This window comes from Collinsella aerofaciens (genome assembly GCF_040926405.1).
In the GTDB taxonomy this organism is placed as follows: Bacteria; Actinomycetota; Coriobacteriia; order Coriobacteriales; family Coriobacteriaceae; genus Collinsella.
In genome coordinates this window covers 33,657-75,537 of the sequence record NZ_JBCOIG010000010.1, presented here as the reverse complement: position 1 = coordinate 75,537, position 41,881 = coordinate 33,657, and the positions used below count along the sequence as shown (strand labels likewise).

Genomic DNA, 41,881 nt, shown 5'->3' with positions numbered 1-41,881 from the left:
GTCCAAGTCGCGTCGTCGTAAGCAGAAAAAGCAGGTTAAGCCCGAGCTCAAGCTTAGGCAGTTTGCCTCCACCGAGCTTTCCGACCAGCTTGCCGCCCTTCCCTGCGGCGCCGACCTGCCGCGCTTTATGGTCGACACGGTCGCCGGCGCCTATGCGCCCGCCGATGCCGAGCGCATGATCGAGGGCTTTGGAGCCGCGGCCACACGCCCGGTCACACTGCGCGCCAACACGCTCAAGGCAACCGCCGAGGACATCGCCGCCGCGCTCGATGCCGCCGGCATCGCGCACCAAACCGTTACCTGGTATCCGGACGCCTTTATCCTGCCCGAGGCCCAGGTTTCCGATCTGTGGGATCTCGACATCTACCGCGACGGCAAAATCTATCTGCAGAGCCTGTCGTCCATGATGCCGCCGTTGGTCCTGGGCGCTCAGGCCGGCGAGGACATCCTGGACATGTGCGCAGCCCCCGGCGGCAAGACGACGCAGATCGCCGCCCTCACCCAGGGCCAGGCACACCTCACGGCCTGTGAGATGAGCATTCCCCGCGCCGAAAAGCTTGAGTCCAACCTCCACCGTCAAGGTGCCAAAAACGTGCCCGTCATGCGCATCGACGCACGCGAGCTCGACGAGTTCTTCCGCTTTGATCGCATCCTGCTCGACGCTCCCTGCACCGGCACGGGCACCGTCATCAGCGACAACGAGAAAAGCCTGCGCGGCCTGACCGAGCAGTTGCTGAGCAAGTGCGCCCGCTCGCAGCGCGCGCTTCTGGACCGCGCCATGGGAGCCCTCAAACCGGGCGGCACGCTCGTCTATTCCACCTGTTCGATCATGCCGCAGGAAAACGAGGACGCCCTGCAAGAGGCCCTCGACAAGCACATGGATTGCGAGCTTATCCCCCTCGACGGCACACCGAGCGAAAGTGAAGCGCGTCGCGCCCAGGATGCCGGCGAGGAGCCGCATATCGAGTGCAATGCCCTCACTGAGGCCATCGCTGCCGGCCATGTCTCGGCCGTCGCCAACGGTATGCCCGGTACGCTGACCATTCCGCCTAGCCGCGACTTTGAGGGCTTCTACATTGCCCTGATCCGAAAACGCAGCTAGCGCACGGATCCAAAACTCAACAAGCTATTTCTGTGCGCGTTTGCCCTGCTGGTCGCGATGCTGTTTAAGCATCGCGCGCTCCTTGCGCTCGGCCCTTTTGCCCTTGATGGCCGTGACCACAAAGTAGATGACCGCGGCGGCAACGATTGCGCCCACACACAGGCCAATCGAGCCCAACATTGCCGAAAATTCCATACCGCGTCACCTCTCTTTTAAACGGGACTTTCAAGATAGCACCTCGATCCCCGCCACCACAGCTCCTTCACGTTCGCCTGCCCTTCGGTCTAACGGATGGCGCGGCGGGGAAAAATCAACTCGTCAAACGATTTAGCATTCGCAATTCCGGCTGCATCGTGCCGGCCGTCGTCACACAGAATCGAGTCTCCATGGACACCCTCAACGACCTAAACGAGCGCGTCGACGCCTTTGTCGGCACCAGCTCCTTCGACACGCCTGCCGCGGCAAACGACCAAGCTCCCATCGATGTGCCCGCCGAGGTTCACGAGGACATCGTCGCCTCGGTCGATTTCTCCGAGGTCGAGCTCGCAGACGAGTTCACCGAGCCCCAGGCAGCCGTGACTCCCAACGGACTGCTCCCCATGGAGCCGCTGCCCATCGACGGGCGTTTGCGCAAGGCGGCCCTCCGCATGCCCGACGAGATCGAGGAGGCCAGCGGCTTTACGCTCTTCGGCCGTCGTATCAAATCGCTCATCTACACCACCGATGTCGCGGTTATCCGCAACTCCAACGCCGACGCCGTCTTTGCGGTCTACCCTTTCACGCCGCAGCCCGCCATTACGCAAGCGCTGCTGACCGTCGCCGAGTGCCCGGTCTTCGTAGGCGTGGGCGGCGGAACTACGACCGGTAAGCGCTCCGTGCAGATGGCAGCCGTCTCCGAGATGCAGGGCGCGGCGGGCTGCGTGGTCAACTCCCCCGCTACTGCCGAGATGGTCGAGCACATCACCAACATCGCCGACATCCCCGTCATCGCCACGGTCGTTCGCTGCGACGACGATGCCCACGCCAAGGTGCGCGCTGGAGCCAAGATCCTCAACATCGCAGCCGGCAAGAACACGCCCCAGGTCCTACGCGAGCTGCGCGAGCACTATCCCAACCTGCCGCTTATCGCGCCGGGCGGCAAGACGCCCGAGAGCATCCGCGAAACCATCGCCGCCGGCGCCAACGCCATCATCTGGACGCCGCCTTCGGCCCAGCAGCTACAGGCCGACATGATGCAGCGTTATCGCAAGATGAAGGAAGACGCCACACCTGTCATCTCGCGCGACGATGTGCCCATTATCGACCAGGTCGCCGCCGCCGAAGTCAGCCAGGTCGAGAACATGAATCCCGACGTGCCGATTCCCGACGAAGTCATCGAGCGCGTCGCTTCGATCCACGAGCGCGTCGAGGAACATCGCACCAACCGCGGCCTCAAGCCGTCACTGCACGGCTTTTTCTTCCGCGGAAAGAAACGCTAATCGTAACAGCAAGGCCCGCCCCACAAACGTGAGGCGGGCCGTTTTCGTTTGAGCAATCATGCAGCGACGTGATGGGGCAAATTAATCCACGCGCTTGTCGCCCATAAAGAAGAGCGCCACCGTACCAGGTCCGGTATGCGAGCCAATCAGAGTACCGATGTCATTGATCTCAATCTTGCCTTTAAGCTGCGGAACCTGTTCCTCAATCAGCGCCGCGACCGCCTCGGCATCCTCGCGGCACGCCGACTGCGACATGATGCACTTACCCGAATAATCCGCACCGTCCTGTACGTGTGCCATCATGGTCTTAACCATCTCGGAAATCGCGCGCTTCTTAGTGCGAATCTTCTCACGTGGCGACAGCTTACCTTCGCAATCGACCGTCATAAGCGGGCAAATCTTAAGCGCCGTGCCGATGATCGCGCTCGCGGCCGAAATGCGACCGCCGCGCAGGTAGCTCGACAGATCGGTCGAGAAGAACCAGTGGTGCAGGTTGAGCTTGTGCTCCTCGATCCAGGCAGCCGTCTCGTCGAGTGAAGCCCCGCTATCGCGCACATCGGCGGCATATTCCAACAACAGGCCAAAGCCCGAAGACGCCGCCAGCGAATCGATGACGCGCACCTTGCCGCCCTCGGGATAGCGATCCGCAAGCATCTGCGCCGCGACGCAGGCCGATCCATACGTGCCCGAAATACCCGACGACAACGTCAGGTGCAGCACGTCTTTACCCTCGGCAACAAACGGCTCCCAAAACTCCTCGTACTCACCCACGCTCACCTGAGACGTCTTGGGCATGGCGCCCGCGGCAATCTGGGCAAAAAACTCGTCCGGTGTAATCGACTGGTACAGATCGTCCGTATAGACAACATCGTCGATCTCGTAATGAAAACACACGACAGGGATATTGCGCGACGCAAAGAACTCACGGGTTCGGTCGGCGGCGGATTCACAGGTCAGGACAAAATCACTCATATGAGGCTCCTTACTCATTGCTGCGCAAATTATCGCACAGTGAGCCTACATACGGTACATATGTCCACTATTTACCAAATCGAACCAAAAATAGCGAACATCTTTACTACCATCGTCTCCACCGGCCCCACGCATAAATATCTGAGAAAACACCTTCTGTCGTCTCCACTCAACCGCCATATCCACCTCAACTAAATCGATTTACCAAACCGTTCAGCCGACAATTCAGCCGCCGGCGCAAAATCGAAACAAAAGCGGCGCATACTGATAAACGTTTGACGCTGTTTATCAGTTTTACCAGCCCCATCGGAAGGTGTTTCATGGTCGCATTCGATCGCAACCCGCAAGACTTCAAGTATCTGCGCCTGCTGTCGAGACAGTTCCCCACCGAACAATCCGCGTTTACCGAAATTATCAACCTCTCGGCCATCCTCAACCTACCCAAGGGCACCGAGCATTTTATGAGCGACGTGCATGGCGAGTACGAAGCCTTTATGCACATCCTCAACAACTGCTCGGGCGTCGTGCGCGAGCATGTCGACGAAATTTTTGGCGACACGCTCTCCTTTGACGAAAAGGGCGAGCTGTGCACGCTCATCTACTACCCGCGCGAGAAGATCGACCTGGTCCGCAGCCAGCGCGAGGACTCGCCAACTTGGTACAAGACGATGCTTGACCAGCTCATCATGGTCGCTCGCTCGCTTTCAAGCCGCTACACGCGCTCCAAGGTGCGTAAGGCCATCCCGCGCGACTACGCCTATATCATCGACGAGTTGTTGCACACGCACCCGGACGAGAACAACTATCGCGTGCGCTATCACGAGCGCATCGTGGAGTCCATCCTGGAGACCGCCAGCGCCGACGACTTTATCGAGTCGCTCGCCTCGCTCATCAAGCGCCTGGCCGTCGACCACCTGCACCTGGTGGGCGACATCTTCGACCGCGGCGGCGGCGCGGCCAAGATTATGGACCGTCTGCTCACCTACCATTCACTCGACATCCAGTGGGGCAACCACGACCTACTGTGGATGGGCGCTGCGGCCGGTGAGCCCGCCTGCATCGCCACGGTGTTGCGCAACAACCTACGCTACGACAACTACGAGATCCTGGAGAACGACTACGGCATCTCGCTGCGTGAGCTTGTCGCCTTTGCCGATGCCACCTACACCGCCGGTGAGTCCATCACCCCGCTGATCAAGGCCATCAACGTGCTGCTCTTTAAGCTCGAGGGCCAGATTATCCAGCGCCACCCCGAGTTCGATATGACCGACCGCCTGTTACTCGACAAGATCGACCACGACACCGGCACGGTCACGCTCGCCGACGGCAGCGTGTGGCCGCTCACGACCAACGACTTCCCCACCGTCGACCCGGCGGACCCCTACACGCTCACGTCTCAGGAGCAGCACATCATCGACAAGCTCGTGTCCGAGTTTGTCACCGCCGATCACCTGCATCGCCATATCGATTTCCTCTACACCCACGGCTCGATGTACAAGGTCGCCAACGGCAACCTGCTCTTCCACGGCTGCGTTCCACTCAACGAAGACGGCACCTTCAGCAGCATGAACTGCCTGGGCACCTGGCACGCTGGCCGCGATTATCTCGATTTTTGCGACCACATCGCCCGCCGCGCGTGGCGCGTGGGCGACCGCGATGCCCTCGACTGGATGTGGTACCTGTGGATTGGCTTCAATTCACCCGCCAGCGGACGCCTGGTGCGTACCTTTGAGCGCGCCTATATCGCCGATAAGAGCACCTGGGTCGAGCCGATGGACCCGTACTTTACGCTTACCAAGTCGCCCTCGGTCTGCGATGATATCATGCGCGAGTTTGGCGTCGCGGCCATGGCATGCTCGCCGACCGGCCACATCATCAACGGCCACACGCCCGTTAAAACCACCAAGGGTGAGCAGCCCATCCGCGCCGAGGGCAAGCTACTGGTCATCGATGGCGGCTTCTGCCGCGCTTACCATCCCAAGACGGGCATCGCCGGCTATACGCTCATCTCGAGCTCGCGCGGCTGCCGCCTCAAGTCGCACCGGGCCTTTACGACGGTTGCCGAGGCACTCACGCGCAACGTGGACATCGAGAGCGAGACCAACCGTTTTGACCAAGCAGACCGTCGCCGCATGGTGAGCGACACCGATACTGGCGCCAAGATTCGCAGCCAGATCCAGGACCTGCGCCAGCTGCTCGATGCATATAGAAACGGTGCTATCGAGGAGCGCGCCTAGCACCACCCGCGGGGATTGGCTAAACTTGCTAAGTTTGTCATCCCCGCGGCGCTTCGGCGCCAGCTTAAGGCAGGTACCATGCAAAAGCTCCTTGCGCAGATTATGAAATTTGGCGTCGTCGGTGTCATTGCCACGGTTATCGACTTTGGCATTATGAATCTGCTCCACTACGGTCTGGGCCTCAACATCCTAATCGCCAACACCAGCGGCTTTATCATCTCACTCATCTTTAACTACCTCGCAAGCATGAAATACGTGTTTGCGCACAAGGAAGGCATGAGCCGCCGCCGCGAGTTCATCATCTTTGTCGTGCTGTCCGTGATCGGTTTGGTGCTCAACGATGGCATCGTGCTGGCGCTCAACGCCGGCCTGGGACTCGAGGCCAATATCGCCAAGATCTGTGCCACCGCGCTTGTCATGGTCTACAACTTTGTGACCCGAAAAATCTTCCTGGAGGGCGACGAGACAAAATAGCTCGAAACCCCTGTAGCATTACGGCGCCCACGGACGACGCGCACTCAGCGCAGTATCGTCCGTGGGTGTCGCTCGTTTACGGGCAAATTTTCAACGTTTGCGGATTAGCTCTTGAAAATTTGGCGAGTTCATATAGTTCTTGGCAAAGACCTTACGTTTCCCTTGTAAAAGCTCTAAAGTATCCTCTGCTCGATTCATCAACGCATTGGATGTGATTACGTGCGCAAGGCGCTGGCACAACCTCATACCAAGCAGTTCCTCAAGTTTGCCGTCGTGGGTCTTATCTCCTTTGGCATCGACTGGGGCATGCTCATTGCGCTCGTCGAGCTGTTCCACCTCGACTTTTTGATGAGCACCACGGTTTCGTTTATCACATCCGTCGTGGTCAACTACTGGCTCAGCATGAAGTACGTGTTCGACCACCGCGAAGGCATGAGCCGCAAGCGCGAGTTCACGATCTTCACCATCCTGTCGGTGATCGGCCTGGGCCTCAACGACCTGTACATGTTTGTGGGCGTCACGTTTTTGAGCATCGGCTACCAGGCCATGAAGGCCATCGCCACATTCCTCGTCACCTGGTACAACTACTTCAGCCGCCGCTTCTTCCTCGAGGGCGCACGGTCGTAGTCGATTCACTATTTGCTTGAATGTATAACCGGTTGGAATTCCCGTTCCAACCGGTTTTTTGTTTGCCGAGAGACCCGGCGATCCAGTCCCATTCGCATGAAAAACGGGCGGCTCGGATGTTGGTCCGAACCGCCCGTCTGGCGCGCTATGTCGAGGCCTCTAGTCTGTAACGTAATACCAGACTACGTTGTCGCCGTTTGAGAGAACGTAGTTACTACAGGCCGTCATGGGCGTTGTGCCGTTGACGGAATACATCCAGCCGCTCGTGCCGCCGTACTGTTTCTCGGCCAAACCACCAATCGCAGAAACATACGTGCCGTACGATGAGCCGTGTGCGTTGACAGAGAGGCCCAGCGCGCACAGGGCATCGTAGACGGTAGCACCTTCGTTAAAGGTAAAGGTGCCACCAGAGGACACAGGATTGTCCACAGCGCTCGATGTGACCGAAACCGTCACCGTAACGTAGTTGGACTCCTGTGAGCCGCTCTGGCCGCCCGAGGAGGCGTTTCCACCATTAGAGGATGAGGCTCCATCAGACGACTGGCCACCGCCCGAAGAAGCACCGCCAGACGCATTGGAAGTATCACTGGCTCCCGTATTTTGGGCAGCGGATTTATCGCCAGACTTCTTGCCGCCCCGGTCCTCGGACTTCTTGCTATCCGAGTTTTTGTCCGATTCCTTGTTTGAAGACTCGGAATCGTCCTTGTCGTCGTTCGAACCCTTGGACTCATCTTTTGCGTCATTCGATGACTTGGAATCCTTGGAACTGGCCTCGCCCGAAGTCGTAGTCGAGCCAGACGCCTTGGTGTCCTTGGTGACGACGCTCTCCCCCGTCACGGTCTGAATGATCCAGTCGATGGACCAGGCACCGCTTGTGGAAGGATGGACGAAACCCAGCGAGACGACGATCAGAATGGTGCATGCAGCAGTCAGAACGCCGAGGAGCGCCTTGCGACGAGAGGTGGACGCCGCCGAAGCGGCGCCCTTTTGCTTTGGATCATCGAGCTGAATGAACGAGGAATCTGGTTGCTTGGGGTCAGCGTCCTTGGATTTATTGGACACAGCCCTCACCTACCGACGTTTGGTGAACACGAACACGCCGACGATGGCGAGACCGATGACGCCGGCGGCAACGCCAACAATGGCGAGCGGGTTGGTGCCCGTCTCCTGCTCGGAAGCACTAGAGGACTTCTTAGCAGTGGTCATGGAAGCAGCACCCGTATCGGACTTGGAATCGGACTTCTTATCGGACTTATCGGAGTCCTTCTTGTCGGACTTGTTGTCCCTGGTCTCGGTCTTGGTCGACACCGTCGTCTTGGTCACCGGCTTCTGGCCCGGGGCAATAGCGCCGCCCTTCGAGCCGGAGCCAGAACCAGCGCCAGCGCCAGTGCCGGAACCAGTACCGGTACTAGAACCGCCGCCGCCATTCGAACCAACGCCGCCATTGCCGCCATTGGAGCCTGAACCGCCATTACCGCCAGGGTTAACGGCATTCTTGGTCCACTTGGCATACAACGTCAGGTCGGCCGTCACCGGCGTACTGAAGTCATACGCCTGCGTGCAAGCCTCATCGGTATACCAACCGCCGAAAGTGTAGCCATCGCGCGTCGGATCGACCGGCTTGACCAGCTTGCCATCGGCCGTAGCAACAAACTTAGTGTCGCAAGCAGACCCGCCGTTGGAGTTAAAGGCAACCGTCCAAGACTCGACAGCTCCAAGTTTAAACAGCGTGCCCGAATCATTAATGTAGTAGAGATTGCCAGAAGCATCGGCAATGACCGGAGAGTCACAGTACTGGTAATGGCCAGCCGCATCATAAATCTGCGTCGCCTCTGCATCGCCGAGCGTATAGCGATACACGCCACCACCAGCAGAGTAGTTGACGTAATCCTTGCTATCCGCGCTGTTAACGGTGAAGTACACATAGGTCTTGCCGCCCTGAACACTCACCAGCGGAGTAGCAGCAATACCGTTGAGGCCAGCCGGCAGCGCCTTGCCGTCGGCAGCAGCGACCATCGTGGTCTTACCCGTCTTCAGGTTATAGAGAACCAGAGCAGAGCCAGTAGCCGTCTGTCCGCCGACAATCAGATTGTCACCAGACACCGCAGGGGCGCTCAGATTATTCGTAAGGCCCAGATCAACCGTCTTCTGTTCACTCAGCACGCCCTTCGCCGAAAGCGAAATCACATGGAGCTTTCCGTCGTGCGTCATCTGATAGAAGGTCGAACCATTGGACGGATCGGCAATGCAATCGGCATTTGCGACAGCGCCGAGCTTCATGGTCGAAACGACATCGCCCGTCGTCTTATCAATGCACTTAAGCGTACCCGCGCTCGTAGGAACGATGGCATACTTATCCGTCAAAGCCGCACCAGTCCAGTAATAGCCCTCGGCAGGGTCGATGTTCTGCCAAGAAACTTCGCCCGTGGCAATCTTAATGCGCGCAAAGGAGCCGTTGCCGTAGGTCGCGTTGTAATTCTCGTCATACGAAATATCGACCGAGCCTACATAGACGTACTCGCCGTCCGAAACGACGGTGCAGGAGCTCTGCGTCAAGTCCGTCAAACCAGGCGTCAGCCACTTGCAGATCAGCTTGTCTGCAGTAATCGCCTGGACCGCACCGCCGTTGAGCGGAACGATGATAAGGCCATTGGTATAGATCGGACGAGAGGTATAGCTCACCTTGGAGGCAAGCGGCGCAGAGGCAACCTTTTTGCCCGTGGACGAATCGATCTTGATGAGCTCGTTCTCGGTCGCGATGTACACAAAGCCGTTGGCGATGACAGGTTCGCTGCAGTTGGCATACTGCTGACCAGACTCGGCCTTCCAATCGAAGGCCCACTTAAGACCGGCGGCCTGCGCAGGCGTCTTGGCATCCGTTACGGTCGAACCGTTGCCACTGTTGCCGTAGCCGGCCCACTCGGCATCCCAATCAGGAGTCGTCGCACTCGGGTCCACGACAACCTTGTCGGGATCGGGCATGGGCGAATCGTCGGTGGTATAGGCAAGCGTGACCTTATCGCCGCTCTTGAGCGTAATCTGATTGGCGCAGAGTAAGGAGGGCTCTCCATTGATATACAGGTGCCAATATTTATTGGTCGCAGCATCATAACCGTACGACTTGTCTTCGAACGGCGATTTGATGGAATTGAGGAACCAGTACTCGCCACTCTGGGAGCCGTTGTACGTAACGCCCTTGGCCTTCAGAACCGTCTCAATAAGGTTCTGGGCAGTAGAGCCTTCAGGCAAAGAAACACTGCTTGCCGAGCCCCAGCGAGTATTGTTGCCGTTGACATCGGGACCGATAACATCGGCGGATCCAAGCACCTGACCGGGGAGGGCATCGGCGTCAGCACCATACATAAAGGTGACGGCGTCACCCTCCTGGAGCTTGTAGGCACCGGCGCCAACGTCGGCGAACTTGCCATTTACGTAGAAGCGCCAATAGCTCTTGGTCGCAGCATCCCAGCCATAGGACTTACTGTCGAACGGCGAAGTAATACCGTTGAGGAACCAGCCCCAAGACGATTCGCTAGCATCGAGCTTAAGGCCGGTCTGCTCAAGGAGATCCTTGGCAGTAGAGCCCGCCTTGAGACTCGTCTGGCCCGTCGAAGCCCAAACCTGCTGCTTGCCGTCCTTGTCCTTACCGAGAACCTGAACAGAAGCATGGACAGAATCGGACGGCAACTGGTCGCCCCAGCCACCGTAGAACCACGTGACGGTATCGCCGGCATGGATGGTGACATTGTCCGCCGTATAGTCACTCGACTTGCCGTTGATAAACAGCTGCCAATAGGTCGAATAATCTTGGGGCGTACCCAGCTCAACACCGTTGTACTTAAGGCTCAGAATGAAGGAGCCCGCAGCAACGGCGTCAATATCATTCGCCTCGAGCGCGACCTTCGTAAGGTCAAGCGCGCTCGAGCCGGACGTCACCACATACTGCGCGTTATCGACCCAAGTCTGAGTCTTGCCCTGGGCATCGCGACCAATGACGGTCACATTTGCGGCAACCTGGTCCTTAACGACAGGGGACGAGCTACCAGCCGTATAGGCAAACTCAATCTTCTGCCCCTGGGTGAGCTTGACGCTGCTCGCGCCAACCGAGGAAGACGCGCCGTCGACGAACAGCTGCCAGAAGGCATAAGTCGTCGGATCGTAGGCAAGCGTGCGACCATCGCTCGGAGATGTGATGCTTTTGAGGTAGAAGCCGTATGCCGTGTTCGGTTCGTAATCCGCTTTAAAGCCCGTCTTCTGCTGCAGCTTAACGAAGGCATCCGCAGCCGTCGCGCCCTCGTCGAGCTTGAGCTGCGTAGGTGCCACCCAGGTCTGAGCCTTGCCGTCAGCATCGGTGCCGATAATCGAGAACGAGACCTCGACCTGCTTCTTGGCGACATCGCCGGTTTCTGTCGGGTTCTCTGTCTGAACGGCAGCCGCGGCGGCAGATCCCGCTTGGCCAGCGGATGCCGTCGAAGACTGCTCGCTCGTGGCAGGGCTCTCCCCCGTCGCCGAGCCTTCGCCGCCAGTTGCTGCCTCTGCTATGGCTGCACTAGCTGCAGGCGCGCCCTCGGAATCCGAAACCTCGGCGCCGCTCTGCTCAGCGGTACCGCCCGCAAGCGCTGCGTCCTCGCCCGGCGTCGCAGCCTGAGCCACAGCCTCGGCAATGCCCTCGGCGCCCTCGGCCCACAGCTGAGCCGGCGTGGTGCCAAAGGCCATCGCGAAGGCCAGGAATGCCACCAGGCCGCGCTTGGCTACACCGCGTGCAATCGCGCCACGGCGATGCGAGACGCGCTGGCGCTCGTCCTCAAACATATCCATTTGTCTCCTACTGTCTGTACTTGGAGCGTTGCCTTGAGACTGCCCCACGTCATCGCGCATGTTGCGCTCGAGTTCCCCCATCGGGGTCCCCCTTCCCTCCAGAGCCCTATGCACACCGGCGGCAAAAGCCGCAGCCGCATGCAAGACGGGAGGCGATCCGACTTAACCTTAACGACTCGGGCACGTCGTCCGATCTGCGACGCGAGCATCCCGAGCCAAGAGGAATTACGGTTACTGGTACAGCTGGGGACTTGCACCCCGATTCTCCCAAATGCGCAGGATAACCGCGCATTCGTGCGTCTCCGCACCACCATCTAGGCCATCGATTATTACCGTCAAAATGGTATCACGCAAAAGGGCCTCGCACGCAGGCGAAGCCCAAGGTAAAAGCTATTGTTTGCGATAGGAAAATGCGGTGACGGCCGCAGCCTCTAGTGCTTGCCGCCGTGACTGTTGAGCCAGATATTGCGGCCCAGCATAAGCGCCAGCACCAGCGCGCTCACGTAGCCCATAAAGCCAATGACCGGGATACCAAACACAACCGGCTCGATGCGCGCGTAGTACACCACCGACGAACCGATAAACAGACCGGCGATCACAATTGCCATCGACATGCGGTCGATAATCCCACCCAGCTGTCGCAGCGCCTTATCGCTGCTCATGATCTGCGTGTTTACCTTAAGCTGGCCGCGCGTAAGCATACGCGAAGCCAAGCCCAGATACTCGGCCGCCTCGAGCGAGCCCTTCGCCGCGCGATAACTGCTCGCTGCAAAGTCGCGGCTCATCTCGCGCATGCGCGCATAGGTGCTTTTCTCGTTTTTAATATGCGTCTGGATGATCTGGATCATGTTGACGTTGGGCATGTACTCGGTCAACAGGCCCTCGAGCGTCACCATGCCGCGGGCGAACATCGTCACCACGCTCGGCAGCTCAACGTCATTTTTGCGCGCGAGGTTTAACAGCGAGGTCAAAAACTCGCCGATATCCAGGTCTTTAAGGTCGAGCCCGGCAAAGTCGGCAACAATAAAGTCCAAGTCGGACAAAAAGGCCGAATGGTCAAGCTCGGCCGAATCGCCGCGCGTCACGGCAAAGCGCATGAGCGAATCCTTGAGCTTTGGCACGTCGCCCTCGGCCACGGCAAAGATCATATCCTTGACGATGCCACGGTCGTGGCTCGACATGCGTCCGACCATGCCCAAGTCGATAAAGTAGACAATTCCGTCTTTGAGGATGATGTTTCCCGCATGCGGGTCGGCATGGAAAAAGCCGTCGTCGAGCACCTGCGTCGAATAGTCCTCGACGATTGCGGCACCGATCTTTTCCAAGTCATAGCCCTCGGCCACTAAGCGTTCAGGATCGGCAATCGAAATGCCGTCGACGTAATCCATAACCACCACGTGCTCGGTGCACAGGTCCAGATAGGATTTAGGGCACGTCACGCCATGAACGCTCTTATGGAACTCGTAGAAGTCGTTGAGGTTTTTGGCCTCGGCCAAAAAGTTGGTCTCCTCGCGAAACGAGGTCCACAGCTCCTCGACCACGCCGTGCAGGTCAACGAATTGATCGGTGTTGACGAACTTGGAAACGATACGCACCACCGAGCGGATGATATCGATGTCCTGCGCCATAACCTGCTGCGCACCGGGGCGCTGCACCTTGACGGCCACGTCCTCGCCCGTCACCAGACGAGCGCGGTGCACCTGCGCGAGCGATGCGCTACCAAGCGGATTGGGATCGATCGCATCGAACATCTCCCCCAGGCGCAGGCCGTATTCTTCCTCCAGACAGCGAAGCACTACCTCGTACGGCACCGGCTCCACGTCGGAGCGCAGACGACGCAGCTCGTCGCAAAAGCGTTGCGGCAGAATCTCGGACCGGTTGGCCAGAATCTGCCCCATCTTGACGAACATGGGGCCGAGTTCCTCGAGCAGGCGGCGCAAACGAACCGGCGTGAGGTTATCCCACACGCGGTACTTTTTGACCAGGCGAACAATCTGCCCAATGCGTTCGCGACGACCCGCCGGCGTGAGCTGGTATTCCTCGTCCGGTGCCATCGCGTCGGGCTCCTCGGGCACCATATCGACAGCGCGTGGCTTCTTGCGAGCGCCCGAGACGGCAGCGTCGACCTCATCGACAACCGCCGCCTCGTTACCCAGAGGATCTAGATTGTTGTAATCGGTGGTGGAATCTGCCATCTGCGCTGCTACTCGGCCTCTTCGGTATCCTTCGCATCGTCGGCCTCAACAGACTCGACGGGCACCGAGGTCACGTTGTCCTCGACCGAATCGACGATGTCGCGCACATGAGCCAGGAAGGCCGTGCGCTCGGGCGCGGTCATAACGCGGACGCGAGCCAGAATGAGCTCGTCGAGCACGCGTTGGGCCGCGGTCTCGCCCTGCATGCCCAGACGCTCGGTCAGGTCGGAGATGGTGCCGCCGGCCTGCTCGAACATGTCGGACACGCTACGGGCGATATCGGGGGTGCCGGCGTCCTTGCGAACCTGCTCGCCCTTGGTATTAAGGTCGTCGAGGACCTTCTTGCCGCCTTCGACAGCAACGGCGGCAGCGCCAAAGCCCACGTTAATGGCGCCGTTAACAAGCTGATCGAGTTTCATAACCATGGTTGTCTCCAATCACAAACAACTGCATTGGCGTTCTTGTACCCAAGATTGAGCGAAAGCGACAAAGCGTTTTAGCACTATTCGATCGACGAGAAATCCCTACCTCACGTTGTCGTTCATCGCGAAAGAGTTCTTCATGGCGCAGCTCGTGGTGAAGAGCACCTTGCCCAGCAGGGCATCGGTCTCCACGCGAACACGCTCGGCAAAGGCCTCGTTGGCGCGTGCAAGCTCGGAAGGCACCTCGGCCTCGGGCAGAGCGGCTACGGCAGCGTCGACGTCATGGATCTGCTTGTGACCCATGCCACCGACCTTCTCCTGATAGTCCTCCACAGCGCGGCCGCACTCATGGAAACGGACGTCGGCCAGGGCGCCGATCAGGCGGTTGGCCCAGTAGAAGTTTTCGGACGTTACGCGAGCCTGCGTGTCGGCATAGTACTCGGGCATGGTCTCGACGTTGGCGTACAGCGGAACCAGCGCGTTAAACGAATTGGAGCCAAACGCCATCCACTGCACGGCGCGATAGGCCGGCTGCGCATAGGGGCGCAGCTGCAGCACGGCGAGCTGGCTGTTGCGGTTGATGCCGATGGGGCGATAGGCGCCGCGCGTGGCGGGCGTGCCCTTGCTGCCGTAGCAGTCGTACTCCGTACCCTGGTAGTGGCTCGAGAGTACGTACTTGATGTCCTCGATGGTCACCTTACGCTCGGGCACGCGGCTCCAGGGGATATCGTCGCTCTCGGGCGTGTAGTCGGCGTCGGGGCCATCCCACACGTCACTGGGGTTGAGGCAGCGCTGCATGTACCAGGCGCGCGGCGTGTTGTAGACGTGGTCGCTGTCGCTGTGCGAGCCAAAGGCCTCGCGCGGGTTAAAGACCGCAGCCGAGCCGTAGCCCTCGACGCCCAGCGTCAGGTCCAGATGCCACTCGGCCATCCAGAAGCGCAGGTCGGCGGAACACATGTGGTCGGCCTGGGCGCCCTCGGCGTCATCCAGGTCAAAGCTGTCGATACCCAGTTGGTTGGGCATGGTCACATAGGCGTCATCGGGCACACGCTTGGCAATCCAGTGGTGGCCGCCGATGGTCTCGAGCCACCAGATCTCGTCCACATCACTAAAGGCGATGCCGTTGTTCTCGTAGGTGCCGTAGCGCTCGAGCAGGTCGCCCAGGATACGAACGCCGTCGCGAGCGGACTTGGCGTACGGCAGGACCAGGGTCACCATGTCCTCCTCACCCAAGCCACCAGGCTGCGCCGGCACATAGCCGTCCTCACCCTCGTTACCCTTGGCGGGCACGTAGTCCACGAGCGGGTCGGCGCCGCGAACGCGCTCATTGGTGGTGAGCGTCTCGGTTGCGGACATGCCAACATTGAGCTCGTTGAAACCGGCCTCGGCCCAGATACCGTGGCCCGGGACAACATCGGGGACGCTCGTATAGCGCATGGGGTTATCGGGCAGCTCAACGGTCAGGTGGCTCAGGACGCTCGTGTAGACACGCGGCTGCTCGTCGGGATGCACTACGCGCATGCGCTTGGGCTCAAATACCCCGTTGGACGAGTCCTCGTTACGCGCGACCAGGGTCGACCCGTCGTAGCTTGCGTTTTTACCGACCAGAATCGTTGTGCACGGCATGCGCATCCTCCTTGAGCGAAGAAATCAAACGGCAACAGTGTATCGCTTCGGCGCAGAAAGGGCGAAACCACGGCCTCGGCAGCCCCCGTGGTCAAAAAATGCCAAATATGAGTACTGTCACAAATTTAGTGGCAGCAAATTGCACTGTTCCGGGCGCCGGGAATCCTCACCTGTCCAAAAACTGAGTCTAGTAATTCCCCATACGTCCAATAAAATTGGCTCTTTAACGATATTACTTATCGCTAAAGAACCAAAATGATCTCAAACATATGTGACTAACTTGGCAACAGTACTCATATTTGGCATTATTTGACCACGGGGTATCTAACCAACCCCCTAAACAGCCTCCAAACGCCTATTTTACCGCGCGCTCAGCCGCCTCGATCACGTGCTTGGCGAGAATTGCTGTCGTCACGGCGCCCACGCCACCCGGCACGGGGGTGATTGCACCAACAACCGGCTCCGCGGCATCAAAATCGACGTCGCCGACCAGCTTGCCAGCGGCTTCGTCCCAATTAATGCCAACATCGATAATCGCCTGGTCCTCGCAGACCGCATCTGCGCCAATCGTGCGCGCGCGTCCAACGGCGGCAACCACAATGTCGGCAGCACAGCACTCGGCGGCAAGATCGCGCGTATGCGTATGGCACGTCGTCACGGTTGCGTTGCGCGCCGTAAGCATGGCGGCAACGGGGCGGCCAATTACCAGTGAGCGTCCGACCACAGCAACCTTGGCCCCATCCAGCTCAACGCCGTAATGATCCAGCAAAGCAAGCACGGCTTCGGCTGTGCAGGGGGCAAAACCCTCGCCGCGCCCCGAAAGCGTGGTGAGCAGTGAAGCCGGCGTCATGGAGTCAACGTCCTTGGCGGGATCGAGCGCTGCAGCGACGGCGTTCTCGTCAAGGCCGGCGGGCAGCGGGCGGAACATCAGACAGCCATGAACAGCCGAATCGGTATTGATGTCCTCGACGGCCGTCAACAGCTCGTCCTGCGAAACATCGGCAGGAAGCAAAACGCGGCGAGCCTCAATGCCAACCTTCTCGCAGCGCTTGAGGGCACCGCGCTCGTAGGACAGGTCGTCCTCGCGTTCACCTACACGCACGATAGCCAACGTCGGAACAGCGCCCCGCTCGCGCAGGGCTGCGCAGCGAGCAGCAAGTTCCTCAGTCAAAGCGCGAGCAACGGGAGCACCTTTCAGCAGTTCAGCCATGGCTATCCTCTCTTCCTTGCAGCGTCGGAGGCGCGGCGCGCCAGCGCATCGGCGCGCGGCAACCATGTGTCGAGCAACTCATCACACGCCGTCTCGAGCTCCTTAGCACGAGCGCGATCCTTCATAGACGTGGTGTTCGCAAAGAGCGTCAAACTCGCGCCTTGCATGGCGGCGCGGCAGAATACGGCGCCGCACGCCACGTCGGACAGCAGCTGTCGGGAGCCCTTGTCCGCCATGTCCTCGAGCAGCGCCAGCGCACGCCCGCAGGCATCCATAATGCGATACGGCGGCATAGCGGCCACATGCAGCGCATCCTGAATCGCGGTCGCTCGAGCCGGATCGTCACGCGGAATACCGTACGCCGCGGACACCTGCCCGTAGGCACGAACGTCCTCGGCAACCAACTCGACAAGCTCCTGGGACAGCTCATCAGCCTGAGCAAACGCGCGCGCCAGGCCATCCGCACGATCAGCAAGCGCGGGATTGGTCGCACCGTAGCGGGCGACCATCCCGCAAAGCGAGGCGCCCAGTGCGCCCACAAAGGCGCTCGCACTACCGCCACCGGGAACCGGCTCGCGAGCAGCCAGCGCTTGGGCAAACTCTCGACAGGTTTTATCCATCATCTCTTGGCTCATACGCACGCACCTTCAAGTCATATACATCGGTCGGGTGGCAACCGCCGACCGACCGCATCAATCACATAATGGTGCTAAGTCTAGCCCATAAGTACATGAGCGTCAGCGCACCTGGCCATCGCGGATTTCTATGACGAACGATAGGCGTCGGCACCGCAAACATGGGACACATGGCCCACCTTTCGAGACTTCCGGACGTCAAAAACTGAGGCATATCTATAAACAAGGAACCTGTTGGGGCAACGCCCACGCACGCGCGCCCCATTAAATCAACGGGCACCTCACCCCGGGGAGGGCCGACAGCATCGGCCCTCCCCTCTTTTGCGACCGCACATATTGCCACTTGTCGGCGCAATTCCAGCCCCCAGAATGGGACACATGGCCCACCCTAGCGAGCCGTCCACGCGTACAGTAAAGGCAGGTAATCCGTGGGCGGTTACAGATCGAGGAGGACACGACCATGAAAAAGAAGGCCTTTGCGATTCTCACCCTCTGCATAAGCCTCTTTGCCGCAGTTGCCCTGGTGGGCTGCGGTGGCAGCGGCGGCGCTACCGGAAGTGGCGGTGGCGGCGGAGCAGAAAAGCCCGCCGTGGATATGAGGACCGACTTCATTTGGTTTAAGGTCGAGGTCCCCGAGGGCGTCGAGATCACCGACGTCGCAGGCGACACCGCCGACAGGGCCCAGTTTAAGTTCACCGAGAGCGAGCACGCCAGCGACCGCTTCATCCCTGTCTTCGATCCTGACAAGAACGCCGATGAGTTGTTCGACTACGAGGCAAAGTGGAAGGCCAACTCTGGATGGACCGAGAGCGATCCCGTTAAGTACAATGGCAAGACCTGGCGCAGTGCCTACTTCACGCACTCGGGCGGCGTAACGACCGAATACTTCACCGACGTTGACGGCGGCAGTGTGTATGTGCGTATCGACAACGTCGAGGAGCACAAGGACGCCGTCGAGACCATGATGAAGTCTCTGGAATTTGCCGACGACATCGCCGAGGCCAAGACCGAGGCCATGGACGTCAAGCTCAACGATATCGAGATCAAGCGCTAAGCGACTGGCGAGCGCAGCGGGAAACACGGGCGCAGTGCAAACAAGTGACGGTACCCCAGCGCTTCGTACCCAGGGAGGGCCGGTAAACCGACCCTCCCTTTCTTATGCCTGTAGCCGACGAACGCGAGGATGCCGGACGTCGGAACCGCCCCAAATGTGGCAACAGTACGAAAACGACAAACGCCCCAACACGTCCGCCCGCCGATTTATTGTGCCGCGCAGGCAATTAAACCAGCATCTTTAAACATCTGAGCAGTATAGTGACCAAAACTATCGCATAACCGCACTCTGCGAATGGAGAAGTTATGACCGAACACCACGCCATCAGCCGCCGAGCATTTACGTTGGGCCTTGGACTCGCGGCGTTGTCGCCACTTGCAAGCCTGCCCGAAACCGCCATGCTGGGCATTAGCCCGCGGGCAGCCTTTGCGGACAGCACGGCCGGGCCAGCAGTCAGCCTCGACAATTTCGTCATTCGCCTTCGCCCCGCGGGCTATTTTCGTACCGCGAGCGTCAACGAAGACGGCAACGTCATCGGCAACGTCTGCCATCTGTTTAATGACGGCACGTCCAGCAAGCTCATCCTTGAGGACGTAACGACCAAGAATGACGATACAAACTGGTATGCCATCCGCACCCTGCTCAATTTCGAAGAGCACAAGAAGACGGGCTACAGCATTTGGTCGGTCGATGGCGACTCGGACAAAGATGGAAAGGTTATCCACGTATGGAGTGGCGAACATGACGGCAAGCCCAGCCGCTCTTTTGCGTTCGACCGCCAGCTAAACGGAACCTACATCATCCGAGACCGCACGGTCGAGAAAGAAACCGAGAAAAAAGACATTAAGTACCTGGCAATAGAATCGAACGGCAAAGACCAGGACAACAATAAGATCTGCCATAAGAGTGAGAGCATTCCGTGGGAGCTCGAACTTATCGGTTACGACATGAAAAAGAACGATGCCACGGTTAGCAGCCTCGACTGGATCACGTATAGCAGCTACGTCGACGGACCATGTTGGATGAAATACGTCGACGACAACAAGTTCCTCGACGAGCTGAGCATCCCGGGTACGCACGATTCGGGCACCTGCAGCGTGGACAACGACACTGAGCCCCAATCCTCGCAAGTAAAATGCCAGCAGGATTACATTCCCACGCAGCTGCTCGAAGGCATTCGCTATTTTGATATCCGTCTCGGAAAGGGCGACAACCCTGGCATCTGCCACGGGGATTTCTACCTATTCAAAAAAGACGGGGACTATCTGCATCTCTCCGATGTCATCGGGTACTTTAAAACGTTTTTGAGCGAAAACCCGAGAGAAGCGCTTATCATGCTCGCATCGCGCGGCAACGACGAGGCTACCGATGACAGTGTTACGACGGCTTTCGCCAAGGTTATGGGCGATAATCCCGATCTGTTCTACACGTCGAGCCATGTCCCCACGCTGGGCGAGGTTCGCGGAAAGATCGTTCTGCTGCGTCGATTTAGGCTCGCCGGCAACAGTGTAAGCGGCCACACGTGGGGCCTCGACCTTACCGAATGGGATGACAAGATCAAGGCTCACTCCGACAGCGCCACTATGTGTCTCGTCCAAGACGCGCGGGGCTTTGAAGCCGCGGGGGAAACAGGCGACAAAGAGCCCTATTGCACCAAGGTATACGCCCAGGACAAGTACAAACTCTCGGGAACCGACAAGCTCAGCTGGGTCGATAATGCGCTGAAGGAAACGTCCGGGCGCACGCGCAACGAGGTAGATGTCGAGGACGATAACGGGGCCAAGGAGAAAGTCCTGGAGCGTTGCTGGTCTATCAACTACACCAGCTGCACGGGCTTGTCGCACGGAGGCAATCCTTTTACCTCGGCACGAGTAGTCAACGAGCATCTGTATAAGAGCCCGTACATCAATCCCAGCGGCATCGAGGATACAAAGTCAGATTACCTCAAGCACATTGGCATCATCGCATCCGACTTTGTTGATGCGGCGCTGGCCCGGAGCATCTATCAGCGCAATTACGATACGGAGCACAAGCAGGCGGCTTCGTACTATCTCCCGTACTATCTCCCGACCCGCATGCGCATGACGTACGGCGACTCGCTGAGCGATGCCTCATTCCAGGATGGCAAGACCGTTGGCGAGGGTCATTTCCGCCTTGCCGACAGCAGCAACGCGCTCAACGCGACAGCTTCGGGCCATGCGTTTGCCATTGAATACGTGGATGTCGACGCCCTGGGCAACGAGACCGTTACGGGGCTGCAGGGCTCTGTGCCCATCGATATCGATCCACGCGCGCTGACGCCCCATTTTGAGGGACTCGAAGGCCTTAAGGCCGGCGAAGACGTGCGCGCCAAGATTGCGGCATCACTCGAGGGCAAGCTCGAAACCGATGCCTGCACGGCCCAGCTCGAGTTTGTGCACGACGCGAACGGCGCTCCGGGCACAGCAATGGCCGAGGGCGAAACATTTGCCGCAGGAACGTACTGGGTGCGCGTGAACGGTCTCTTGGGCAACGCGGCGCAGAACTACACGCTCGCCAGCGACGGAGCCGCAAGCTTTACCGTAGCGGCCTCGGACAGTGCTGCCGGCAGCGGCACGGGTTCCAACGCAGGCAGCGCTGATAAGAACGGTAAGAGCAACAAGGGCAAGGGCTCGGGCGGAAAGCTCGCCGACACGGGCGACAGCTCTGGCGTTGCCGCCGGGCTCGCTGCCGCCGCCGTGGCGACAACGGTCGCCGGCGCGGCGATGCTTGCCAGTGACGGTGAAAACAACGAGGACGTTGTCGAATAGGCAAACCGGCCTTTTAGACACATCGACTCAATCGGGGGCGCAGAACACCGTTCTGTGCCCCCGATTTTTACCTTGGCCCGAACGCCGCTATCGGCTACATCACCATGTTCAGCGCGTTAACAAACTCCTGGGCCTTCGCACGGCTGTTCAGGCTAAAGACGCAAGCGGTCAACAGACGATTGCGCAGAAAAACATCGCGGCCTTTAATTCTATTGACGCCCGTAATGTCCTTAAGATAAACAATCTCGGTGTGCTTGCCGCCAAAAGTGCCCTTCTTGAGTACCTCAATGCGGTTAGGGTAGATCTTGACGTCTTTATACCTACCCGAACCTTTGTCCTGGAATAGCAGCGTGTTGTTGTCCATACGCGTCACTCCCGTGGGGTTCGCTAAAACTGCCTCTATGGTCACATTTTAGTCGCCGCAAACCCTTTTCGCGGTCGCGCACGGAGCACCAAATCGTGTCCGCACGAGCAAATAAACTGATACCACAAGGAATATAAGCCGCTATCCAAGGACGGCGAAGTGAGACAAAGGGTTAGCAATAGCTAAGATTTAAGTCTAAAACCCTTAGAAAGTGCTAATATATAGTTATTGAAAGAGGCTAAGATGCAGAGACGCGAATTGATCCGCATCCTCGAAGAAGCCGGCTTCATCTCGAAAGGAGGCACTAATCACGAGAAGTTCGTCAAAGGAGATAAACTCGTGCTCGTGAAACGCCACCGAGAGATTGAGGATCAAATTGCCAAAAGAATCCTAAGGCAGGCAGGACTTCGATAGCTCATCCTCATCACATTTCGCATCGCTTTTTAGAGGAGGTCTTACATGGTTTACGTATGGGAATTTGAGTTCTTTGATTCGGACGGCATGGTCGATGCCGTGCCATGTGGCTCGCTGGGCGGAGGAGGAACGTTTGGCTCCGACCTAAACGACGCTGTCGAAAGCGCCGCCGATTTTCTCGCATGTATGGTCGACGATCACCTTATGGGCGGCGTCGATCTTCCCGAGCCGGACTTTGGACACCAGCCACAACACGGCGGCAAGATTATCGCCGTGGCCGTCAGCCGCGAGCTCGGCGACATTCCCGCCGTCACCGCGGCGGACACCGCTCGCATGCTTGGCGTTAGCACGGCAAGGGTATCGCAGCTGATAAATGCTGGGCTGTTGGATTCTTGGAAGGACGGCACCAAGCGCATGGTGTCCAAAGCCTCCATCGAGGCACGACTCGCCGACGCCCCAAAGGCAGGACGCCCGAAAGAGGTCTCTATTGTTGTATAAGGCGAAGATACTGCGCACTTTTATTCCACACGATGTTTTCAGCCTGGCTTAAACAAGTTCAATAGCAGAATACAAATCCAGCCATCGTGTCTAGTTACGAAAGGTTTTTCCTTTTCTGCAGCAAACTCTTCCTCGGTAAGTACTCCACTATCACGCAGCGTTGCAAGTCTCTCAAGCCTTGCAACTACATCACCACTATCCGCCAGCGTCTCAATAGTCTGTGAAACCTGCGGATACTGCTCGAGTTCCTTCGATAGGGCATCGACTATCTCGGCAATATTCTTTGCATTTTTGCCCCCGTTTAATACGTTTGTCCTGACCTTAGATGATGAGTTGACAGTAACGCCAGATCCGCCTTCAACTGGAACAACCGAAATACTGATATTTTCACCCCAGGACCAAAGGCTCATACCAATCTCAGCTACAACTGTTCTTGTTGTGGGCGATGCGCTATCAACTTTTACTTTAGGCAGCTTTTCCATAGCTGCCTTCAAGGCATTAAACGTGTCGTCAGGAGAATACGGCACCTGAATCTGAAGCTGCTGATCCGCAAAACCCATAATCCGGCCTCCGCTTCTACAAGATTAAGACTATCGGCAATGTTAGCACGTTCCCAGCACTTTTAAATTCATCTAATGACCTTGTGATGCAGCCCGACACCCCAGCACTACTCCCCTACTTCCCAAATAGTGCACCCAGCAGACCGCGGCGTTTGGGCTTCTCCTCTCGGTAGGAACCCTCGGCTGCGGCCGCCACCTGTCGCGGTTGCTCGCCGCCTCCACGGCGCACAATCTGGTATAGGAAGGGCGATTTAACGTATTTGACCTCGATGGGCGTGGCGTGCACGGTGCTTTCGATCGACAGCATCACGTTGGGATTGAGCGGTGCCACGATATGCGTTTCGCACTTGTCGCTAAACACCACCGCGGCTGCACGACCCGTCTGGCCGTTTACGGCAATGCGCACCTGCTCGCCATCGCGGCCATCCGTCGCCGGACGATCGACAAAGTAGACCGGCACCATCACCAGGCCATCCTTATGCTTGCGGGCCTTGCGCGCCCAGGTTCGGATGCTCTTTTTATTGAGCCCCAGCACCGCCTCGGCATCGTTGCCGGCAATGTCGAGCGCCAACTTATCAATGACCACCTGGTCCTTGGTAGACGCATCGACGGAGACGACGCGGAAGTTGCCTTCCTGCATGGCGGGATCGAACGACCCAACCTTAGCAAAGTCCCACGGCTCCAAAATTCCCATAAGGCGAACATCCAGGTAGTTTGCCCTGGGATATGCCCAGTCGAGCACCTCGTAGTACACCAAGGTCTCCTTGCTCAGGCCCTTGCCCGGGAAAGACGCCATCATGCGCAAATCCGCGAGCGCCATGGGGAAATAGAAGAGCATCATGTCGTTTTGGATCGCATCTTCCACGTCGTGCCCGGCAAAGGCATCCGGGTACTGGCGCACCAGCTGCAGTGCGTTGGCACGTGCCTGCTGCGGCGAGATTTCGCAGGGAATGCCCTGCTCCGGCACATACTCCGCACCCACGCCCATGGTCAGACGCTTGCTGAAGGTACCGGGCTTGAGCAGGTCGGCAATGCCGATCTTGTTGCCGCAGGACGGGCACTCAAACACGCGCTGCGTTGACTCGCCCTCAAAGGACGCTCCGCAGAAGGGGCAAGGAATGCTCACATGCGTGGCCTCTTGGAACTCCTGCGCCGTGCCGCAATCCTCCCACAGCAGATGTTCCAGGACCGACTGATTGCGCCAGTGCGAATTGAAGAAATACCAGTCCGGGTCCTCCGGGCGCTCGAGTTGCGACACATGCGTGAGCTTGAGCAGTCCATCCACCACCGTCAACGGCGTATGGCGAATGCCCAAAGCGCTCTTGGGCTCTCCGGCGTCCGCCTGCCACGGAATGACCGCACCGCAATAGGCACACTCAAAGCTGCGCTTAGCCTGGTGCGAGTACATAGGGCCGCCGCAGTTTTGACATTTAATGGCAAACATCTCGTCCATGGAAACGTCCTCCTTAAGCACGGGCCGACACCTTAAGTATGTGGGCACGCGCCGAGGCTGCCCATACCCATGTGGCCCAAAATTGGGCGTCGGAATGGACGGAAAGGAGCGGGGTTACGGAGAAGAAGCTGAAGCATCGAGGTTCGGCTGGGGTCCATACAAGTCTCCCATTTCTCGTGTCCAAGAAATGGGAGGCAGTTCATGGCGGATTGGCGGGGCGTTTTCTATGAGCAGAAGACCTGGCCGTCGCTACATAATCGAGTTCAGGACCCTCACGAATTCCTCCGCCTGGGAGTGGCTGCTCAACCTGTAGTCGTAGCCAGTCATCAGCCTGTTGTTTAGAATCACCTGCTTGCCCTTAACCCTGTAGACACCGGTGACGTCATTCAGGTAGGTCACTTCTGTATGCTTGCCGAAGAAGCGGTTCTTCTTGAGCGTGGTGATCCGATTCGGGTAGATGCAGATTTCCTTGAATACACCGGCACCCTTATCCCTAAACAGCAATGTGTCGTTGTCCATTTCTATTCCTCCTTGTTGACGTTGGTTAGATTGCGGTTCGAGCTGTCATATTGTTTGATTGCCAGTTAAATCGACACTGCTCCAAAACCCGCTGATGCACACGCGGTTGATGGACACCGTTTGATTACCAGTTAGATCGACACTGCTCCAAAACCATCTTTCCCGCCTGGCGCACGAGCGACGTGTTTGATTACCAGTTAGATCGCTACTGCTCCAAAACAGCCGCACGCGCCAAAGTTTCGCAAAGGCGGTTTGATTACCAGTTAGATCGACACTGCTCCAAAACATGCCGACGATGCGGTATTCGAGCGTCTTGGTTTGATTACCAGTTAGATCGACACTGCTCCAAAACTAACGTCCTGCTTGCTTGCAGCAGGTAGCGTTTGATTACCAGTTAGATCGACACTGCTCCAAAACGGCGGGTATGTCGATGAATACGACGGGCGTGTTTGATTACCAGTTAGATCGACACTGCTCCAAAACATGCGCATGGTGGCAGACGCCCAGAGAGGGTTTGATTACCAGTTAGATCGACACTGCTCCAAAACTAGCTGGGGCTGGTTTAAATCTAAGGTGGGTTTGATTACCAGTTAGATCGACACTGCTCCAAAACTGCCGCCCGTGATGACAGCACCCGCAGTGCGTTTGATTACCAGTTAGATCGACACTGCTCCAAAACACCGTGTGATACCAGACGGCGGCCTCGGGCGTTTGATTACCAGTTAGATCGACACTGCTCCAAAACTAGAGCTGGAAGATGGCGGCAAGCGAGGCAGTTTGATTACCAGTTAGATCGACACTGCTCCAAAACTTTCTGGATATGTATCACACGCATAGACCGTTTGATTACCAGTTAGATCGACACTGCTCCAAAACTGCTTCTCGTGGTGGGTATGGCTCCACAGGGTTTGATTACCAGTTAGATCGACACTGCTCCAAAACCGCACACGTTCTCGGCCATCGCCTGAAGCAGTTTGATTACCAGTTAGATCGACACTGCTCCAAAACAAGAGAAAGAGTTCGAGCCGACCATCGAGGGTTTGATTACCAGTTAGATCGACACTGCTCCAAAACTTCATGGCTTTGGGTCCTTTCCGTATGTCCGTTTGATTACCAGTTAGATCGACACTGCTCCAAAACCACGCCCTTGCCGTAGCAGTACAGGCGCGTGTTTGATTACCAGTTAGATCGACACTGCTCCAAAACAGCTCGGCGGCGGTGATGGGGGTATTGCCGTTTGATTACCAGTTAGATCGACACTGCTCCAAAACTTTGCATCGTTGTCAGTGTTGCCGCCCGTCGTTTGATTACCAGTTAGATCGACACTGCTCCAAAACGAAAGGAACAACTGAACTTGAACAGGGAAAGTTTGATTACCAGTTAGATCGACACTGCTCCAAAACTACGGAAGCTGAGTTGATCCGATCTGTGTTGTTTGATTACCAGTTAGATCGACACTGCTCCAAAACCCGCCACTGCGCGATTCACAGCGCAGATGGTTTGATTACCAGTTAGATCGACACTGCTCCAAAACCATCGCCAGGGTTTCCCGTCCTCGCCGTTGGTTTGATTACCAGTTAGATCGACACTGCTCCAAAACCATTGGAGCAAATTCCCTACTGCGACGGGACGTTCAATCTAACCGGTCAGTTCTTTCAATGCTCTAAAAACTGCAGGTCAACCGTTAGTTTATGTTCATGTCCGTAAGACATGGTATCTTTTTTATTCTCTAGGAGCAACAGGCTCAACTTAAGAAAAAACACGTGATCATAGAGCGTTTGCAGCTCATTTTCCGTCAAAAAAGTTTTGAGATTTACAAATACGATCGTCTTTCTGCAGCCAGCGTCAAGAGCAAATGAAAGAAAATTCAGCAGATTATCAAGGAACGATTTATCTTCTTGAGGCGCTGCACCAAATCCTAAAAACTTGAGGTAGCGCTTCAAATCCCATTCTAAACCAAACCCCAAATCGGCATTGAAACCAAGGTTCAATCCACCTAAACGCATTTTTATTGCACGTTCAGCCTCTTCTACCTGCATGCGTAAATCTTCGTCTTCCAGAAACTCGCGTTCAACTTTTTTGGTGACTGCGGACATAAACGCGCGGTCATCCCACGGAAGATTCAGCGCATCGGGCACCACCATCAGAGCGCTGCCGGGCTTAACCTCCGTGTCATCTTCCCAAAGAGTGTAAGGCTCCGTTGCCTGGCGCCCCAGTCCGTTTTGCAAAGAAGTTACAATCCGCGTGAACAGGGCTGAGTTCTCAACTTGCAAAACCGATGTTTCCCCCGCTACCAGTTCCACAGGATTTTCCAAGCCCGAAAACACGAGTCTCATAAAACCAGGAGCTCCTCCATGGTATCGATCTCCTCATGGGATTCACGGTTGCCCGTTATGTACTCCATGGTCGAAAACTGAGACTCAGTCACACGAAGGACCTGCACGAGGCCGGACGGCGGGCGATGCTTCCTCAGTCTTTGCACCGCACTTCCCGCCGCCCCATCATTAACAACGAGCTTTGCATACACGGATTCCTGGAGCATAAGATAGCCGTCTTTTAGAAGAAACTTACGGAATACGCGGTAGTCCTTTCTCTGTGCAGGAGTGTCAACGGGTAAATCAAAGAAGACTACAAGCCTCATATATCTGATCCTTTCCCCGATACTCATACGACCTCAAACGGCTCGATTTCGTCTACCGACAACTTCCGATCAAGAGCCTTGAAGCAGTCAGCAACATACAGAGAGATTACGGAGCCCACGCGATAGGTGCCGCCTCGATATGCGATCCCCTGATTGAGCATGTCGACCAAAAGCAACTTAGTCTCCTTGGAGAACTCTCCGTCAAAGTTATCGAAAACAATACGGTCGACAAGAGGCCTAAAGGGCTCCATAAAATCACAGCTCAGGTTGAACTGGTTAAACTCGTTTCTATGGCAAATTCCCGTCTGCGTAAGGTATCCACGCGCCGCAATCTCACGGTTGACACTCGACAGCAGGATCGCATACCCGTAATTGAGAGCAGCGTTCAGAGGCGTATCGTCATCTCTCGAGAAGGACGGACCAAACAGGGAACTGAAGTACAGCCGGGCTGCATGTCCTTCGCGATTCGTCGTATCACCCGAGCGTACCTCGGCAACGATGCTCTTGAGTGTCTCCCCTTGCTCCTCGCGCGCGCGGGCATGAAGCACATCAGATTGATGCTTAATCTTGTCGCGCACGATTCGTTGCCATACGCGCTTTTTGATCGGTTCGCCCCACTCGAGCTGCTCTGCGATACGCTTGCTAGTGTTATGAGCCCCGTATAGCGGCAAGTATTGCCCAATTGGGTCGCGCTTCTCGTCAGAGACGACAAACGCGACCTTTGCTTTGGCAAGCTCCGAGAGCAGATAGGCGCTTATAAACACCTGGTTGGTCTGAAGGACGACCGACGAAATCTCCGAAAGGTGAACCTTCGCCGTGTCGTCCTCGCGGCGGACAACCATGTATCCGCCCTTGTACTGCAGTTTGCAAGGGCTAGAAATGACAATATTCCTAAAGCCCGACACGGGTTCTTCTCTCGAACATGCCCGTTACAGACTGATCAACAATGTAAAAGTCGGTATACCGATCATTGAGGAGCTTAGATCTGGGAGGGCGGATTTTTCCGGCGTTCTTCGGCCCGCCAATCAAGCTCAAATCTACAACGTTTGCATCCGCATTTACGAGCTTAATAAGACCAAGAAGAACAGATCTCTTCTCTTCAGCCCGCAGTCCATAAAAGCGCTCATTATAGTTTGCAAGTTTTAGCCCCTTGAAAAGAAAACCACGAGCGGGGCCCATTTCGGATAGGAAGTCCATCCAGATTTCATCAAGCAAATCCTCACATTCCGCATTACCAATAGAACCGCTCAACGCCTCTAGCTGACGAATGGAGAAAGCAACTTCCCTCCCGTTCCTGAACTCTTCGGAACCAGTTAGGATAAGACGGCAGCCATTGATTTCGAATAATTGCTTCTTAAAAATCTTGTCGCGATCGATGCGGACAAATTGAAGCTTAGATTCCTCCGCATCCCTAGCCGCAATCTCATCAAGCAGGGAAGGTTCTTGTGCAACGCGCAAGCGCATAGACACGGGGACCTGGCAGAACTTGTAAAACGGCTTATCCTTCTTCAGAGCCTCGTAAATATAAAAGTAAGCAAACTGCTCCCTCGAATAGCTGCCAAACCGGTCGGCGGCAAGACCCTGCTTTAATGACAAACTGAGACTCTTGCCGCTTCTGGGCGAGTACACTGTAGCATCCCAAAACGCGCCCGTGTCCTCTTGCGGCATCCTCGAGACGTAGCACTGGCGATAGTTAAGCGCACGGCGAATGCCCTCAACCTCCGCGGCCGCATTCCAGCCATCCGGAAGATACTTCCCCCTATAACGCTTGACCTCATCGTCCTCGGACCAAGCATCGTCAAAGACCTCGCCCGTCTCGGGATCAAATCCCGCGGTCATAAAGCTATTGACGACAAAGCCGGCAGATCCAGGCATGCGGTGAGTTTTCTTAAACAACTCGGACTGTTCGCGCACGTACTTCTTTATCACATGCGAGTAGCCGATGGGGTTCTCGTACATTCCGGGATGACGCATCTGGATAAACAGGCCCAAGCGACATGCCAGATATGCATCATGCGCATGATGGAAATCGTTGGCTTCGCGGCATTTGACCAAGCCGGCAGCCTCACGAAGGTTGTGCGATACGCTCGCCTTAATGGGAACGATCTTCGTTCCCTCGTCGACATAGCGCGCCTCAAGCAACGCCTGCGCCATCTTGACCATCTGGCTCGTCTCCACGAGCTGACGCGCGACAAAGCCCTTCATGGCATTCTCGTTTATGGAAGAACGCAGCAGATTGCGATACTTTTTATCGCCAATGAGCTTCGCCTGGTGCAGCTGCTTCCACGTTTCGCCCATCTTCCAGCGAATGCTCTTATCAATCAAAAGCTGGTCGGTCTTGTGCTGATTCTCCTCGCGGTACACCAGCGCCTTGTTTTCAAGGCTGTCGTCCTTAATGTATGCGCGCGGGATAATATGGTCGACCTCGTACTCACCCGAACCCGCCATTAGCTTATTAAGGTCGATAGCGCGACCAGAATACAAGCATTTTCCGTTCTGCATCAAATAGAGGGTCAAACGCTCGTCAAGGTCCACGCCAGCTGCTTTGAGCTCCTTGAAATCGCCCATTACAGACAGGTCGCCGCCCTCGGCCTTAAACGCCTTAAGAGCGTCCTCGATGGCGTCCCAGCGTTTCGTGGTCCGCTTGCCCTTCTTCTTTTCGTCCTCGTCGCGAGTCACCTCGACAAAAACGTTGGCCGGCGCATGCCCTGCAATCTTCGCAATTTCGTCAACGATGCGAATCGCCTGATTCAGGCTTCGACGAATCGCCGGAGATCCAGGGAGCTCATTTACGCCCAGAGACTTCTCGTTTTCGGCATAGTATTTGCGATTATGCTCGTCCACTTTTTCCTGGAAACCCAGCGTATTGTCATGGAGAATCTCCATCATCACCATGGTCTCGCCCAAGCGCCGCTCAGAGCTGGGATTTCCCTCACGCAGCACGTCCATGATGCTCATAGAGCGACCGGCTTGCGTATCAATCCTGATGCCCGTCAAGAACTTCTCCGACATACGTCCCCAGCCAGTCAGGCGCTTTTTGCAGATCTTCTTAATCTGCTCGGCATCGAGCATTCCATTACCACTTGGGCCAAACTCATCCTGCAGTTTTTCCTTAAGGATCGAGCGATCCTCGAACAAGGTGTTCCAAAGAATGATCTTTTCGATAACCGGGTACTCGGCACGGCTCAACTCGTCCACGCCAAAGATGTCCTTGGCAAAGAAGATATAAGAACCCATCTTCGATTCAAGACCACTCTCGCCCTGTCCGCCGCGGACAACTGGATTTGTTGCGTCACCCTCTTTTACAAGCCAGTCCGCAATCATCTTGTAAGTAACGCGACGCTTTTTATGGAAAAGCTCATGTACAAGGCCCTCGCGCTGCGCGGCATCCAAGCGTTGCCAATCGTCACCATCTTCAGACCAGCGAACGCCATTGAGCTCATTCAGCACGCAGAACTCCTCATAGAGCAGAGACTGCTTGGGAAGCACCTTCTCGCCAGCAAGATACGTGCAATCACCCGTCATGCGCAGGATAAAGTTCTCGGCGCTCTTGTTCTTATCGATTACGGTATCCCAGTTCCAAGGCGTGATAGTCGTATCTTCCATGCCGGGCTTGCGCTCGGACCATTGGAATCGATGCTTGCCGTGTTTGTCCTGGGCAGCGTTTTTAGGCGTCAGCGGTCCCACATAGTACGGGATACGGAACGTGACCAGACTCTCAATCTTTCCAGCTTCATCCTTAAGGAACGGATAAAAGCGCCCCTGGTTCTTAAGAATAGCTTGCAGTTCCTCAAGATGCAGCTGGTAGTAAATGGCGCCGTTATCACTCGTCTTAAGGCGACGCAAAAAGCGCTGTTTGTCGAATGCGTCCATCATGGCGATATAGCGCTCATCCGTCTCCGCGCCCGTTCCCGTAAAGAGTTTCTTTACCGATTTGGCAAAGTCGTCGTAGGAGAGCTTATGCAGATCGTAGGCAGTGTAGCCCTGGGCCTTCGAGACATCATAGTCGCGCGAGGGGTCGTCTGTATTCGCATCATGGTATGTTGACCCACGGAAAAACGCATCATACGCCCCGGGCGCATAGCCGACAAACTTATCGGCTTTATCTTTCGGGGCGCCATGGACCAAGTACTTGAGCGTTTCGAGGTCGCGATTGTATTGCTTGTATTTCGCAATCATATTTTTCGAAATCGTCTGCCCCTCAGCGTACGAAAGAAGGCCTTGGAGAACACAGGCGGAGTAAACGCCACAGATCGCCTCGAAAAGCTCGACGCAATCATCGGGGCACGCAGCTTGCAGCGCCTCTAGCTTCTCGTCATCCGAAAGCGCTAGCTTAGTTGCCTCGCACTCAAACTCGCCAAACACGTCTTTGAACTCGCACTGAAGGCCAACGACGGCATTCGACAAACCCTTCGCCAGCTTTTTATTCGCAGCCGCGTCTCCAGTGTCAACTTTTACAAGCGCCTGAATGTCTTTTGCTTTTTGCGAGCGAGAAGACTTCTCATCAGCGAGAATCTTTGCGACAGCGCTTTCGTTGATTTTTTGAGCCTCATATTCCCTCGACTCGCACCAAGTCTGCAGGGAGCCATTGAGGCGCTTGAGGGCATCCGATGTCTTCGCCGTCTTCGCCGTCAGCTTCTCTCCCTGGCGCAAGAAGTTGCCGCGATGCTTAACGATGTTATGAATCGCAAGATACACCAAACGAAGATCGGCTTGTTCGTCGGTATCCATAAGGTAAGCGCGCAGATGATAGATGGTCGGGAAACGCTCGTAGTAATCGGCCTTTGTGAAGTCCTTGGTAAAGATCGGGTCGCCTTCAACGGTTCGCGACTGATTGAGTCGCATGAAAAATCCCGGATCAACTTCGTTCATTGCGGGCTCAAACAGTTTTTGCAGTAGATCCAAGCGCCAACGGCGCCGCACATAGCGACGACGCTGACCGCGATGGACACGAGCCTCAGAAGCCGGCTGTGCGGCATCGAACAGACGGCTGCCCCAGGTAGGCTGCTTCTTAAAATGCAGGAGCTTGCCATGCTCGTCCGTAACCGCCCAACCCACGGAGTTGGTGCCCATGTCTAAACCGATGCTGTACTCACCCGAGTAGTTTCTTAGATTCATATAGACCAGCCCTTCCGCGCTGTGTTACAGTTGCCTTGTCGATTATCAGTTACATCGACACTGCGAGTCAAAATACGGCTATGCCAAAAATGCCTTCTTCGGAGGGCGTCCCGTAGGGGACAAGTTGACTTGCCAGAGGGGTTCCGTTTGGAACCCCTCTTTTTTTTGATACTACTACCGCGAACGGACATTTTTTAATAGCTATCGGCAAACGTAATGTTGCTTAATGTTTGCGCTATGAGCATGGGTGTTTAATGGAGTGCCCAGGAGGTTCGCCCCACATCGCTCGTTAGCACCGGCAGACTATTGCTGCATTTTCTGAGCATCGGCGCACGACGCCCCCGCGCGAGCTACACTATCCCCTTAAACATGATTGTGAGGACGACCGCTATGCTATTTGTTAATCGGCTGGTACATACACTTGTTCCCGGCAGCGAGGGCAAGCCGGTCGATACATCTTGCCGTACCAACGCGGGCTTTGCCGCAAGCCTCATCTGCATTGGCCTCAACATTACCCTGTGCCTAGCCAAGGGCATCGCGGGTCTGCTCGCCGGCTCGGTCTCGCTTATCGCCGACGCCTTCAACAACCTCTCCGACGCCTCGAGCAACATTGTGAGCCTGCTCGGGTTCCGCCTTGCCAGCCGCCCGGCCGACGAAGGTCACCCCTATGGCCATGGCCGCTACGAGTACCTCGCCGGTTTGTTTGTCGCCGTCCTCGTTTGCGCCGTCGGCATCAACCTGGCGCTCGAGTCCATCGCCAAGATCATCAAGCCCTCGCCCACCGCTTACACGTTTATTTCCCTTGCGGCACTGGCTACGTCCATGCTCGTTAAGCTCTGGATGGCAGCGTTCAACCGCACGCTGGGCGATCGCATCGACTCGGAGACGCTCATCGCCACGGCGCAGGACTCCAAAAACGACGTCATCACCTCGGGCTCGGTCTTGGTGGCGGCGCTTATTTCGCAGACGACCGGCTTTGATCTCGATGGCTGGGCAGGCCTGGGTGTGGGCATCTTCATCTGCATCAGCGGTCTGGGCCTGGTGCGCGACGCCATCAGCCCGTTGCTGGGGCAAGCGCCCGACCCCAAGCTCGTCCAGGCAATCCGCGACAAGATCATGTCCTATCCGCAGGTCTTGGGCACACACGACCTCATGGTGCACGACTACGGCCCCGGTCGTCAGTTTGCCAGCGCCCACGTGGAGATGCCCGGCGAGGGCGACGCGTTTGAGCACCACGAGATTCTGGACACCATCGAGCACGACATCAAGCGCCAGATGGGCATTGGTATCACGCTGCACTGCGACCTCATCGCGACAACCGGCGATGACTTGCGCGGCTGGGTCAAGCGCGGCGTCATGCAGATCGATCCCGCGCTCTCCATCCACGATCTGCACGAGCACAACGGGTTCGTTTCGTTTGACCTGGTGCGTCCCGACGGCTTTGACATATCCGACGAGGAGCTGCTGGAGCTCGTCACGCGCATCGTGCACGAGCGCCGACCCGATGCCTCATGCGTCGTTACGTTTGACTCGGGCTTTAGCTCGCCCGAGCGTCCGGCCGAGCAGCTGTAGCCCCGCTCCGCTCGTCCGCTAGTTTCCCTGCGCGCCCGAGATGCCGTTTTGCAGTGCGTTCCAGGCATCCGTCGCCATGTCGCCCAAGTTCTGCGCGGTATCGCCCAGATTTTGTGCCGTATCGCCCAGCTCTTGCGCCTTGTCTCCCAACTCCTGCGCCTTGTTGCTCAAGTCCTCCAGCGTATTGGAGCTCGAGCTGTCGGTACCGCTTTGGCCGTCGGACGAGTTGCCCGAACTGTTCTTGTGCGTGAGTTGAATTTCGAGGTTGCCGTTGTCGTTATAGTAGGCAGAAGTAACGACCCAGTTGGCATCGACAACGGGCGTTGAGCCATCATCAGTCAGGACCACGGCATTCGAAAGATCGGCGCCGCGCGACTTGAGGATCTTCTTGGCGTTGGACCAGTACTGCCCCGGGATATCGCTCAGATCGACGGTGCCAGACGAGGCAGACTCGGTTTGCTCGGCAGTGGTATCGGCCGTTGAACTCCCCCGCTTGTTGAGCATGCCCGACACGATGGCAAACACAATCGACAGCGCAAAGAAGATCGCCAGCACGATGAGGATCTTCTTGATCACGCTCGACGAACGCGACGGCGTCTCTTCCTCGTCCTCGCCATATTGCGGAATCGACTTGGGGTACTCGCGATACGGCTCGCGCGACTCGTAGCGAGGCTGCGCCGTGCGAGGCAAATACGTCGTCTGCTGAGGCTGCGGAATGGGATTCTGCGGCAGGCTGTCATAGGAATTCGGCGTCGAGGCAGCATAAGAATCCTGCGGCGCGTAATCAAACGGATCCGGAGCTGCGTTGCCATAGGGGCCTTGCGAAGATGCAGCGTAAGAATCCTGCGCCGTGTCGCCATAGCCCATAACCCGGGTGGGCTCGGCAGAAGGCTGCGTCGCGGCGGGGTCGGTATAACCGGGGTTGGGAACAACGCGGGTCGCATCGGCGCTATCGCCAGCCTGCGCGGAACCGTAGCCGCCCATCACGGTTGTCTTGTCCTGATCCATGCAACGATTCCTTTCCGTCGCGCGTGAGCCTCAAGTTATCCATGCATTCTACCCGCGCAAAAGCCTATGACGGGCAGAGTCCGTCGGTATCTACAAGACATGCGCGGGCCTAAGGATCAAAAAGCCCCGCCGTGCCTTGTGGGCGCGGCGGGGCGGGCTAGCAGCTATGGACAGCAGGCTTAGAACAGGCCGGTGATGTTGCCGTCGTTGTCGACGTCGATGTTTTCGGCCGCGGGCACCTTGGGCAGGCCCGGCATGGTCAGAACGCTGCCGGTCAGCGCGACCACAAAGTGGGCGCCGGCAGAAACCTTGAGCTCACGCACGGTGATGCGGAAGTTCTCGGGAGCGCCCAGGACCTTGGCGTTGTCGCTAAAGCTGTACTGCGTCTTGGCGACGCACACCGGCAGGTTGCCAAAGCCGTTCTCGCGCAGCTCGGCGAGCTGGCGCTTGGCGGCCGGCGTAAAGTCAACGCCGTCGGCGCGGTAGACCTTGGTGGCAACGGCCTCGAGGGCATCAGCGACATCAGCGCCGTCCTCATAGGCAAACTTGAGCTCGCTCGGCTGCTCAATCAGACGCATGACCTCATCGGCCAGCTCGAGCGCGCCCTCGCCGCCCTTGGCCCAGACCTCGGAAAGCTTAACGTTGACGCCGAGCTTCTGGCACTCGGACTCGATGAGTGCAAGCTCAGCCTCGGTGTCCGTCGGGAAGCGGTTGATGGCGACCACGCAGGGCAGACCATAAACGTTCTGGATGTTGTCGACATGACGCAGCAAGTTGGGCATGCCAGCCTTGAGTGCCTCGAGGTTCTCCTCGTTGAGGTCGGCCTTGGCGACGCCACCGTTGTACTTCAGCGCACGAGCGGTCGCGACGACCACGACGGCGCTGGGGCGAACGCCCGTCATGCGGCACTTAATGTCGAGGAACTTCTCGGCACCCAGATCGGCACCGAAGCCGGCCTCGGTAATGGCGACATCGCCAAAGCGCATCGCCATACGCGTGGCCATGATAGAGTTGCAGCCGTGGGCAATGTTGGCGAAGGGGCCGCCGTGGACAAACGCGGGCGTGCCCTCGAGTGTTTGCACCAAGTTGGGCTTGAGCGCATCCTTAAGCAGCGCAGCCATGGCGCCCTGAGCCTTGAGGTCGCGGGCGCGGACGGGCTCGCCGGCATAGCTGTAGCCGACGACGATCTCGCCCAAGCGCTCCTTGAGATCGTTGATGCTCGTGGACAGGCACAGGATTGCCATGACCTCGGAGGCAACGGTGATATCGAAGCCGTCCTCGCGCGGCACGCCCTGGGCCTTACCGCCAATGCCGTCGATGACGTGGCGCAGCTGACGGTCGTTCATATCGACGACGCGCTTCCAAGTGATGCGCTTAACGTCAATACCGAGCTGATTGCCCTGCTGGATGTGGTTGTCGAGCATGGCGGCCAGCAGGTTGTTGGCAGCACCGATGGCATGGAAGTCACCGGTAAAGTGCAGGTTGATATCCTCCATGGGGATGACCTGAGCCCAGCCGCCGCCGGCAGCACCGCCCTTAACGCCAAAGACGGGGCCGAGCGAAGGCTCGCGCAGGGCCACGGCACTCTTGACGCCGCGACGACGCAGGCCATCGGCCAGACCGATGGTCGTGGTGGTCTTGCCCTCGCCCGCAGGCGTTGGGTTGATAGCGGTCACGAGGACGAGCTTGGCCTGGTGATCGGTCGGCTCGTTGAGCAGTGAATAGTCAACCTTAGCCTTGTCGAAGCCGTACGGAATCAGGTGCTTTACGTCGACGCCGGCGTTCTTAGCCACCTCGGTAATGGGCAGCGGCGTGACGGAACGTGCGATTTCGATGTCAGTAGGCATGGGCGGTCCTTTCGTTACCGAATGAGAAAAAGACCAATTCAGCATAGCACGGGCGCGCAATAGTAAAACACCCGTAACCGATGAATGGCGATATGTTTATCCAATGCTCAGTGATAGCCTACAGACTAGCCAAAACAAAGCGCCCTAAACGGTAGGTTCAATCCCCAGGTGCTCAAAGGTGCGGAGGGTTGCCTGACGGCCCTGCGGCGTACGAATCATCAATCCGCACTGCAGCAAATAGGGCTCATAGACATCCTCGAGCGTGCCCGGGTCCTCGCCCACCGCGCTGGCAAGGGTCGTAAGTCCCACGGCACGACCGGAGAACGTCTTGGCGAGCGTCTCCAAGATACGAATATCCATCCAGTCCAGACCGAGCTCGTCGATCTCGAAGAACTCGAGCGCCTGGCGGCAGATATCGAGCTCGATGGGGCCGTTGCCGCACACCTGTGCGTAATCGCGCACGCGCTTGAGAAGGCGGTTGGCAAGACGTGGCGTGCCGCGCGAACGCGAGCCGATCTCGAGTGCACTGGGATGATCGATCGTCACGCCCAGGATAGTCGCCGAGCGCGTCACAATCTGGGCGAGCTCCTCGACCGTGTAGTAGTCCAAGCGATACGAGATACCAAAGCGATCGCGCAGCGGGCCGGTCAGCATGCCCGAACGGGTCGTGGCCGCCACCAGCGTAAACTTGGGGATATCCAGGCGAATAGAACGTGCGGCCGGGCCTTTACCGATCACAATATCGAGCGCAAAGTCCTCCATCGCGGGATACAGGACTTCCTCGACCGAACGGTTAAGACGGTGGATCTCGTCGATAAACAGCACGTCACCCGGCTGCAGGTTGGTAAGGATAGCCGCCAGGTCGCCGGTGCGCGCGATGGCAGGGCCACTCGTCGTCTTGATCTGAGCGCCCAGCTCGTTGGCGATAACGGTGGCCAGCGTGGTCTTGCCCAGGCCCGGAGGACCCGAGAAAATCACGTGGTCGAGCGTCTCGCCACGGCTCTGCGCCGCTTCGATCAACACGCGTAGGCTCTGCTTGATGTGCTCCTGGCCACAGTAATCGTCCAGGCGCTGGGGGCGCAAAGTGCGGTCGACATCGAGATCCTCGGCCGTCAGCTCCGAGCCCACCATGCGCTCGCCGTGCGCCATGGATGCCGCCGGCGAGTTGCCGGGCGTCGCCCACAGGTCCTGAGAGTCATCGGCTTCCCACATCACGCATCCATTCCGAGTCGCTTAAGCGCCGCGCCGAGCAGATCCTCGACACGCATATTCTGCCCATCATACCCGCTCAGGGCAACATCGGTCTCCTGCGGGCTAAAGCCCATGGAAAGGAGCGCCGCACGGGCATCATCGATGGCCGAAGGAGCAGCAGCGGGCACGGGCATCGCAACCTGGCCGGGAATCACGTCGACCGGCACAAAGCCCTTATCCTTGGCAAAGGTGCTCTTGAGTTCCAGGATCAGGCGCTGAGCTGTCTTTTTGCCCACACCGGGTACCTTGGCCATGCCCTTGTCGTCCTCGGCCATCACCAGCGAATACAGCTGCCCCACGGTATAGGTGGAAAGCACGGCAAGCGCCAGGCGCGGGCCAACGCCCGAAACGGACACGAGCCGGTCGAACATCATGCGCTCATCCTTTGAGGAAAAACCGAAAAGTGTCATGGCGTCCTCGCGCACCTGCATACGCGTGTAGAGGCAGACCTCGCCACCGGGCGTCGGCAACGTGGCCGCAGTGCTGCCCGAAATGCCGAGCTCAAAGCCAACGCCCGACACATCGACGACAGCAGAGCTCATCGTGGCCTCGACAAGCGTTCCGTGGAGCTGGGAAATCATCAGTATCCGGTTCCTCTCTGTTGATAGAACTCGCCACCGGTGAGGGCGCGGGTGCGGCTGAGGTTTACGTGGCAGATGGCGCAGGCCAGGGCATCGGCGGCATGGTCGGGATGCGGGTCGTGGTCGAGCTGTGTGAGCGTGCGTACCATGTAGGCAACCTGCCGCTTGTCCGCGGCGCCGGTGCCCACCACAGCCTGTTTGATCTGCATGGGCGTGTACTCGCCAATCTCGAGCGCGCATTCCGAAAGCGCGACGAGTGCAGCACCGCGGGCATGCGCCGTGGGGATGGCCGAGCGAACGTTGGCGCCAAAGTAGATGCTCTCGACAGCAGCCGTGTCGGGTCGATAACGCTCGACGACATCCTTAAGGCCATGGGCGATATGCGACAGGCGCACCGCGAGCGGACTTCCGGCACTGGTCTCGATGCAGCCATAGGCACGGCAGCGAACCTCGCCACGCCGCTCCTCGATAATCCCCCAACCCGTATGAGCCAAACCGGGGTCAATGCCCAAGATAACCAAGCCGACCTCCCCTCGCCACAAGCACAGCGCAAGACAAGGCCCCGCGCATCATTCACGAACGTCTGTTCTAGAATAACACAATGGGGCCAAGATGCTTAGTTGAAGTATCGGGGTTGAGAGCGAATCCTATCCCATAATTAGTTCTGCGAGAAAAAGGGGAACTGCCTCGGATCCACTGGCGGGTGCGACATCGGTCCGCTCTGGGGCCCACCCTGCGAGCCGCCCTGACCGCCCATCATCTTATCGATGGCGTCCTGAACTTCGCCCTCGAACTTTTTCATTCCCTCGTGCAAACGACGCTGACCGTCCTCAGAGCGCAGCTCCTCCATTTGCTCGGGCGAAATACCCAGTAGCTCGCCCAGCACGCCCATCATCTCGTTTCGCACGCGCTCGCTCGTATCCTCGTCGGCAAAGCGGCGCACCTCGGCGCGCGCCAGCGAATCGACCGTCATACGCTCCTTGCCGTTAAGCCCCAGGTCGGACCACGCGAGCATATACGGCCAGGCACGCTCGGCAAACGAACGGGCCGAGACGATCGGCGTCGTCGGCAGCATGCGACGGGAAGCCTCACCCTGTCGAACGAGCATCAGCAGCAGCGAGCAAGCCTCGGGCTTGCCGGCGGCCATTGGGATGTCGTCAAAAGATCGATTGCGGTCCACGTGCGCCTCGAGCGCGCCATCGACCTCACCCGGCTCAAGCCCGCCGAGCAGCTGTGCCGCGCGGTCGAGCATATCAACCGGGCCGTCGAGCGTCGAGAGCGCCTGCGCCAGCACGCGCTCCATACAATCTTCCACTGCGTTGAGCGTCACGAGCTCTTGGGGCACCACGGCAGACGTGCGGTTGCGCACACGCGCCACAAACTCAAGCGTCGACAGGTACACATCGCCAAAGGGCGCAAAGTCGCCCTGGTAGCCGCCGCAAAGCGCCGGCGCCGCCAGCGCGTACTCGGTTTTGGACAGCGGGCTCAGCGCCATCGCACCCAGCTCGAGCGCCGTATCCTCCAGCATGAGGCCCAGCGTGCGCGAGCGCAGGCGCTCGGCATCGCCCGCCGACACGTCGCGATCGAGCACGCGCGCCGCATCCGGTGCATCGCGCTCGACGGTGCGAATGTGCAGACGCTCGGCGATGGCGCGGACGGCGGCACAGCGGGCAGCCTCGGCTTCTTCCTGCGCCGGCGTAAAGATACGGTTGCGCCCCAGCACCAGGCCAATCACATTGCGCGGGCCCAGAGCGTCGACGGCCAGCGCCGCCAGCAGGGACGACGGCAAGTCACCCTCGAGTGCCACCACAGCACGCGACGCACCGTGGGCTCGGGCGTTGTCGCGCACGGCGAGCACCAGCGCCTGCCACAGCCACTCCTCGGAACGGAACTCGGGCAGTTCGTGATCCTCCAGGGCATCGAGCATCACGCCGCGCTGAATCTCCTGAACCAGCAGGCTCTCCTCAAAGCACGGTGCCTGGGCCACCACGCGACCGCAGTCGTCGAGCACAAACGAACCGCCGGTATACACCGACTCGTCATAGGCACCGACCGGCGCCATGCAGGCAAACCACACGCTGCGCTTGGATGCGATCTTGCGGTAGGCGCCGCTGCGAACGGCAGCAATGGCGGCAGTCTCGCGGTCGGTCATGTCAAACGCGTTGAATTGGAAATACGCAATGAGGTCAACACCGGTCGGCAGCATCTCGAGTTCGCGGTCCAAGTCAAAAATCACGGCAATGCGCACGCCGTCCACGTCGAACACCGGCGGCGCCCAACGTGTGTCGTTGTTCTCGCCACGCTGCAGGGCAATGCTCGAACGCGCCGGCACCACATGACCGTCCTTGAGCATCATGTAGTCGAGCAGCGGCTGGCCCTCAAACGAAACCGCCGCGGGCACGATGCAGATCATGTC

General features: G+C 57.9%; 33 protein-coding genes and 1 CRISPR repeat array. Of the genes, 10 read left to right on the top strand and 23 right to left on the bottom strand.

The features are described from left to right. A partial coding sequence (locus AB5758_RS05305; protein WP_368155425.1) for an RsmB/NOP family class I SAM-dependent RNA methyltransferase occupies positions 1-1,102 on the top strand: 1,102 nt, incomplete at its 5' end. A gap of 24 nt (positions 1,103-1,126) precedes the next feature. Here AB5758_RS05305 and AB5758_RS05300 read toward each other — a convergent pair. Next, a complete protein-coding gene (locus AB5758_RS05300; protein ID WP_161159929.1) occupies positions 1,127-1,297 on the bottom strand; it encodes a hypothetical protein in 171 nt (56 codons plus the stop codon). A gap of 191 nt (positions 1,298-1,488) precedes the next feature. On the opposite strand from AB5758_RS05300, the gene AB5758_RS05295 reads away from it, so the two are divergent. After that, on the top strand, positions 1,489-2,580 hold the full coding sequence (locus AB5758_RS05295; protein WP_368152691.1) for a beta/alpha barrel domain-containing protein: 1,092 nt from the start codon (positions 1,489-1,491) through the stop codon (positions 2,578-2,580). 81 nt (positions 2,581-2,661) lie between these two features. On the opposite strand, the gene AB5758_RS05290 is transcribed toward AB5758_RS05295, so the two are convergent. Beyond that, positions 2,662-3,552: a DegV family protein gene (locus tag AB5758_RS05290; RefSeq protein WP_368141494.1), complete on the bottom strand. Its 891-nt coding sequence runs from the start codon at positions 3,550-3,552 to the stop codon at positions 2,662-2,664. Between the two features lie 320 nt (positions 3,553-3,872). Here AB5758_RS05290 and AB5758_RS05285 point away from each other — a divergent pair, with 320 nt between their 5' ends. From AB5758_RS05285 to AB5758_RS05275, 3 genes are all read left to right on the top strand, one after another. Continuing rightward, complete coding sequence (locus tag AB5758_RS05285) at positions 3,873-5,789, top strand: fructose-1,6-bisphosphatase (protein WP_195245890.1); 1,917 nt, start codon at positions 3,873-3,875, stop codon at positions 5,787-5,789. 78 nt (positions 5,790-5,867) lie between these two features. Next, a complete protein-coding gene (locus AB5758_RS05280; protein WP_022095122.1) occupies positions 5,868-6,263 on the top strand; it encodes a GtrA family protein in 396 nt (131 codons plus the stop codon). A 219-nt stretch (positions 6,264-6,482) separates the two neighbouring features. Next, positions 6,483-6,890 (top strand): GtrA family protein, encoded by a 408-nt coding sequence (locus tag AB5758_RS05275; protein WP_022095123.1) that lies wholly within the window; start codon positions 6,483-6,485, stop codon positions 6,888-6,890. Between the two features lie 159 nt (positions 6,891-7,049). Here the strand turns inward: AB5758_RS05275 and AB5758_RS05270 are convergent, their stop codons facing one another. The 7 genes from AB5758_RS05270 to AB5758_RS05240 all read right to left on the bottom strand — a co-directional run bounded on the left by AB5758_RS05270 (position 7,050) and on the right by AB5758_RS05240 (position 17,796). After that, positions 7,050-7,952: a DUF4430 domain-containing protein gene (locus AB5758_RS05270; protein ID WP_368141495.1), complete on the bottom strand. Its 903-nt coding sequence runs from the start codon at positions 7,950-7,952 to the stop codon at positions 7,050-7,052. 9 nt (positions 7,953-7,961) lie between these two features. Next, positions 7,962-11,708, bottom strand: coding sequence for a DUF4430 domain-containing protein (locus AB5758_RS05265; protein WP_368141496.1), 3,747 nt, complete (start codon positions 11,706-11,708; stop codon positions 7,962-7,964). A 431-nt stretch (positions 11,709-12,139) separates the two neighbouring features. Then, positions 12,140-13,903: an ABC1 kinase family protein gene (locus AB5758_RS05260; protein WP_006235393.1), complete on the bottom strand. Its 1,764-nt coding sequence runs from the start codon at positions 13,901-13,903 to the stop codon at positions 12,140-12,142. Between the two features lie 8 nt (positions 13,904-13,911). Then, positions 13,912-14,328: a hypothetical protein gene (locus AB5758_RS05255; RefSeq protein WP_006235392.1), complete on the bottom strand. Its 417-nt coding sequence runs from the start codon at positions 14,326-14,328 to the stop codon at positions 13,912-13,914. Between the two features lie 99 nt (positions 14,329-14,427). After that, positions 14,428-15,951, bottom strand: coding sequence for a C69 family dipeptidase (locus tag AB5758_RS05250; protein WP_368141497.1), 1,524 nt, complete (start codon positions 15,949-15,951; stop codon positions 14,428-14,430). A gap of 355 nt (positions 15,952-16,306) precedes the next feature. After that, complete coding sequence (locus tag AB5758_RS05245; RefSeq protein ID WP_368141498.1) at positions 16,307-17,161, bottom strand: bifunctional 5,10-methylenetetrahydrofolate dehydrogenase/5,10-methenyltetrahydrofolate cyclohydrolase; 855 nt, start codon at positions 17,159-17,161, stop codon at positions 16,307-16,309. A 2-nt stretch (positions 17,162-17,163) separates the two neighbouring features. Continuing rightward, positions 17,164-17,796, bottom strand: coding sequence for a cyclodeaminase/cyclohydrolase family protein (locus AB5758_RS05240; protein WP_368141499.1), 633 nt, complete (start codon positions 17,794-17,796; stop codon positions 17,164-17,166). 460 nt (positions 17,797-18,256) lie between these two features. Here AB5758_RS05240 and AB5758_RS05235 point away from each other — a divergent pair, with 460 nt between their 5' ends. Continuing rightward, positions 18,257-18,850: a hypothetical protein gene (locus tag AB5758_RS05235; RefSeq protein WP_368141500.1), complete on the top strand. Its 594-nt coding sequence runs from the start codon at positions 18,257-18,259 to the stop codon at positions 18,848-18,850. Between the two features lie 305 nt (positions 18,851-19,155). Continuing rightward, on the top strand, positions 19,156-21,639 hold the full coding sequence (locus AB5758_RS05230) for a phosphatidylinositol-specific phospholipase C (RefSeq protein WP_368141501.1): 2,484 nt from the start codon (positions 19,156-19,158) through the stop codon (positions 21,637-21,639). 94 nt (positions 21,640-21,733) lie between these two features. On the opposite strand, the gene AB5758_RS05225 is transcribed toward AB5758_RS05230, so the two are convergent. Further along, complete coding sequence (locus AB5758_RS05225; protein ID WP_260699243.1) at positions 21,734-22,003, bottom strand: hypothetical protein; 270 nt, start codon at positions 22,001-22,003, stop codon at positions 21,734-21,736. Positions 22,004-22,246: 243 nt separating this feature from the next. On the opposite strand from AB5758_RS05225, the gene AB5758_RS05220 reads away from it, so the two are divergent. Together AB5758_RS05220 and AB5758_RS05215 are read left to right on the top strand one after the other, a co-directional pair. Beyond that, positions 22,247-22,417: a type II toxin-antitoxin system HicA family toxin gene (locus AB5758_RS05220; protein ID WP_084591772.1), complete on the top strand. Its 171-nt coding sequence runs from the start codon at positions 22,247-22,249 to the stop codon at positions 22,415-22,417. Between the two features lie 45 nt (positions 22,418-22,462). Continuing rightward, positions 22,463-22,915 carry a helix-turn-helix domain-containing protein gene (locus tag AB5758_RS05215; protein WP_368141502.1) on the top strand — a complete coding sequence of 151 codons (453 nt, stop codon included), beginning with the start codon at positions 22,463-22,465 and terminating at the stop codon, positions 22,913-22,915. Positions 22,916-22,953: 38 nt separating this feature from the next. Here the strand turns inward: AB5758_RS05215 and AB5758_RS05210 are convergent, their stop codons facing one another. From AB5758_RS05210 to cas9, 7 genes are all read right to left on the bottom strand, one after another. Continuing rightward, entirely contained in the window at positions 22,954-23,475 is a 522-nt protein-coding gene (locus tag AB5758_RS05210) for an SHOCT domain-containing protein (RefSeq protein WP_368141503.1), read from the bottom strand. Positions 23,476-23,590: 115 nt separating this feature from the next. Beyond that, on the bottom strand, positions 23,591-24,928 hold the full coding sequence (locus AB5758_RS05205; protein ID WP_368141504.1) for a TFIIB-type zinc ribbon-containing protein: 1,338 nt from the start codon (positions 24,926-24,928) through the stop codon (positions 23,591-23,593). A gap of 249 nt (positions 24,929-25,177) precedes the next feature. Then, on the bottom strand, positions 25,178-25,447 hold the full coding sequence (locus AB5758_RS05200) for a hypothetical protein (RefSeq protein ID WP_368141505.1): 270 nt from the start codon (positions 25,445-25,447) through the stop codon (positions 25,178-25,180). Positions 25,448-25,499: 52 nt separating this feature from the next. Continuing rightward, positions 25,500-27,047: direct repeats of the CRISPR family, unit length 36 nt; unit sequence GTTTGATTACCAGTTAGATCGACACTGCTCCAAAAC. Between the two features lie 55 nt (positions 27,048-27,102). Beyond that, positions 27,103-27,783 carry a type II-A CRISPR-associated protein Csn2 gene (gene csn2, locus AB5758_RS05195; RefSeq protein WP_368141506.1) on the bottom strand — a complete coding sequence of 227 codons (681 nt, stop codon included), beginning with the start codon at positions 27,781-27,783 and terminating at the stop codon, positions 27,103-27,105. After that, positions 27,780-28,088 (bottom strand): CRISPR-associated endonuclease Cas2, encoded by a 309-nt coding sequence (gene cas2, locus AB5758_RS05190; protein WP_368141507.1) that lies wholly within the window; start codon positions 28,086-28,088, stop codon positions 27,780-27,782. The genes csn2 and cas2 overlap by 4 nt, the downstream gene beginning before the upstream one ends. A gap of 23 nt (positions 28,089-28,111) precedes the next feature. Beyond that, entirely contained in the window at positions 28,112-28,993 is an 882-nt protein-coding gene (gene cas1, locus AB5758_RS05185) for a type II CRISPR-associated endonuclease Cas1 (RefSeq protein ID WP_368141508.1), read from the bottom strand. Further along, complete coding sequence (gene cas9, locus AB5758_RS05180) at positions 28,980-33,206, bottom strand: type II CRISPR RNA-guided endonuclease Cas9 (RefSeq protein WP_368152615.1); 4,227 nt, start codon at positions 33,204-33,206, stop codon at positions 28,980-28,982. The genes cas1 and cas9 overlap by 14 nt, the downstream gene beginning before the upstream one ends. A gap of 390 nt (positions 33,207-33,596) precedes the next feature. On the opposite strand from cas9, the gene AB5758_RS05175 reads away from it, so the two are divergent. Beyond that, entirely contained in the window at positions 33,597-34,778 is a 1,182-nt protein-coding gene (locus AB5758_RS05175; RefSeq protein ID WP_368141456.1) for a cation diffusion facilitator family transporter, read from the top strand. Positions 34,779-34,796: 18 nt separating this feature from the next. Here the strand turns inward: AB5758_RS05175 and AB5758_RS05170 are convergent, their stop codons facing one another. From AB5758_RS05170 to AB5758_RS05145, 6 genes are all read right to left on the bottom strand, one after another. Further along, on the bottom strand, positions 34,797-35,786 hold the full coding sequence (locus AB5758_RS05170; protein WP_320678097.1) for a hypothetical protein: 990 nt from the start codon (positions 35,784-35,786) through the stop codon (positions 34,797-34,799). A 179-nt stretch (positions 35,787-35,965) separates the two neighbouring features. Further along, positions 35,966-37,633: a formate--tetrahydrofolate ligase gene (locus AB5758_RS05165; RefSeq protein ID WP_195569034.1), complete on the bottom strand. Its 1,668-nt coding sequence runs from the start codon at positions 37,631-37,633 to the stop codon at positions 35,966-35,968. Positions 37,634-37,777: 144 nt separating this feature from the next. Then, positions 37,778-38,845 (bottom strand): Holliday junction branch migration DNA helicase RuvB, encoded by a 1,068-nt coding sequence (ruvB, locus tag AB5758_RS05160; RefSeq protein WP_195569033.1) that lies wholly within the window; start codon positions 38,843-38,845, stop codon positions 37,778-37,780. Further along, complete coding sequence (ruvA, locus tag AB5758_RS05155) at positions 38,845-39,465, bottom strand: Holliday junction branch migration protein RuvA (RefSeq protein WP_055285743.1); 621 nt, start codon at positions 39,463-39,465, stop codon at positions 38,845-38,847. Before ruvA ends, ruvB begins: the two co-directional genes overlap by 1 nt. Continuing rightward, positions 39,465-39,986, bottom strand: a complete 522-nt coding sequence (gene ruvC, locus AB5758_RS05150) for a crossover junction endodeoxyribonuclease RuvC (RefSeq protein ID WP_195569031.1) — start codon at positions 39,984-39,986, stop codon at positions 39,465-39,467. The genes ruvA and ruvC overlap by 1 nt, the downstream gene beginning before the upstream one ends. 137 nt (positions 39,987-40,123) lie before the next feature. Beyond that, on the bottom strand, positions 40,124-41,881 hold a 1,758-nt coding region (locus AB5758_RS05145), incomplete at its 5' end, for a hypothetical protein (protein WP_368155423.1).

Bases quoted from the DNA above. Each gene is read 5' to 3' on its own strand.
- AB5758_RS05295 (WP_368152691.1), top strand. From the start codon at position 1,489: ATGGACACCCTCAACGACCTAAACGAGCGCGTCGACGCCTTTGTCGGC.
- AB5758_RS05220 (WP_084591772.1), top strand. From the start codon at position 22,247: ATGCAGAGACGCGAATTGATCCGCATCCTCGAAGAAGCCGGCTTCATC.
- AB5758_RS05265 (WP_368141496.1), bottom strand. From the start codon at position 11,708: ATGGATATGTTTGAGGACGAGCGCCAGCGCGTCTCGCATCGCCGTGGC.
- AB5758_RS05285 (WP_195245890.1), top strand. From the start codon at position 3,873: ATGGTCGCATTCGATCGCAACCCGCAAGACTTCAAGTATCTGCGCCTG.
- AB5758_RS05165 (WP_195569034.1), bottom strand. From the start codon at position 37,633: ATGCCTACTGACATCGAAATCGCACGTTCCGTCACGCCGCTGCCCATT.
- AB5758_RS05200 (WP_368141505.1), bottom strand. From the start codon at position 25,447: ATGGACAACGACACATTGCTGTTTAGGGATAAGGGTGCCGGTGTATTC.
- ruvA (WP_055285743.1), bottom strand. From the start codon at position 39,465: ATGATTTCCCAGCTCCACGGAACGCTTGTCGAGGCCACGATGAGCTCT.
- AB5758_RS05230 (WP_368141501.1), top strand. From the start codon at position 19,156: ATGACCGAACACCACGCCATCAGCCGCCGAGCATTTACGTTGGGCCTT.
- cas9 (WP_368152615.1), bottom strand. From the start codon at position 33,206: ATGAATCTAAGAAACTACTCGGGTGAGTACAGCATCGGTTTAGACATG.
- AB5758_RS05170 (WP_320678097.1), bottom strand. From the start codon at position 35,786: ATGGATCAGGACAAGACAACCGTGATGGGCGGCTACGGTTCCGCGCAG.
- AB5758_RS05300 (WP_161159929.1), bottom strand. From the start codon at position 1,297: ATGGAATTTTCGGCAATGTTGGGCTCGATTGGCCTGTGTGTGGGCGCA.
- AB5758_RS05290 (WP_368141494.1), bottom strand. From the start codon at position 3,552: ATGAGTGATTTTGTCCTGACCTGTGAATCCGCCGCCGACCGAACCCGT.
- AB5758_RS05260 (WP_006235393.1), bottom strand. From the start codon at position 13,903: ATGGCAGATTCCACCACCGATTACAACAATCTAGATCCTCTGGGTAAC.
- ruvB (WP_195569033.1), bottom strand. From the start codon at position 38,845: ATGTGGGAAGCCGATGACTCTCAGGACCTGTGGGCGACGCCCGGCAAC.
- AB5758_RS05240 (WP_368141499.1), bottom strand. From the start codon at position 17,796: ATGAGCCAAGAGATGATGGATAAAACCTGTCGAGAGTTTGCCCAAGCG.
- csn2 (WP_368141506.1), bottom strand. From the start codon at position 27,783: ATGAGACTCGTGTTTTCGGGCTTGGAAAATCCTGTGGAACTGGTAGCG.
- AB5758_RS05235 (WP_368141500.1), top strand. From the start codon at position 18,257: ATGAAAAAGAAGGCCTTTGCGATTCTCACCCTCTGCATAAGCCTCTTT.
- AB5758_RS05225 (WP_260699243.1), bottom strand. From the start codon at position 22,003: ATGGACAACAACACGCTGCTATTCCAGGACAAAGGTTCGGGTAGGTAT.
- AB5758_RS05255 (WP_006235392.1), bottom strand. From the start codon at position 14,328: ATGGTTATGAAACTCGATCAGCTTGTTAACGGCGCCATTAACGTGGGC.
- AB5758_RS05250 (WP_368141497.1), bottom strand. From the start codon at position 15,951: ATGCCGTGCACAACGATTCTGGTCGGTAAAAACGCAAGCTACGACGGG.
- AB5758_RS05280 (WP_022095122.1), top strand. From the start codon at position 5,868: ATGCAAAAGCTCCTTGCGCAGATTATGAAATTTGGCGTCGTCGGTGTC.
- AB5758_RS05210 (WP_368141503.1), bottom strand. From the start codon at position 23,475: ATGGGTTTTGCGGATCAGCAGCTTCAGATTCAGGTGCCGTATTCTCCT.
- AB5758_RS05245 (WP_368141498.1), bottom strand. From the start codon at position 17,161: ATGGCTGAACTGCTGAAAGGTGCTCCCGTTGCTCGCGCTTTGACTGAG.
- cas2 (WP_368141507.1), bottom strand. From the start codon at position 28,088: ATGAGGCTTGTAGTCTTCTTTGATTTACCCGTTGACACTCCTGCACAG.
- AB5758_RS05175 (WP_368141456.1), top strand. From the start codon at position 33,597: ATGCTATTTGTTAATCGGCTGGTACATACACTTGTTCCCGGCAGCGAG.
- AB5758_RS05215 (WP_368141502.1), top strand. From the start codon at position 22,463: ATGGTTTACGTATGGGAATTTGAGTTCTTTGATTCGGACGGCATGGTC.
- AB5758_RS05205 (WP_368141504.1), bottom strand. From the start codon at position 24,928: ATGGACGAGATGTTTGCCATTAAATGTCAAAACTGCGGCGGCCCTATG.